Here is a 57,671-nt window from a genome sequence, read left to right as displayed (position 1 = left end):
GCGGAATGATACTCGCAGCCTTGAGTTTCGGGCCCGAGGCAATCATCTCTTCCCAGGTGGTTGGAATGTCAACACCGGCTTTTTTGAAAGCTTCAGGGTTGGCCCAGAGCCAGTTAACGCGGTGCACATTGACCGGCACAGCAACATAGTGACCGTCGTACTTCATCACATCGCTGACCACAGGCGGCAGCAGCGAATCCCAGTTGCCGGCGGCGGCAACATCATCCAGCGACGTCAGGAAACCGAGTTCACCCCACTCCTGAATGTCCAGGCCCTTGATCTGGGCCGCAGATGGGGGATTGCCGGAAATGGCGCGGGACTTCAGTACGGTCATGGCGGACTCGCCACCACCACCGGCAACGGCGAAGTCGGTCCAGGTATGGCCGGCACTCTCCATTTCCTGTTTGAGTACGTTCACGGCCGCAGCTTCACCGCCCGAGGTCCAGTAGTGCAGCACTTCAACTTCACCGGCAGAGGCTGTGGCACAGGCGATGGACAGGGCAATGCTGGTAAGGCAGGTCTTGAATGTCTTCATTACTTTGTTTCCTGAATTATTGTTATGACCGGGGGCTGTTGCGGCCCTGAACCGGATGTATCTAAATTAACAAAGCGCCACCAGGAAAGGGGTAACCTTACGCAAGGAATTGTAACAAAGTGCAACAAAGCAAACCGGATACGAACAGAGCGCCAGGCACGGCCAGACCGGGCAACGGAGAACTGTCACCGCAAACAAGGTTCACGCAGGGTTTTGTCTAGCGCGGCAGGGCCAGTCGCGCCTCAAGGCCGCCCTCGTCGCGATTGGCAAGCACGATGTCTCCCCCATGGGCACGGGCAATATTGCGCGCTATCGACAACCCAAGTCCCATGGAGGAATGGGCTGCCGGGTCCAGCGCCTGATTCGCCAGCAGCCGTGTATAGGGGGCGAATACGCGTTCCTGCTGAGCGATGGGAATGCCGGGGCCGCGATCGCACACCCGTATCTCCAGCATCTGAGGACTGTCGCTAATCTGAATATCGGCGCGGCCGCCGTAATAAAGTGCATTGTCCACCAGATTGCCGACACAGCGGCGCAGCGCCAACGGCTTGCCAAGGAAAGGCTCGCGCTGCTCGCCGTCCAGCGTGACGACCTTGCCGGCCAATGCGGCACCGTCGCGCATGTAACAGAGCATGCGGTACAGGTCCACCTCAACCCGATTTTCGTGAATATCCGTATCCTTGACGCTTTGCAGCGCCCCCTTGACCAGCATGTCGAGGTCTTCCAGGTCGTGGCAGAATGCATCGCGCGTAACATCGTCATCCAGCAATTCGGCCCGCAGCCGCAGCCGGGTAATGGGCGTTTTAAGATCGTGGGAGATGGATGCAAACAGCCTTTCGCGGTCATCCAGGTAGCGCTGGATGCGCAGCTGCATGGCATTAAAGGCCCGTGCCGTGGTTTCCAGCTCGCGGCTGCCCGTTTCAGGCAAGGCAAGGGCCTCCCCCTGACCAAAGCTTTCCGCCGCCTGCGCCAGCCTGCGCAGCGGGCGGGTCAGCGAGCGCACAATCCAGACCCCGAACAGCAACATAACGCCCAGGGACACCAGCAGCGAAATCAGCCGCTCCCGGGAAAGCGGACTGCTTGCTTCCAGAAAATCCGGGTCTGGCATCAGGGTCGCAAGGTAGAGCCATTGCTCAGGCGCAATGGGAATCTGAATCACCAGAATAGGCGCATCCCTGGAACCCATCAGCAACGTCTGACTGCCCCAGCGTTCGGGCAGGTCGCGCAACAAAATATCGTTTTTTATCACATGCAAATCGGAGGGGCGGGAAAAAGCAATTTTCAGGCCGTCGGTCACACCGAGCTGGCCTTCGAGCACATCACGAAACTGCTGCACGACCCGGGTTTTAAGCGGCGAGTCAGGCAGATCATTGACCCGAATTTCTTCCCGATTGAGTGTGACAAAAAACCGTGTACCGCCCATGTCCCGCAGCTGATCCAGAATCAGATGGCGATAGGCAACGGGCAGCTCGGTAAAAAACTGCACCGTGGCCGCGACCCTGAAGGCCATGTGACGCGACATTTCCTGTACATTCTGCTCGGTATCGGCACGCCACTGCGTCAACCAGATAGCACTGGAGACCAGTTGCGCCAGCAGCACACCCAAGCCCAGCACCAGAAGAATTCGACTCGAGAGCGAACGCGGCCAGCGGCGCAGCACTGTTTTCAATGACCTGATCATGTGCCCCCTCCTTCGTGGTTCAGCCGGCTACCGCCGCGGATACATGGGTAGCCTCTGCAACCACTGGCAAGGCGTTATTGCCGTACCGACTCATCGGTGGCCGCCACTGTCGCCGCCAGTACATAACCCTGGCCGCGTACCGTCTTGATCAGCTGGGGCGAGCGGGCATCATCCTGCAGGCGCTGTCGCAGCCGGCTGATCTGCACATCGATAAAACGATCCATCGGCAGGTTGTCCCGGCCCCTAGTCTGCTCGGCGATCAGATCGCGACTCAGGACTTCACCGGCGTGATCCACCAGCAGGCGCAGAAGATCGTACTCAGCCCCCGACAACAGCAGCGACTCGCCGCTTAAGGTGCAGAGCGCACGGGTCGCCGAGTCCAGCTCAAAGTCGGCAAAGCGCAGATAACGCGCAGATGACAGCTTCTGCGGCGTCTCTGCCGGGGCATCGCTACGCCGTAATATGGCCTTGATGCGCGCCAGCAGTTCCCGCGGATTAAAAGGTTTGGCCAGATAGTCATCGGCACCGATTTCCAGTCCGACGATACGGTCCATCTCATCGGAGTTGGCCGTCAGCATAATGACCGGCACCTTGGAAAAGGTGCGCAGCTTGCGACAGATTTCGAAGCCGTCATCCCCCGGCAACATGATATCCAGCACCACCAGCGCCGCCGGGGCGCCGGCCTTGAGTTCGCGCAGCAGGCTTTCGCCATCGGCCGCGGTTTTCACCGCGAACTGGTTACGCTCCAGATAGCTGCGCAGCAGCGAGCGAATCGCTGCATCGTCATCGACCACATAGATCGGTTTACTTTGAGTCATTTTTATTCTGTGTCTGCCGTGCTCGATTAATCCTGCGGATACCGGGTAGGCATCAGACTGTCCTTGATTTTCTTCAGATAACGCTGGAAATCCACACCCCGGCGCAAGGTGACACCCGTGGCCAGCACATCCAGCAGTGTCAGCTGAATGATGCGCGACGTCATGGGCATATAGATGTCGGTATCTTCGTAGCTGCGCACCGCCAGCAGCAGGGTGCATTCCGCCGCCAGCTGTGAACCCTCACTGGTAATACCGATCACAGTGGCGCCGCTTTCGCGCGCCAGGCGGGCAATATCCACCAGCTCGCGGGTGCGCCCGGTGTAGGAAATCACCACCACGACATCACCGGTGTTGGCACCGGCCGCCACCATGCGCTGCATCAGCACATCATCATAGGCCATGACCGGAATATTGAGGCGGAAGAACTTGTGCTGAGCATCCATGGCCACCGGGCCCGATGCCCCCAGACCAAAAAACGCCACCTGCTTGGCCTGGCTCAGATAATCCACCGCCCGGGTGACCAGTGCCGAATCAAAGCCCTGGCGAGCGCTGTCCAGCGCGGCTATGGTCGAGGAGAAAATCTTGTCGGTATAGTCTTCGGTCGAGTCGTCCTGCTCTACACTGCGGGAGACATAGGGCATTCCCACCGCCAGGCTCTGGGCAAGCTGGATCTTGAAGTCCGGGTAACCGCGGTTGTCGAAACCACGACAGAAGCGATTGACCGTAGGTTCACTAACACCCGACGCCTGGGCCAGAGCGGTAATACTCAGCCGGGTAGCCGTTTGGGGATCACGCAGAATCACCGTCGCCACCTTGTGTTCAGACTTGTTAAGGCTGTCGAGGCGCTGGCGAATCTGCTCGAGAAGATTAACACTGTTCGTGTTCATGGCAGACTCTGATAGTTGGTAAATTATCTACATTTTACTCAGGCGCCCACTATAGCGTCCCCTTGATAGCCTGCCAACCTTCCAGACGTGCATACAAAGGGTGTTGTGATGGCGTAATAACGCTTTATTTTGGTAAGTTTTACAAAATAACCAGTTGACTAGGCATTTTAGCCCCGATAGGATCACCACATATTCGTTGAATAACTACAAACAGGTCGAGACACATGTCTATCAGCGACACTCCCTGCGACATCCTGTTCTTTGGTGCTCTGGGAGATCTGACCCAGCGCAAACTGCTGCCGGCACTCTATCAGCTGGATCGCGCAGGCTTGTTGCCCGCCGACACCCGCATTATCGGTCTGGCCCGGGGCTCTGAACCTGCCGCCAGTGCAGCCACCAGCGAAGCAAACCTGCGCCGCTTCGTATCCGAGCAGGATCTGGATACGGCGACCGTTGCGGCCTTTCTGGCCAAGCTGCAGTTCCTCAACTTCGACTTTGGCGCCGCCCTGGGCTATGCAAGCCTGAAAACCCTGCTGGATGAAAAGCCGGATCGCGCGCGGGTATTCTATTACTCCACCGCCGCGTCCATCTACGGCATGATCAGCAAGAACCTGCACGACGCCGACTGCCTTGATAAAGAGTGTCGCGTGGTGCTGGAGAAGCCCATCGGCCACAGCCTCGCCTCGTCGCACCAGGTCAATGCGGATGTCGCCGAGTATTTTGCCGAATCCCAGATCTATCGCATCGACCACTATCTGGGCAAGGAAACCGTACAGAACCTGATCGCACTGCGCTTTGCCAACAACCTCTTCGGCACCCAGTGGAATCAGAACCACATCTCCCACGTCGAGATCACAGTGGCCGAGAAGGTCGGTATCGAAGGGCGCTGGGGCTACTTCGACAAATACGGCCAGCTGCGGGACATGGTACAGAACCACCTGCTGCAACTGCTCTGCCTGGTCGCCATGGATCCGCCGTCTGACCTGACCGCCGATGCCATTCGCGATGAGAAGGTAAAGGTGCTGCGCTCCCTGCGACCGATCACCGACGATATCCGCGACAGCCACGTCATTCGCGGCCAGTACTGCGCCGGCGAAGTGGAAGGCAAGGCGGTGCCCGGCTACCTCGAAGAGCCGGACGCCAACACCAGCAGCAACACCGAATCCTTTGTCGCCATCAAGGCCGAAGTGCGCAACTGGCGCTGGGCTGGCGTACCTTTCTATCTGCGCACCGGCAAGCGTCTGCCGGAAAAACTCTCGCAGATCACCATACATTTCAAGCAGCAACCGCATTACATATTTGACCCGGAACAGCGCGCACTGGCGGAAAACCTGCTCACCATCAAGCTGCAGCCGGACGAAGGCATCTCCCTGCACATCGCCACCAAGGATCAGGGGCTGGGCAAGGGCATGCAGCTGCGCCAGGCACCGCTGCAGGTCAGCTTTGCCAAGGCGTTTGACATGGATCGCGTCCCCGACGCCTATGAGCGTTTGCTGCTGGAAGTCATCCAGGGCAATCAGTACCTGTTCGTGCGGCGCGATGAAATCGAACATGCCTGGACCTGGTGCGACCAGATCCTGGCCAACTGGAGCGACAAGGGCGACCCCCTGCCCTATGCCGCCGGCAGCTGGGGGCCTGAAGCCTCCTATTCCATGATGAACGGCGATGGCAGGAAGTGGCATGAGCAAAAGTGATATCACAGCCCTGCTGCCGCAACAGGTCAAACTGCTGCGTTTTGACACGCCTGAGCAGCTGACCGACGCCCTGGCACAGCATATCAGCCAGAGCCTGAGCGAGGCGGTAAAGACCCGTGGCGAGGCAGCCATAGCGCTGTCCGGCGGACGCACACCCCTGCCCCTGTTTCAGCGCCTGAGCCAGAGCGCCCTGCCCTGGTCTTCGATCAGGGTAACCCTGGCGGATGACCGCTGGCTGTCCACCGATCAGGCCGACAGCAATGCAGGCCTTATCCAGCGCCATCTGTTACAGCACCAGGCAAAGCAGGCCCGCTTTATCAGTCTGTGGCAGGCGGACAAAAGCGCTTATGAAGCCGAGGCCGACTGCGCAGAGCGCCTGGCAAGCCTGCCGACGGAGCTGGACATGGTCGTGCTGGGCATGGGCAACGATGGCCATACCGCCTCGCTGTTCCCCTGTGCCGACGAGCTTGAGTACGCACTCGAGACAGACGCGCCCTGCGCCGCCGTGACCCCGACCAGCGCGCCGCACGCACGCATGACCCTCAGCGCCAAACGGCTGCTGGCCAGCCGCGAACGCATTCTCCACCTGAAAGGCGCCGACAAGCTCGAAACCTTGCAGCAAGCATTACTGGACGACGACATCCGCATCATGCCGATACGGTTATTCCTGCGCCAGCCCCTGACCATTTACTGGAGCCCTTGAGGCCAGTCGCCGAAATACAGGATCAATGATGACTCACACGATGCTTTCTCCCAAAATCACCGCACAGATTGATGCTATCTGCGCCCTGGCGCCGGTTATTCCGGTGCTGACCTTCAACACGCTTGAAGAAGCGCTGCCCATCGCCGAAGCCCTGCTCGAAGGTGGCCTGCCGGTGCTGGAAATCACCCTGCGCACTGAAGTGGCTCTCGCGTCCATCCAGCTACTGGCCGAACGCCTGCCGGAAGCCAAGATCGGCGCCGGCACCATCGCCACCCCGGCCCAGTACCAGCAGGCCTGTGATGCCGGTGCCTCTTTTATCGTGACGCCAGGCTCCACCTGCGAATTGCTGGATACCGGCGTTGCCAGCAGCATCCCGTTGCTGCCCGGCATTCAGACCGTATCCGAAATGATGGAAGGCCTGCAGCGCGGCTACCAGCGCTTCAAATTTTTCCCCGCCACAGTGGCAGGCGGTACTCCGGCACTGAAAGCCTATGGCGGCCCCTTCCCCGATGTGCGCTTTTGCCCCACCGGCGGCATTCGCCTGGAAACCGCACCTGAGTTCCTCGCCCTTGGCAACGTCATGTGCGTCGGCGGCTCCTGGCTGACGCCGGCCGACCTGATCGCCAAAGGCGACTGGAAAGGCATTCGTGATATCGCCAGAGACACCGTAAGCCGTCTGCGCGGCTAAGCGCCCTGCAAAACAGCGGTGCTGCCTGCACGCTGAGTCGAGCTAAAATGAGAGGCGCCGCGCGTATTCCGCCCGGCGCCTTTTCTCTCTGTGCACTCAGATGCCAAGCCCGCTGCTGCGGTCTCCCTTGCAGCGCCACTATCCAAGCCCTGGCCGATAATCTATGCTCTTGTGATACTCACGGATTACGGAATCTAGCGTCCAAGGCCGTTTCGCCATTTTCCGTTAAAGCATTTAGAAGAAGAAATTTGCCCTTAACCGTGGGAACAGGATGTCACCACGCAATGATAAAGAGTAACTGGTCTCCCGTTTCCGCAGGTCTGCTCATCCTGAGCCTGCTAAGTCTTGCCCTTGCCCTTGGCATACTTTCACGTCCGACACAGCTGCCGCAGCTTTCCATCGCCGTCTCCCGCACCCCACTGTCAGCCCCGATTTATATTGCAGCGGCACAGGGCTACTTTCGCGACCAGGGCCTGGATATAGAGTTGCGCGAAGTGATCGGCGGCATTCGCAGTTTCGATCTGATGGCCAGCGGCGGGGCAGATTTGGCAACCAGCTCCGAGTCGGTCGTCATGTTCAACAGTTTCAATAGCCGCAATTTTTCAGTCATCGCCTCCTTTGTGTCGTCCGACAACGATATCAAGCTCATCACCACGGCAGACAGTACGCTTCGCAGCCCCTACGACCTGACTGGCGCCGGCGTCGCCGTTACCCCCCACTCGTCCAGTGAATATTTTTTGCACAATGTTGCACTGATGCACGGGATCGATACCACCACCCTGAATATGCGGGAAACCTCGCCCGAAAACATGACCCTGGAACTACTGGAAAGCGGCGAGACCCAGGCACTGTCACTGTGGGAACCCTATGGCTACCAGGTGATGCAGGCCCTGGGCGAGAAGGCGGTATTGCTGCCCACCAAGGGCTTGCATTCGACCAGCTTCAACCTGCTGGCGCTGAACGACACCCTTGCACGGCACCCGAATGAAATCGTCGCCACACTGCGGGCCCTGAATCAGGCGGCGGACTTCATTGAGCGCGACCCGGCCGGCGCCAAGATCATTATCCAGCGCCAGCTGCAGCTGGAACCGGCATTTATTGAGTGGGTCTGGCCCGACTACAACTTTCGCCTTGGCCTTGGCCAGTCATTGCTGATCGGGCTCGACAGCGCCGCACGCTGGGCACAGAGCAGCGGCGCAATAGAACCACAGCCCTTGCCGGATTTCCGGTCCATGCTGGATAACCGTTTTTTGCGACAGATAACTCCTGAAGCACAAGACCTGTAAGTTTCACCCTGGGGATTGGACATGAAAGTCGGAACCCGATTACTGCTGTTGTCGACCTTCTCGGCCACAGTTGCTCTATCCGGCTGGTTTGTCAGTCATTGGAGCGCCTCGCGGCTCAACGAGGCCATGACGCAACTTGAGTACGCCAATGCGGTGCAACGCGCCGTCACCCGACTTAATACGCGCTTTGGGCTCTACCAGTCCGACCATGATGTGCATACGCTAAGCGACTGGCAGCAGGCCCGGGCACAGCTCAATGCAGTACTGGGTCAAAACCCGGAGAATGCCGACCGATTCACCCACAGCATCAGCCGGCAGAACCAGACTCTGCAAAGCCTGACCCCCTTGCTCGGACGAGAGCGCTACGACAGCCCAGGTCAGATTCAGCTGACCTATCGTATCTATGCCACCTTGCAGGAAATGACCGAAGACGCCGTGCCGCTTGCAACCCATGCCCAGCAACGCATTCTGATCACCACCGAACGCGGCCGCGTTATTTCCCAGGGACTGATGATTGCGCTCTCGCTCATCCTGACGCTCATCGCCATTCAGATCGCCCGCAACCTGAAATACCGGCTTGACCTCATTCGCACCCAATTGCAACAGGTCGCCGACGGCAACCTCTTTGTGTCGATCAATGATCAGCACAATGACGAAATCGGTGAGCTGGCACGCGGCTTTGACAACATGCTCAAGCGTCTGCGCACCACGACCTTTTCCGTGGATCAACTGAATGAAGAAATTCACAGCCACACCGCCACCCTCAGGAATCAACAGGAATACCTGCGCACCCTGATCGAGGCGGAGCCCGCCGGGGTTATCACCCTGGATAGGGACGGCAGAATACTGAGCATCAACAATGCCGGCGCCAGGATTTTGCACACCCCGGTGAACAACGCGCTGGAACAGTCATTCAGCGAGCAGTTTGTCGCCGACGCCGACCGTACCGCCTTCGGCAATCTGATCCAGTCCACCTTTGCCGGACACAGCAAAAACCTGCAGTATCGCCTGCGCTCCAGCAGCACCGGCGGGGATATCTGGCTACAAACCTACGCTGTCCCCTTTATCGATCATAACGGCGATATCATCAGTATCATCACCGTCTCCCACGACATCACCGGACGGGTACTGGAAGAACAGCGCCTGCGCGAGGCCCGTGCCTTTCTGCAGAACGTCGTCGACAGTGTGCACGACGCCATGGTGGTGCGGGATATCAGCTTCAACATTCGCCTTCTCAACCGCGCCGCCAGGGACAGCGAATCCAGCCACCCCTGCAACCGGCTGCAGTACCCTGACACCGCGGCGACGCAACACGAGGGTCCGGCACAACGATTGCTGCGTGGCAGCGCCCGGGAAACCGAAATCTGCAGTTTTACCGATGCCGGCGGCAAAGTCTGCCATATCGAACTGGAAGCTACCCGCCTGAGCCTGCCGGACGGCTCCCTCAATGGCGTGATCGAAATCTACCGTGATATCAGCGAGAACACGCGACTGCTGCAGCAACTGCACGAAGAACAGTCACGACTGCAGCAGCTTGCCCACCACGACCAGCTCACCGGGCTGCCCAACCGCACCCTGTTTCTGGATCGCCTGGAACAGGTACGGCTGCAGGCTGAACGGGGACAACAGGCGTTCGCATTGCTGTTTATCGACCTGGACAGATTCAAGGAAATCAACGACAACCTGGGCCATCAGGCAGGCGATCGCGTACTGCAGGAAATGAGCCGGCGCCTTAGCGCCTGTGTACGCTCCAGCGATACCCTGGCACGCATTGGCGGCGACGAGTTCACCGTCATCATGTCACCGCTGCAGCACAGCGACGATGCCGCCATGCTGGCGCAGAAGCTGATTGAATGCATCAAGCCGCCTTTCATGCTGGACAATCACCCGTTACTGCTGACCACCAGTATCGGTATCGGCCTGTACCCTGAAGACGGTAGCAGCATCGAGACTCTGATCAAAAATGCCGACGCCGCCATGTACCGCGCCAAAGAAGACGGCAAGAATGTCTTCCGGCTCTATTCGCGGCAACTCACCCACCGCGCCGTTGCCCAGCTGTCCCAGGCCGCCGAATTACGCCAGGCTGTCGCCAGGGATGAGTTTTGCGTGCACTACCAGACGCGCTTTGACCTGGGTAACCGTACGCCCATCGGCATGGAGGCCTTTGCACGCTGGCAGCACCCAACCCGCGGCATTATCGAGGCCGCACAATTTTTGCCCGCAGCCCAGGGCAGCGAACTGGTGATCGCCATCGGCAATAGCATCATCGACAAGGTCATGCAGCAGACACGGCAATGGCGGCAACAGGGCTTTGACCCTGGCGTTATTGCCCTCAATCTCTCGGCGCGTCAGGTGAGCGCCAGCCAGGTCGACTGGCTCATGAGCATGCTGGACAAACATCAGTGCCAGGCACACTGGTTTGAAATTGAAGTCAGTGAAAGCGACCTGACGCAGGTGAGGCATTCGATCGAACTGTTTGAACGCCTGGCAGCGCTGGGTTTCGAGCTTGCCATTGATGACTTCGGTAGCGGCCACTCATCCCTCTCAAGCCTGCACCGCCTGCCCCTGACACGCATCAAGCTGGACCAGCCCTTTATCCGGGATTTGCCAGGCGACCGCCATTGCCAGGGCGTACCCGGCGCCACCTTTGCCCTGGGTCGCAGCCTTGGCGTGAAGGTGTGCGCCGAGGGGGTCGAGAATCAATCCCAGGCCGATTACCTGCTCGACGCCGGCTGCGCCGAGGCCCAGGGTTTCATGTTCAGCCGACCCCAGCCCACCGATGCAATCACTGCCCTGCTGTCCAAGCGCAGGCTCAGCCCGAACACCCAGATGGCCGGCGCCTGAATCCACACTAACAGCCCAAGGCCGCCAAAATATCGAACCTGCAACGCCAGGCATAAAAAAACGGCAGGAGAGTCTCCTGCCGTTTTTTTTGTACGCGCTGCTTTACAGTTTGATCACAGGCGGCTATTCCTCAGTCGCTACCGGGGCGACTGTTGTCTGTGCCCAGGATCAAAGCCCCAGTTCAGACCCCATCGGCAACGCCTCGAAGGCACCATAGCGCGACACCGTCAGTGCGCCACAGCGGCTGGCAAACTCCAGTGCTGCAGTAAGCTTGGCCTCATCGCGCACCCAGGCGCCAAAGGCACCATGGCTGACAGACTGCACCGACAACTGATACAGCAGACCCGACACAAATGAATCACCGGCTGCGGTGCTGTCCAGAACCTTGGTCACGGGCGGCACCAGGCGCAGGGAACCACCAGACCAGTGTGCCTCCAGCGGCTCGCCACCATCGGTAATCAGCAGCAGCTCAACGCCTGCTTCCAGCAGTTTTCCCACCAGTGACGGATCCTTGCCGTAAAGCGCTTCGAGTTCCTCACGGCTGATCTTCACCAGATCCGATGCCAGCATCGCCTGCCAGATCGGCTCCCGTGCATCAGCCCCCTCAGCCCAGAGGTTGTGGCGATAATTCACGTCAAAACTGACGATCGAACCACCGGCACGGGCACGGGCCATCAGCGCCAGGTGCTGCGCGCGAATGGCAGCCTCGGTCAGGGTGTTGGAGCAACTGTGGAACACCGCACCCTGCAGAAAGGTTTCAGGGCACTGCTCGGCCCGGTACAGCAGGTCGGCACTGCCATCGCGGTAAAATGCGAAGCTGCGCTCGCCATCAGCATCGAGGCTCACAAACGCCAGCGCGGTCATGGCTTCGGCGGTCTGCAGAAACTGGCTGGTATCAACGCCAAACTGCTGCATGGTCTGCACCAGGGTGTCGCCGAACATGTCCTGACCGACCTGGCCCAGAAAACTGGCATTACCGCCCAGCTTGGCCACACCGACGGCCACATTGGCCGGCGCGCCGCCCGGGTGTGCCACAAAGCTGGCCGGACCGGACTGTGCCGGCTTGGCGAGCATATCAATCAGGGCTTCACCGAACGCGATGACTTTAACGGACATGTCTGTCCCCTCGTCTACAGGTTGAATTGGAGTTTATAGTACCGCGGGCGAATCGGACGCCGGCAAGACCGAGTAGGCCTGATACAGGCGAACCCATTCGGTAAATTTTATACGTTAATTTTGCAATAATAACCAGATATCAAGCACACATAAAGACTTATATTTGTATATTTACCAATAGGTACGGAAGCATGCAGCCACACAGCAGAAAGGTAGCGCAAGTCAGCCCAGCGCTTAGCGCTACAGTATAACTCACACATAATTCCGAGGTCAGACAGACGCCTGGCTACAGGGATGTAGCTTGTGCATAGTGCCCTGGATCGCGCTTGTAGGCGGAAGCTCCGCTGAAGGTACATCCATGTACCTCATCGGAGGCGCAACAGTCCCTGTTGCGCCCCTTCGGGCCAATTCCCCTCATGACCTCAGTGCTCACCGGCTTCAAAAGGGGGAGTGGGCCGCTCTGATATCGTTGCTGTTGGGGTGCCATCATACCGGGCCGTCAGCGGACGGGTTCTGATGAAAAGGACAGGACCGCAATCACCGCGCTTGCCGGTGCGGCGTACCGCCGCCCAGAGCAATTCGCAGGCTCATTGACACCCGAAAGCCTCCATTGCCCCGCACCGACTGAAACCCAGCGACCCGCCTAGCATTCTCGAGCAGCCTCCTAAGGCTCCCACTTGCACTGCCCGGGCGGTGCAAAATGGCTCAGGCGCAAATGACCGTTCGCACGAACGCTGTAAGTGCATGCCGGGGCAGCGTCACGCCTCTGACCAAAAAGCCTGACACTTAGCCGGCCATCGGCGGCACGCGTCCAGTTACAGTTTTCCTGGCGCCAGTCGCAACAGGCCGTTGAGCCCGGCTCAATCCATTTCCGGTACTCTATACCGTGATCCCCGACTTCGACAAAGAGGCGCTGCTCGCTGTCGTTTTGAATGCAGAACGCCGATGCCGGGACGGGGGCAATCAGGCATGCCAGATACACCAGCACAGCCGGGACAACCTTGCTCATGGCTCCTCCCTAATGCGTACACTCATCATTGATATTAAAACGCCGTTGATACCGAAAACTGCGCAGTCACGGCGGCACTTTACCTTTACACAGATCTTGGCACTCTGGCGGAATTGCTGCCAAATACGCGGCAGCTCGGGTGCACGCAAGCCCTGAAGGGCACCCTCACAATCATCGATTGCAAAATTCAATTCCCACCGTCCCTGCCTCGGGCAAGGCCCGAGCTGACACCTAAAAGCCTAGGCGCCGGGCGCAATCGCCACATTCAGGGATCTGCAGTATCTTGCTGAACGCGACCCTGGCCCGCGTAAAGCTGTCGCTTTCGCTGGCTCGATACATGACCGGCACATAATATTCGAGTGAATAGAGCACCTCCCGACTGGCATAGGTCTGACAGTCATCATCAGAGCGGTAGGTACAGTAACGTAACTGGCTACGCATATCCCGCACCAGCGGCACCTCCTCAGAGGCCAGGCACTGGCGACGACTGTCGCTGAGGCTGCCAGTGACACTGTACTGCGTACAGATACTGATAACACCGCCATAGAGCCACGCCCGACCATCCGAGGCTTTGAAATAGGCGAGATCATGGGCTTTTTTCAGCACCAGCTTGCCGCCAATACCCGTACTGGCACTGACGTAGAACGGGATAACCGGCACCTGAGGCTCATGCAAACGGTCCTGATACAACTCTCCCCAGGAAGATTCAGGCCCGACACCCGCCTGAAGACTGGGGCTAAGCAATATAACGAACAAGGAAAATCTGACCAAGTTATTATTCATAGCACTACCCTCCACCACATAAAACAGAGCCTTGCTCTGTTAATGCACTGCTTTCAGGATAGCTGGCCGCAAGTATTATTCAAATCATAGAAATTCCGGCCGAAAAAAATAATTAAACCACGGATTTAAATACGTTTTTTAAAAATTAGAAACCAACCTTAAATTCTTCTTAATAACTGAAACCAAACTTAACCAGAACTTATAACAAGAATCATGCCCCGCCAGGATTTATCAAGGCAGGCAAGTGCTTTTATCCGTCGAACACATTTTCATTTTCAGGGGCAGCTCTCGCCGATGCACAAGGCAGTCGGCAATTCGATGGATTCTTCGCTGGCTTCACCGAGGAACATGCGGGCGGCCCACTGTCCCTTCTGTTCGCCCGGTTGCTCCACCGTGGTCAGCGACGGATACGCCTTGTCACCTTCACAGTGTCCGACGCCATTGACGCCGCTGCTACCGTAGCCCACAAGCCGCACATCCTGCGGCACCCGCAACCCCAGATCCTGTGCTGCCTGGATGGCGGCCACGGCAATCTGGTCGCTCATGCACAGCAGCAGGTCAGGACGCGGCTGACAGCTCAGCGCTTCGCGAGCCGCCTGCAGCGCCACTGCCTCGTTGCGGTCCGGAATATTCCAGATACGCTCCGCTGGCAGCGGGTAACCACGCTCGGTCAGCGCATCAAGGTAGCCTTTAAGGCGCTCACCCGCGATGCCTCTGAAGACATGCTGCAGCTCCTGTTGCTGCACGCGGCAAACACGGGTGGTGTCCAGTAGCCGCAGCCCCAGAATCGCAACCGTGGCCGGCGAGTGCTCCAGGGCATGCAGTGCACTGATCCGCGCCCCTCCGTAATTATCGACAGAGACCGAAGCACAGCCCTCCAGCACGCAATCCACGGCCACCATCCGCTTCTTCGTCTGCCGTAGAGCATCGATCGCTGGACTCAGTAGAACATCACCGTACAGGACATCTGCGTACAGAATAAAGCCGTCAACCATCGCCTCATGCAGGCGGCGGCATTCGCCATTCACACCGTAACCCGGCAACAACAGCAGGTTATAATGCTGGCTGTCCAGTACCCGGGCCAGCCCGGCCAGAAATGCCTGCGCCCCGGGGTCCGCCAGTACACCGCTGAGGTTGTCCGCCATCAGCACACCGACAATCCCGCTGTGACCGGCCTTATGGCGCCTGCCGCCATAAGGCCCGGCGTAGCCAAGCTCCCGACAGGTCTGCAGAATTCTGTGACGCAGCGCTTCCGACAGCTGATCCGGCCGGTTGAAAGCATTGGATATGGTGGCGGTGGACACCTGCAGGTGCTGCGCCATTTTTTTAAGGGTGAGCTTCTTGTTATTGTTTTGCATGATTAAATATCTGCCCGTTCCACGACGCAAGCCCTCGGGTTTATATATCGGCCCCCGGCACCAGCGAAAAAAAGCGGAGGGTATAAAACCCGTCCGCCTGACAAAGGAATCATTGAGGGTAATTCTCGTTTTCCAACGACTGGCACGGCGGGGCACTGCACAAGGCCCAGCTGCGCCTGGCGACTTAGAAAGTATAATTAAGTCGCATACGGGCCCCGGTTGCGCTGTCATTGTCGCCCACGTTATCCGCCGTAGATCCGGACACCGCAAAAGTAACACTGGCGGGCACCTCGAAAAACCTCGCCGACCAGCGGTACCCTTGGGTAAAATTCACAGCGTCTGATACAGCCATGGACTGATACCGATGAAGAAGCCACGCAGCGCCCTCAAGACCGATTTGTTTGCCGCCGATCAGCACCGGGAGAAGATCGACCGCCTGGGCGATCCGCTGGCGGAGATCAATCTGCACATCGACTTTTCTGCCCTGGCGGCGGCCGTTGATCAAGTTGCGCCGCGTCCGGTCAGCTCGCAGGGTGGCAGGCCTCCCTTCCCGACGGAGACGATGGTGCGAATTCTGGTACTCAAACGGCTATACAACCTGTCCGACGAGCAGATGGAATACCAACTGCTGGACCGCATGAGTTACCAGCGCTTTTGCGGACTCACGCAGATCAGTAATATTCCGGACCGCACCACGATCTGGACATTTGAGAACCGGATCGGTGAAGCCGGCGCCAGAGCCCTGTTTGACGGTGTAGCGGATCAACTGATGCGCCGGGGCTATATTGCGCGCGGCGGTCAAATTATCGATGCGACCCTGGTCCCTGCGCCCAAACAGCGTATTCGCAGTCATGAAAAAGACATCATTGAGCAACAGGCTACGCCCGCCGACTGGAAGCCGGCCCAGCGCCGCCAGAAGGATGTGGATGCCACCTGGACCAAGAAGCATGGCAAGAGTCACTTCGGTTACAAGCTGTCGATCAATGTCGACAAGCGCTATAAGGTGATCCGCGCTATTGAGACCAGCACCGCCTCGGTGCATGACAGCCGCCACTTCGAGCAGGTACTTGACCCCTATAACACCAGCCAGAATGTCTACGCCGATCGTGGCTATGCCAGCCAGGCGCGGGAAGCGGATCTCAGGCAGCGTGGCAATCGCCCTGAAATTCAACGCAAAGGGGCGCGTAACCGCCCACTGTCCGACTGCCAGAAACGACGCAACCATCGCATCGCCAAGATCCGCGCCCGGGTAGAACATGTGTTCGGGGCAATCGACCAGATGGGAGGTATGCTGATTCGAACCATCGGCCAGGCCCGGGCGAACGTTAAGATGACGCTGATGGCGACCTGCTACAACCTGAAGCGGTTGGTGTATTTACGCAGAGCCGGAATCGAAGCCTTCTGATGGCCACCGTAGGTCGAATCGCGCCCAGTAGGCCTGATTCGACCTAAGAGTAGGCATCAAACTGAGTAACTAAACTTTCACCTCGTCGAGAAATTGACCCTGCTTTTGTCGTCACCGTAGGGTCGTTACTAAATTTACCGAAAATCATCGGTTAATCGAGGTGCCCTGGCGTTATTAATATCAAGCAACGGCAGCGTGTAGGCCGCATAGACGGTGGTGACCTCAGGATCGGCACCGGCGACCAGATCCGTCTCGGAGTAAATCACACCGGCACCGAAAGCACCGTAGACAAGACTGGCACCGTAGGTATACACCTCGGTATCGGCGGTCTGGTCATCCAGCCAGGCGACGTTCAGGTTAACCAGCGCCTCACCCAAATCAAAGGTAACCCCGGCGCCGATACCTTCCTTCTCGATGGCGCCCCCGCCCACCAGTTCTACGTCCTGGTATTCATAACCCAGCCGGGCTGAGAAACCGCTCGCTGCGTAGGTTATCACCGGCCTCAGCCCCGTGAAGGCCTCTTCATCAGTACCGTCAACGTTGTCATCGCCAAACAGACTATTGAGCTCGAAACCAAAACCGCTATCCCCTTTCAGATGCAGGGCAATCTGGCCGCCATCGGTGCCGGCACGTCCGCGCACAGCATTGGCTTCATAAACCTGCGCAACCCCGCCACCGGCATGCACGACCAGCGTATCCTTGCCCTTGGGGAACAGATCGATGCCCTCCGACCAAACTGCAGGTCCCAGGCCTGATCACCGAACTGCACCCACATATCGTCGGTATGGGTGTCTGAATCCTTGGCCAGAATCAGCGTACCCTTGCCACGCACAAAATAACGTTCGCTCTGCACTTCACCGCGCAGGTTGGCTTCGACCCGGCCACCCTGCGTGTATTGAGTTGAGCCGACCGCGGTATCGATCGCATCCGTATTGATTTCAACGTTCGCATCGACACTGAAGGTAGGATTCAGTTCGACTGCCTGCACGGTGCTGGCGGAAAATGCTACCAGCGACAGCGAGGAAATGACAACAGCAGAGCCAAGCGGGGAAGACAGGAACTTCATTATTATATTTACCGTTATTATTTATTTAGGATTTTGATTTTAAACAGTGCTTAACATAAGACAGAAAAAACAATTAAAGTAATCGCTTAAGTTGCTGGAGAAATAATAATCGCACCTCAGCATCCAAATCAACAGTATCGCAGACTTAATATTTTCTTAATATTTTACAACTCGCCAGAACAAATCTGTTTTAACGGGCACTAATCACTCGAGCAAGAATACACACTTAATCATCCAGGAACACTTAGTTAATTAATAGCATCAGAAATACATAACCGTAAATACGATTATCTAGCCAGGCGTTTCTTTTTAGCACCACCGTAGGTGGGTGCAGGCCCGAAGGGACGCAACCCAATAATTAATCATCAAAAATAAACCAACGGTAGATGGGCTTCGCTGCGCTGCATCCTACTCGGTGGACGTGCAGGGCAAACGCATGAACGTTTTTTGAACAAACGAATCACTTCTGGTTGATTTTTGATGTGATCACCATGAAACTTGCCCATTTCTCACCATGATTCAGAACAGCCCAACACTGCTCGACCGTATGATGGCACTGGAAGATCCCCGTCAGGCCGCCAAATGCACCCACGACCTCGGCGGGGTCGTCTTCATGGCAACATGCGGGTTGCTCTGTGGTGCCGACGACTGGAACGCCATCGCACTCTTCGCTGAAGTACGCGAGGAATGGTTCAGGCAGTACCTGAAACTGCCGGGTGGCATACCCTCACATGATACCTTCAACCGCCTGTTCTCACTGCTTGATCCAGCTCAGTTCCGAGAGCTGTTCACCCGTTGGGTGCAGGATGTCCTGATCGACACGCCTCTCTCGGGCGTGGTTGCCATCGACGGTAAAACCGTGCGCGGATCCCGGTCGGGCAACCAGGGTGCGATCCATATGGTCAACGCTTGGTCGACGGAGCTGGGTGTCTCGCTCGGGCAATACAAGGTTGATCAAAAGTCTAATGAAATCAAAGCTATTCCCGAGTTGCTGGATATTCTGATGCTGCGCGGTTGCCTGGTGACGTTGGATGCAATGGGATGCCAGAAGAAGATTGCCAACAAGATTCTCTCGGCTGAAGCGGACTACCTGCTGGCGATCAAGCGCAATCAACGCAAGCTCCATGCTGAGGCGGATACCTGGTTCGATCGTTACTGGTCCGAGCACCCGGATGATGTGCCCGGTCTCTCGTTTGCAGAGGTTCACAGTAACACGCATGGGCGTCAGGAGCTGCGGCGCTGCTGGGTGCTACATGATCTGGAGAGCTGTCCGGTTGCCACATCCTGGAACGCCCGCACGATCGCAGCCGTCCAGCTGGATCGTAGCAGTGCCGGAACATCGACCAGCCTAGTGCGCTATTTTGTCTCCAGCAGGACCATGGATGCCAATGATGTACTTCAGGCAACGCGTCAGCACTGGCAAGTGGAGAATGGCCTTCACTGGGTGCTGGACGTGGCCTTCGGTGAGGATCAATCGCGTGCGCGGCAGGGCTATGCCGCTGAGAATCTGGCCACGTTACGACAGATTGCGCTGAATCTGCTGAAGCAGGACACCACTGTCAAAGTCGGGATCAAGAACAAGCGCAAGGGATGCGGCTGGAGTGACCGTTACCTGTTTCACATTCTCGGGCTGATCAAATAGTGTTCATGCGTTTGCCCTGGGTGGACGTGCCAAACATTCGCAATTTCTGGGTACGCTCCGCTTTTCCTATCCTGAGATAGGGTATTAAATTGTAAGAATTAAATCAGTACTACAAAACCTGCTCTCTTAAAATCTGAAAAAGGTTTCAGAAAAACGTCTGTAAATACCTGACATTAACCTTAAGCCATATAGACAAAAGGCCACCGGCATAAACCGGTGACCTCTCACGGCCTCAGGCCACTGACTGATTATCGTCCTGCTCAGCGCCATCAAACAGACTCCAGGTCAGCGACTCGATAACCGCCTGCCCTTCGGTCACGGCAATGACCGGTGCCTGACCGCCGCCCGGGCTGAAACACAGGCTTGTCAGTGAAATCAGCCCCCCGTTGACCAGCACTTCGAGGCTGCCATGATCACTGAACCACTCAAGCTCGATACGCGGAGCATTGCCCGCGGCGACAGAAAAATCATGGGCAAAATAACGCTCAAACCGTTCGTCACCACTTTGTCCTTCACGGCGATGCGACAGGCTCAGCGCGCCAGCTTCCAGGCTCAGTTCAAGATCCGGCCAGGCATACTGTTGCAAATACAACGCCACTGCGGCGCATGGCGACAGGGTCAGCGAAGTGCGACCATACCCAGGCCCCTGAGCGCCCTCATCCCGATAGTCCTGACCTGCACTCAGGGAAACGCTCGCAGGCAAGCTCTTCTGTGCTTGTGCGGCCTGGCCGCCGAATTCACGTGCAAAGTCCTGCCGCAGACGGATACCGGCGTCGGTCGCCACCAGCGCAAGCTCACGCACGACGCTCATGTTTCCGCGCCAGCCGTTTTCCGGTATCTGATTGGCATAGAGCCAGTTGTTCATCCAGGCAATCGCAAGGCGGCGTCCGTCGGCCACATCGGACCAGCTCTGAACCGCATAGAAATCCCGGCTTTCATCCATCAGCAGCACCTCAGGCGCTGCATTTTCGTTGTGAAAATGGACGCCATCGAAGTCACCGACAAAGTACTGCGTGAAAGATCCCCAGTTGTCTTCGGAGGCACCAACACCCACCACCAGCACCCAGCGACTGCCCTCGCCACCCTCTACCGGCAGCTCGAACAGGTCCGGACACTCCCAGGGGCCGGTCGTATGGCGACCCTGGCCGGCACCGAACTCACTGGCCAACGTCCAGTCCAGCAGATTGGTTGAACGATAGAAACGGATTGACTGACCGCAGGCCAGTGCCATGATCCAGTGCTGGCTCTGCTCATGCCAGACCACCTTGGGATCACGGAAATCCCGGAAGCCCGGGGGCGCTATAACGGGATTGCCGGCGTATTTCTGCCAGCTGCGGCCCTTGTCGCTGCTGTACGCGATGCACTGCTCCTGAACATAGTCATTCGGCGCATCGGACAGCACCCGGTGAGCCGTGTAGAAGGCTATCAGTCCCGGCTTGCCGCCAAACAGGCCACAGCAGTCACTGGAATCGACAATGGCGCTGCCGGAGAAGCACATGCCGTCGTCATCCGGCAGCAGTGCCGCATCCAGATGCGTCCAGTGTACAAGATCCGTGCTGACAGCGTGGCCCCAGTGCATCGGCCCCCAGACCATTGCAGCGGGATAATACTGGTAGAAAAGGTGATATTCGCCTTCAAAAAAGACCAGACCGTTCGGGTCGTTCATCCAGCCATTAGGCGGTGTAAAGTGAAATTCCGGCCGCGAGGGCGCGCCTTGCACCAAAGTATTTTCAAAAGACATACGCTATTCCAATTCCGTACTGTAATCCGGCACCGTTCGCAAACACTGCCGGGTGAATCTAATTGACTGCGGATAAGATCAGGGAGATCAACCGGCCATCGGCAGCATTTTTTCTGCGGCTTTGAGCTCCCGGGCTTCCTTGCGAAGACCTATGCTCTTGCCGGCATCATTGAACAGGTGACAGAAGCTGCGATTGAAACTGATCTCACGCTTATCCCTGGCAACGATATCGCTCAGGCCACCCACCAGCAGCGTCATGCTGATATCGCCCGCATAGTCGGCATAGACAAAGGTGGAGCCACCCAGGTGCTCGACAACATCGACATCGACACAGATGGCAACGTCCCCGCTGGCATCTTCCAGTACGTGTTCAGGACGGATACCAAGCTTCAGTTTGTCGCCTGCCGTGACATTGACAGTATTGGCAGGCATGTTAGTTTCACGACCACAGGGGAGCCTCAGTCGCAGCGTATCCGCTGTGACATCCGTTACATCACAGGTAATGAAATTCATCTGCGGCGAACCAATAAAGCCGGCCACAAAGTCATTTACCGGATTCAGGTAGAGCTCCAGCGGGCTGCCGACCTGCTCGACATGGCCGCTGCGCAACACCACGATCTTGTCCGCCAGCGTCATGGCTTCGGTCTGGTCGTGGGTCACGTAGATCATGGTATTGCGCAGTTCGCCGTGCAGCTTGGCAATCTCGACCCGCATTTTCACACGCAGCTCGGCATCCAGGTTCGACAGCGGCTCATCGAACAGGAACACCTTGGGATTGCGCACGATGGTGCGTCCGATCGCGACGCGCTGTCGCTGGCCACCGGACAGTGCCTTGGGCTTGCGGTCCAGCAGGGGCTCCAGCTGCAGGATGCGGGCGGCATCATCTACGCGCCGGGCAATCTCGTCCTTGCTGATCTTGGCCATTTTCAGCCCAAAGCCCATGTTTTCCCGCACCGTCATATGCGGATAGAGTGCATAGGACTGGAACACCATGGCAACGCCGCGCTTGGACGCCGGCACCCGGGTCACGCAGTCACCAGCGATGTAAATGTCGCCCTCGGTGATTTGCTCCAGCCCCGCAATCATGCGCAGCAGCGTCGATTTACCGCAGCCCGAGGGGCCAACAAACACCACGAACTCGCCATCCTTTATATCCAGGTCAATACCGTGAATGGTTTCAATATCGCCGTAGCGCTTGATCACCTGAGTCAGCTTTAAATCTGCCATTTTATTTTCTCCTGCCATCCGGGCGCAGCTATACCCGCCGGACGGCCTGCAATAATTCGATTTGCAAAAATTTGGTTACTACAGCTAATGCTCAGCCTGCGCTCAGCCCTTGATACCGGCGCCCGCCAGACTGGTGACAAACTTCTTCTGGAACATCAGGAATACCGCCAGCACCGGCAGCGTGACGAGAGAGGCGTAGGCCATGATCTCACCCCAGCTGGACTGGCGACCGAAGAAAATCTGGATACCCGGCATCAACGGTCGTGCGTCTTCGCCCTGCACCGCCATGATCGGCCAGATATACTGATTCCACATCAACAGGAAATGCAGAATTGCAACCGTCGCAAATACCGGTCCGGACATGGGCACGAGGATGTGGCGGTAAACCTGGAATGGCGTGGCGCCATCCAGTTCGGCCGCTTCGTCGAAGTCCTTCGGGATATCCCGGAAAAACTGATAGAACAGGAAGATAAAGAACGAGTTGGCGACAAAGGGCAGCATTTGCACATGCAGGGTGTTCAGCCAGGAGCTTTTCAGCACGAACATGCCCTGCTCCCAGCCAATGGAGGGCAATTTTGACGCCAGCAACAGAAGTGGCACCACAATCGCTTCCAGGGGAATGATCATCAGGGCAATAACCACCGACAGCACCACCTTCTGACCGCTCCAGGCCATGCGCGACAGCGTGAATGCCAGCAGACTGTTGACGAACAGTCCCAGGATCACGGTACCGCCGGTGATAAACAGCGAGTTCAGGAAATAGAGACTGACATTGCTCTTTTCAAATACATTGCGGTAATTATCCAGCGACAGCTCGCCTACCGGCAAAATGGCACGGATGGAATACAGGTCAGCAAAAATGGCCTGCTCCGGTTTGAGCGACGAGAACAGCATAAACAGCAGCGGAAACAGAAACACATAACCGATGCCCATCAGAATCAGGTACCAGCCCAGGGTTTTCAGATGCTTGACTGACATGTTATTTGTCCCCCTTACTGTCAAACAGACGTTTCTGGAATAACGCGATACCCAGAATCACCAGGAAAAAAATCACGCTGATGGCTGAACCGTAGGCAATATCCTGTTCGCGGAAGCCCTTAGTCACGGCGTGGTACATCACGGTCGAGGTCGAGCCCTGCGGACCACCCTGGGTCATGACATCCACCTGGGTAAAGAGCCCGAACGCCTGAATCGTGGTACTGATCACCACGAACACCACCGTATTACGCAGCCCCGGCAGTGTGATGTGCCAGAACTTGCTCCAGGCCCCGGCCCCATCCAGATCGGCCGCCTCGTAAAGATCCTGTGAAATGCCCTGCAGGCCGGCGAGAAAGATCAGCATCTGTACCCCCGCCGCCTGCCAGGCCGACATGATGACAATCGAGGGCATCGCCCAGTCCGGATCCCCCAGCCAGTCGATAGGGCCAATCAGACCAAAACTCATGGCCTGCAGATAATGGTTAAACAGCCCAAGGTCCTTGTGATACAGGAAGCTCCAGACAATCGACACCACCACGATCGAGGTCACCACCGGCGAGAAAAACACCGTACGAAACAGGAAGATACCCCTCAGCTGGCGGTTGATCAGCAATGCCAGCGCCAGTGCCAGACCGCACTGCAACGGCACCACCAGCAGCACGAACAGCAGGGTATTAATGAATGACTGGATAAAATGCGGATCCTTGGCCAGCACAATGTAGCGCTTTTCCCCCAGATCCCAGCTGGTGAAAAGCTTGTAGTCTGCCATGGCCGGATCGCTGCGCAGCAGCGTACGCAAACGCGGGTAATCAATCTGCCCGTCCTCATCACGCACAACCTGGCCGGCCTCATCGCGCACCGGCTCCTGCACCAGACCACTGACATTCAGCAGACGGTCATAGTTGCGCAGCCCCACCCAGCTGGTCTCATTGGGAGACAGCAGCCGCTGGTCGGTGAAGGACATGGCCACTGCCATAAAAAAGGGTACGACCAGGAACATGAAAAGCCCCAGTAATGCTGGCGTACTCATAAGGAATACATAGCGGCGGCGGGGTTTCTCGTCATTTTCCGGTTGCCGTGCCGCCAACACAGATGCCATCGGCCGCTCCTGTTTTAATACTGAAGTGTCTGCTTGCATGATTATAGGTCCCGCTGACTGGCTTAAGGCGCGACTGTGCCGTGTGGCCTCCACCGGGAGGCCGACATAACCGCATTACTAGCGCTTGGGAAGTTCAGTTAAGGGCTAGTTAAAGCCATAACCCTTGTTATCGGAGATATTGCGCTCGATGGTATCGACCGCCTGATCCAGGGAGTCCAGAACGTCGGCACCGTCCTTGATATTTCGCAGCATGGTTTCGAACGTGCTGGAAATAATCGGGTACGCCGGTGTTGCCGGACGAAGCTTGGCGTAGGCCGCCGAGTAGTCATAGAAGAAGCGCCAGTCACCACCGGTCCGGTAATGCTCAGTCAGTTCCGCAGCCGCCGGGGTAGACGGAATCATGCCGGTCGCCTCGGACATCGCCGCAATCTCGTTCGGCTGGAGAATGTAATCCAGAAACGCCGCGGCGCCCTCAGGGTGGGCACAACTCTGGGTAATGCCCCAATGCCAGGAACCACCACCCACCACAGGACCGCTACCGAAATCCGGTACCGGCATAACCGCCAGATCGTCGCCGAAGCTGGTCACATGGTTTGCCATTTCCCAACTACCCACGTAGTCAAGCGCGGCCCTTCCCTGACTGAAAGCCTTGTCGTCGCTCGGGTTACGGTCGACATAACCTTCGGCAAACAGATTCTGGAAAAACTCTCCCCAGGCAATCGCCTGTTTACCGTTGAGCACCCCTTCTACTGTGCGGTAATCGCTGCGGTCGATCTGGTCAGCACCGAAACTCTGTAGCATCGGTGCGTAGCCATAGGAATACCACTCACCTTTCCAGCCGGTACGCATATCCAGCGGGTATGCAAACTTGCCTGACGCTTTCAGTGTGGCCAGCGCCTGCAGAAATTCCTCTTTCGTCCAGGGCTGCTCGGTGGTCGCAATACGAATACCATGCTCTTTCAGTATCGAGTGACGGGAAAAGAGTGCCAGCGCCACTTCAAACTGACCCACCGAGTAGATATCGTCCTTGTAGGTTCCTTTTGCCGACTCGATAAGGCTGTCGAGCACCTCCTGAGAAACCAGTCCCTTGAGCGGGCGCAGATAACCGGACCAGGCAAAGTTCGGCACCACGGGCTGGTCCATATCCAGTACGCACGGAAGATCATTGGCCAGGGCGGCTGCCGTAACGGTCTCGGTATAGGAACCTTCGGGAATCATCTCGACTTCAATTTTCCAGCGTTGCTGCGATTGGTTAAACCGTTCGACAGCAGCCTTGCTGACGTCGATCTCAGCGATATTGGCGGTTTCATGGCGCCAGAGCTTTAATCTAGCGGGCTCAGCTGCCGCCTGAGCAGAAGTACCGATAGTCGCGAAAGACAACGTTGTCATCAGTGCGCCAGAGAGGAGGGTGGGTGTGAATTTATTCATGATCTACCTTTTATTGTTATCCAAATTTTTTGTTATGACGTCAGTAAATGCGATTCGCGCTCAATGACTGAAAAGGGTAAACGCCGGATGCTGTTGTCAGCCTGCGGTTTGAACAGATGGCCTAATGCCGCACGCCCCATTGCTAGATGCGGCAGTGCCATGGTAGTCAACCCCGGCGACAGATTGGGGGCAATCAGCCGCTGGTTGTCAAAACTGGTCAGGGCAATCTCATGCCCAACTCTGAGCCCAAAGCGCAGCAGCAAAAAGTACACCTGCATGGCGAACTCATCCTTGCCGCACACAATCGCCGTTGGCCTGGGCTGCAGCGCCATCAGGCTGTCCACCGCCTCCTGCGTCGAGCAGGAGCCCTGCCCGGCAAGCCCTTCACCCTGCACGACCAGGCGGGGATCAAAGGCGATCTCGGCCTGTTGCAGCGCCCGCTGGTACCCGGCCAGGCGCAGCCGCGCCGCTTCAATGCGCGGGTCCAGACTTATAAGGCCGATACAGCGGTGGCCCTGTTCAAGCAGCAACCTGGTGGCATCAAAGCCTGCCTGCTCATCGTCGGGTACAAAACTTGGCAGCTGTTCCACAGTACTGAAACAGTTCACCAGCACCGATGGCACCGTCAGCATTTCCGGCGGAACCTCCATCTCGCGGTGGAAGTAACTCGCCAATACCAGAGCCTCAACCCGGCGCTCCAGCAGCATATCCAGCGCCTGCTGCTGGTGGCGCCGATTGTGCTCTATATTCACCACCATCAGTATCTTGTCATGCTCACTGGCCACCTGCTGAGCCCCCAGCAAAATGTCACCGGCGTAGGGCTGTGTGACCACTTCATCGGAGAGAAAACCGATAACACCGGACTTCTGGTTACGCATCATGCGCGCTGCACTGTTGGGCCGGTAATTCAACGCTTCGATGGACTGCTGCACCCGCAGGCGCGTTTCTTCCCGCACCCCAGGGTCCTTGTTGACCACACGGGATACGGTCTTGAACGAGGTTCCTGCATGTTTTGCAACATCTTTAATCGAGACCATCGGAGCACAACCTGAGCGTTTACCGCCAAAAGACAACGTTGACAAACAATATTACCACTAGACAACGTTGTCAATAACGAAGCGCGTAAAAATGAACAAGACGTATAATGCTCCCGCCTCCGGCGCCGTAACGCACATCCGGCCGCCTTTTTTGCGCCACAAAGCCCTGATGCAGCCGCATATTATTGAAACATTTGAAATACGATCTGGCCTATTCTGTGGTATCACAAGAACGCAACGGGCCAACGGACAGCGATCTATGACGGAAACAGCACGCCAGAAAATTCTTATCGTCGATGACGAAGCGGACATGCGGGACCTGCTGCACGACCTGCTGGATGACAACGGCTTCGACGCCCTGGCGGTCACCAATGGCACAGAAATGCAGCAGGCACTGGCGCAATCGGCCTTTTCCCTGGTGATTCTGGACCTGCGCCTCAAGGGAGAAGACGGCATGCAACTGGCGCGCGGACTGCGGGCCGAATCCGGCATTCCCATCATGATGCTCACCGGCAAGGGCGACGAGACCGACCGCATCCTGGGGCTGGAACTGGCCGCCGACGACTTTCTGATGAAGCCCTTTAACGTGCGCGAACTGCTGGCGCGGGTGCGGGCCTTGCTGCGCCGCTCCGCAGGCATCATGGCCAAGCCCGAGGATCTGCACAGCCACCAGCGCCTGGCCTTTGGCGACTGGGTACTGGATCTCACCGCGCGCCAGTTGCAGCGCAGCGATGGCAGCGGCGTTGAACTGACCTACGGTGAATTCAATCTGCTTGAAGCCCTGGTCAAGGCACCCAATCGCATCCTGACGCGGGACCAGCTGCTGGAAATGACCCGCGGCGACAACAGCGAAGTCTTCGATCGCACCATTGATGTACTGATTCTGCGCCTGCGGCGCAAGCTTGAACCCAACCCGCGTCAGCCCCGTTACATTCGTACCGAACGCGGCCTGGGTTACTGTTTCCACGCCCAGATCAGTCGGCTTTAAAGCATGTACAGTGCCCGCGCCCGCCTGCTGCTCGCCTTTGCCTGCATCACCCTGGCCGCCCTTGCCCTGGCCATCGTCGGCTGGCGTGGCCTGAGCGATACCGAACAATCGCTGGAGCGCCTGCGCGACGAAATACTGCCGGATATCTCCCACTCACTGGAGCTAGCCGAACGCACCGCCAGCCTGGCGTCGCTGGCGCCCTTCGTCGCCGAGGCATCGGCCCCCTTTCAACTGCAGCACGACCGCCAGCAGCTGCAGCAGCGCGTCGAGCAGCTCAAGAACCTGGCCGGCCGCATTCGCCACCTCACCTCGGCGCCGGCCCTGCGCAGCCTGCTCGAAAAGCTCTATGCCACCCTGGACGAACTGATTTCCCTGACCCAGCAGGAGCTGTTCCAGCGCGAAGACCTGCGCCAGCTGCTGTACCAGCTACAGCAGATTGGCAGCCCCGGCGCCAACACCGCGAGCCTGAATGAAAGCAACAGCCAGGCCATCGATCAGCTGCTGGCCGCCGCCTCTGCGTCTTCACGCGAACTGGCGCTGATAGAGCAGCGCTTTGACGCCCGCATCGAAAAAGACACGCCCCTGCACAGCCAGGCTCAGCAGATATTCGAGCTGCGCCACCAGCAACTCGACGTCAAACAGCGTCAGGCCTATCTGCTGGCGGCAGTGCGCGCCATCTCCGAACAGCTGTCCACCGAGGTCAAGGCCTTCGTCGACAGCCTGCAAAGCCGTTTTGAGCTCCAGCACGGCGCCCTGGCCGCAACCATCGACCAGGGCAAGGTGCGCATACTCTGGATCAGCCTGGTGGCCCTGCTGGCACTCGCCGCCGGCGCCACCCTGGTACTCACCATGACCCACAACCTCAAGGCCGTGACGCGGCTGATGACACGCCTGGCTTCAGGCGTTACCGAGCAGGCGACGCCTGCGGTGCAGCGGCGCGATGAGATCGGCAGCCTGGCCCGGGCCTTTAACGTTTTTCGTGAAAACAGCCGCGAACTGCAATCCATGGCGGAAAACCTGCAAAAACAGCAACGCCTGCTGCAAACGGTGTTCGACAATATCAACGACGGCCTCAGTGTATTCGACCGAGAGCAACGCCTGATTGCCTGGAACCCGCGTTATCTGAGTATCTTCGACCTGCCCGCCGGTGAGATACGCCGCGATCTGTCGCTGGATCACGTACAGAACCTGATGGCGCGCAATGCCCACAGCAACCGCACCCTGGACAATCGCCAGCTGGACATGACCCAAACCAACCTGCAACGCCCGGAACAGGCTATTCGCTTTGAGCGCTACTACCAAGATGGCCGTGTGATCGAATTTCGCAGCCAGCCCATGCCCGACGGCGGTTTTGTCACCCTCTACAGCGATCATACGGACCGCAAGACCATAGAATCCCAGTTGCGCCAGGCACAAAAAATGGAAGTCCTGGGGCAGCTCACCGGCGGCATCTCCCACGACTTCAACAACCTGCTGGCCGCCGTCATCGGCAACCTGCAGCTGCTGGAGCAGCAGCCAGACCTGGGCGACAAGGTCAGCCGCTATAGCCAGCGCGCACTGGCCGCTGCCGAGCGTGGCGCCAGCCTGGTGCAACGGCTGCTGGCATTTTCCCGCAAGCAGCAGCTGCATCCGGAAACACAGCAGCTCAATGCCCTGATCGACGGCATGATGGATCTGGTGGAATACAGCGTTGGGCCCCATATCGACATTCAAACCCGGCTCGAGGCGTGCGATGACTGGATCTATGTCGACCCCGGCCAGCTCGAAAACGCCCTGCTCAACCTGGCCCTGAACAGCAGCGCCGCTATGCCCGACGGCGGCACCCTGAGCTTCAGTACCCGTGTAGTCAGCGGCATCGACGACGCCAGCGCGGCCGATCGTCCTGCGCGCGTGCAAATCGAAGTGCGGGACACCGGCAACGGGATTCCGGAAGAGCTGCTGGAGCGGGTATTCGACCCCTTCTTCACCACCAAGGACGTGGGTCAGGGCAGCGGCCTTGGGCTTAGCATGGTGTACGGTTTCGTCAAGCAATCCGGTGGTGATATCGATATCCAAAGCGTGCCCGGCCAGGGTACCTGCATCCGTATCAGCCTGCCGCGCCACAGCGCGGCCAGGGCCCCGAAGGACACTGTGCCCAATGGGCCCCGCCCACAGGGCAACGGCGAGCTTGTACTGCTGGTGGAAGATGATCATCTGGTGCTGCAGGCGGTGGAAGACATGCTGGCAGAACTCGGTTACGAGCCCCTGGCGTGCCGCAGTGCCGAAGAGGCCCTGGCGTGGCTGCAGGCCAACCCCCTGCCCGACCTGGTGCTGAGCGATATTAACCTGGGCACCGGCCAGACCGGCATCCAGCTGCGCCAGACGCTGCAGCAACAGTGGCCTGGGCTGCCCTGTATTCTGGCGTCCGGCCTGCCACGGGATCAGCTCAGCAAACGCTATGGGCTGGCAGCGCACAGCAGCTTTATCGCCAAGCCCTATCGGCTGGACAGCCTGGCCCGGGCCATCGCCACCGCCTTGCAGGCATAGGCCTTACCGCCGGCATATCCTCGACATTCACCTGGGGCTCATTTCCCGGCATTCGTAGCTTCATTCCCGGAATTCGTAAACTCATTCAGGCTACCTGGCCTGCTCTTGCTCTCCCTTTCGCTTTTCACTTTTCACTTTTCACCCCTTTCTCCCAGCACCCTTGTTTCAATTGTTAACAGCACGGCTTTTGGCCGACATTCGGTGTTCATGCAGCGGTTCTCTAATGACCCTACCGAGTACAGCAACACAAAAACAACAATTGGAGTTCCATCATGAAAAAGCAACTCAGTGCTCTCGCCATCGCCATCGCCGTCGCCTCTCCCTTCACCTTCGCCGCCGAGCAGACCATCGTCGGCCTGATCACCAAGACCAACACCAACCCGTTTTTCGTCAAGATGCGCAAGGGTGCCGAACAGAAAGCCGAAGCCGAAGGCATCAAGCTGCTGTCCTTTTCCGGCAAGTTCGATGGCGACAATGATTCCCAGGTTCAGGCCATCGAGAACCTGATCGCCGCCGGCGCCAAAGGCATTCTGCTGACCCCGAGCGACCCTGTCGCCATAGTGCCGGCAGTTGAGCGTGCCCGCGAAGCCGGCCTGCTGGTGATCGCCCTGGATACCCCGCTGTCCCCCGCCAGCGCCGCGGATGCGACCTTCGCCACCGACAATTTCAAGGCCGGTGTACTCATCGGTGAGTGGGCCAGGGCACAGCTGGGCGACAAGGCCGACAGCGCCAAGATCGCCATGCTGGATCTGAACAGCAGCGCCATCACCGTGGATGTCGCCCGTGACCAGGGCTTCCTGCAGGGCTTCGGTATTGATCTGAATGACCCTAAAAAGATGGGTGACGAAACCGATCCGCGCATCATCGGCAACGAAGTGACTCAGGGGGCCGAAGAAGGCGGCCGCACCGCCATGGAAAACCTGATGCAGAAGGACCCCGGCATCAATGTTGTATACACCATCAACGAACCGGCGGCGGCCGGTGCCTATCAGGCCCTCAAGGCGGTTGGCAAGACCGACGTGCTGATCGTGTCGGTGGATGGCGGCTGCCCCGGTGTGAGCAACGTCCAGGATGGCGTTATCGGGGCCACCTCCATGCAGTTCCCGCTGCTCATGGCCTCCATGGGCGTGGACGCCGTTATCGAATTCGCCAAGACCGGCACCAAGCCGCAGGCCTCTGAAGGTCTGGACTTCGTCAATACCGGTGTTGAACTGATCACCGACCAGCCGGTTGAGGGCGTGTCGTCCAAAACCTCCGCTGAAGGCCTGGAACTCTGCTGGGGCTGATAGCCCACCGGGTCAGGCGACCTTTAGCCGCCTGACCCGGGAACAGAGCTACTGCCGTATAAAAGCCCCCGTTCTCTTGCGGCCTGCCAACAACAATAGGTTCTCGCTATGACCACTACGCAGAATGCCAAAGTGCAGACGGCTGACCATGAAAAGGTCGCCAATGCCGCCGGCGGCGACTTCGCGACCTTCAAGGGCGCACAGGTCTCCCTGGCTGACAGACTCCATCAGTTTTTTCACAAGTACCCGGTCGCCGCTCCGACCATAGTACTGCTCGCCGCCATTGCGATCTTTAGCTCGATTATTGGCAGCCGCTTTCTCGACCCCTTTAACCTGTCCCTGATCCTGCAGCAGGTCACGATCATCGGTGTACTGGGGATCGCCCAGACCCTGATTATCCTCACCGCCGGTATCGACCTGTCCGTCGGGGCCGTGATGGTACTGACCTCCGTCATCATGGGCCGCATGGCCGTTGAGGTGGGACTGCCGTCAGGCATGGCCCTGAGCATAGGCCTGATCGCCGGCGCCGTGACCGGCTGGATAAACGGCCTGCTGGTAACCCGCTTCCGCCTGCCGCCCTTTATCGTCACCCTGGGTACCTGGAACATCTTCTTTGCACTCAACCTCTGGTATTCGCAGAGCGAAACCATCCGTTCCCAGGAAATTGAAGCCGTCGCCCCCCTGCTGCACTGGACAGGTACGGCCATCGATATCTTCGGCGCCCGCCTGACCTACGGCTCACTGCTGATGCTGGGGCTCTTCGTCGTCGTCTGGTATGCCCTCAAATGGACCGCCTGGGGCAAGCATGTTTACGCCACCGGTGATGATCCCGATTCCGCCAAACTGGCAGGGATTCGTACCGATCGTGTGCTGATGTCCGTGTATGTGGTGGCCGGTGTGCTCTGTGCCATTGCCGCCTGGGTGCTTATCGGCCGTATCGGCTCGGTCAGCCCCCAGGCCGGCATGATGGCCAACCTCGACAGCATCACCGCCGTCGTCATCGGTGGCACCAGCCTCTTTGGCGGTCGCGGCTCGATCTTCGGCACCCTGATGGGCGCCCTGGTGGTCGGCGTGTTCCGCAATGGCCTGGCCCTGGCCGGTGTGGATGTGCTCTGGCAGGAGTTTACCGTTGGCGCACTGATTATTGTCGCCGTTGGCGTCGATCAATGGATCCGGAAGGTATAAATCATGACTACCGACAAGAAAATCGTATTCCAGGCCCGGGGGCTGGTAAAACGCTACGGCCATGTCACCGCCATCGACCATACCGACTTCGACCTGCATGCAGGTGAAGTACTCGCCATTATCGGTGACAACGGTGCCGGCAAATCCTCCCTGATCAAGGCACTGTCCGGTGCCCTGGTGCCCGATGAAGGCGAGATCACCCTGGACGGCAAGCCCATTCACTTCAAGAGCCCGATGGACGCCCGCGCTCTTGGCATCGAAACCGTGTACCAGAACCTGGCCGTATCGCCTTCGCTGGACATCGCCGACAACATGTTCCTGGGTCGCGAGCGCCGTCGCCCCGGCATCCTGGGGTCGGTGTTCCGCATGCTCGACAAGAAGGGCATGCACGATGAAGCCAAGGCCAAACTGGCAGAGCTGGGCCTGCTGACCATCCAGAATATCAACCAGGCGGTGGAAACCCTGTCCGGTGGACAGCGTCAGGGGGTTGCCGTAGCCCGGGCCGCCGCCTTTGCCCGCCATGTGGTCATCATGGATGAACCCACGGCCGCCCTGGGTGTGAAGGAGTCGCGCCGGGTACTGAACCTGATCAACGATGTGCGCGCCAAGGGCCTGCCGGTGATTCTGATCAGCCATAACATGCCCCATGTGTTTGAAGTGGCCGACCGGATTCATATCCATCGCCTGGGCAAACGCATCGCCATCATCAAGCCCGATACGCACACCATGTCCGAGGCGGTGGCCATTATGACCGGCGCTCTGAACCCTGAAGATCACCCCGCCGGCGCCTACGCCGCCTGAACCAGTTTGGTGCGGTCGCAAGGCCGCGCCTTTTTATTTTTTGCATTGCAATCAGCCCCCCCTGTCAGGACACCCAGAGCATGACCACCCTGCTTGATAACAACTTCCTTGGCATTCAGCACCTCGGTGTTCCGGTCACGGACCTCGAAGCCTCCCGCGCCTTTTATGCCCGCCTGGGGTTTGAATGCGTCATGGAAAAAACCTTTGACGATAGCAAGGGCCCTGTGACCGCCCTGATGGTGCAGCGGGCCAATATGGTCATCGAGCTGTACCTGCTACCGGATGAGGAGCGTGCCGAGATTGGCCGTCGTCACGATGGTCATATCGACCATATCGCCTTTTCGGTGGCGGATATCGACCGGGCCTTCGCCGATATTCGCGCCGCCGGGTTCGAAACCCTGCAGCACGCCCCCATTAGGCTGCCCTTCTGGCGCCATGGCTGTCGCTACTTTTCCATTCGCGGCCCCGGTGGTGAAAAGCTCGAATTCAATCAGATTCTTGCCGCCTGAACCCGAAAACCGCACAGCGCCCTGTTCAACAAGGCGCTACGCTTAGCATCCCGACAATGGTTTAATGCCGCTAGCAACCCAATTAGGATTCACCCACTACGAATTACCAATCACCCATTACCCATTACCCATTACCATTTTCGAATCCCGATTCACCCATCACAGCACAGGAGATCGCCATGCCCGCTTTCAAGCCCCTGGCGCTGCTTGCTGCGCTGCTGCTGTGCCCTATTACGCAGGCGCAAGGCGACTCAAACCCGCAGCCCGCAACCAGGGCGCTGACCTCCATCGGCATCTCGGTATCCGACCTGGGTAACCCCTACTTCGTTGAAATCGCCCGGGGTGCCGAAAGGCGTGCGCGGGAACTCGGCGGCAGCCAGGTACGGGTACAGGTGGTCTCCAGCGCCTATGACCTGCCCCGCCAGGTGCGCCAGATCGATGCCTTTATCAGCGACGGTGTGCAGCTGATCCTGCTGTCGGCGGCGGACCGCGACGGCATCGCGCCTGCGGTACAGCGCGCCCGCGAAGCCGGCATCCGAGTGATTGCGGTGGATGTGGAGGCCGCCGGCGCCGATGCCACCATCACCACGGACAATCGCCTGGCCGGAACCCTGGCCTGCGACTACCTGGCACAGCGCATTGGCGGCACGGGCAAGGTAGTCATCATCAACGGTCCGGCGGTGTCCTCGGTGCTCGAACGGGTGCAGGGCTGTCACGACGCGCTGGCGGCCTTTGCCGGCATTGAAGTGCTATCCGACCGCGAGAACGGAGGCGGTGCCCGGGAAGGCGGACTCGAAAAAATGACGGCGCTTATGACTGCCTACCCTGATATCCAGGGCGTCTTTACGATCAATGACCCCTCGGCGCTGGGCGCAGAGCAAGCCGCCCATCAGGCCGGGCGCAGCAACTTTGTCATCGTCAGTATCGACGGCTCCCCCGCCGCCTTCGATCAGCTGAAAAGCGCCAGCAGCCTGCTCGAAGCCAGCGCCGCCCAGTTTCCAGGACGTATTGCCGAGCGCGCCGTGGATACCGGGCTGCAGCTGCTGCGCGGCGACACCCTTGCAGCGCAGCGCATTCTGATCAGGCCCGAACTCATTACCCGCGACAATGTGAATGACTATCGCGGCTGGAATACCCTGGGCGAAAGCAACCTCTCGCCCGCGGCGCCCTGATCCCAGTACCTTTTCTGGCTGGCAGTCTCAATTTTTAGTCGTACACTTTCCCCTTGATGCAGCCTGCGCGTTACACTGCCGGCACCGCCCTTGTTACCCACGGATAGAACATGTGCCCCAGTGCCAGCGAACAGACACGTCCGACACCCGAGACACAGGCGCATAAGCGCCAGGGCTTCTCCATTCTGGTGGTGGACGACGAAGCCGGCATTCGCGACTTCCTGCAGCGCGCCCTGCAGAAAGAATACAGCTGCGTTGAAACCGCCGCCTCCACCGAGGAGGCTGACCTGCTGCGGCAAAAACTGCATTTTGATCTGCAGATTGTCGATATCTGCCTGCCCGGGCGTTCCGGTGTGCAATGGCTGCAGGCACTGCAGGATGCCGGTAACCCGCCGGATACTATCTTCATGACCGGCTTCGCCGATATGAACACCGCCATAGAAGTACTGCGACTCGGTGCCTGTGACCTGATTCTCAAGCCGTTTCGCATCGAACAGATGCGCAAGGCCGTACAGCAGGTACTCGAACGCCGCCGCCTGGCACGGGAGAACTTTGTGCTGCGTCGCCGCCTCGACCATGGCGCTCCACTGGATTCCCTCATCGGCACCAGCCCGTCACTCGAAGCCATTCGCACTCTGGTGCGCCAGGTCGCGCCGGCGCCCTCTGCCGTGCTTATCGAAGGTGAAACCGGTACCGGCAAGGACCTGGTGGCCCGTGCCATACACCAGCAAAGCGGCCGTGCCGGCCCTTTTGTGCCCGTCAATTGCGGTGCCATTGCCCCCGAGTTGATGGAGTCCGAGCTCTTTGGCCATATCAAGGGCGCCTTCACAGGTGCGCATCAGTCCAGGCCCGGCCTGTTCAGCTATGCCGACGGCGGCACTCTGTTCCTGGATGAAATCGCCGAAATGCCCCTGCTGCTGCAAACCCGGCTACTGCGTATCCTGGAAGACGGTCGCATTCGCCCGCTGGGCACCGAACGCGATACCCCGGTGGATGTACGCATAATCGCGGCAACCAACCGCAGCCTGCGCCAGGCGGTCAGCGATGGCAGCTTTCGGCAGGATCTGTTTTACCGTCTTAACGTATTGCAGATCGAGGTTCCACCGCTGCGAGCGCGCCAGCAGGATATCAAGCTGCTGGCACAGCAACTGTCGGCCCGCCTGGCCGCTGAACTGGGCATGCCTGAGTTGCCCCTCAACCACGCCGACATGCAGGCACTGGAGGCCTACCCCTGGCCCGGTAACGTGCGGGAGTTGAAAAACCTGCTGGAACGCTGTCTGCTGCTGCGCACCCTGCCCCGGGATCTGCTGACAGCCACCAGCGAGACTTCCTCGGCAGGCGGTTACCCGCTGCACTGGACCCTGGATCAGGTCGAGGCCGACCACATAGACCGGGTGCTGCACAACAACGGCGGCAACAAGACAAGGGCGGCGGAGCAACTGGGCATCGCCCGCAAGACACTGGACCGCAAGCGCCAGGGCACCCATGATCGCGACTGAATCGCCTCTGCGCAGCCTCTGGCGCCGACTGCTGGGCAACCTGCGCTACCGCCTGCTGGCCCTGGTGCTTTTTCCACTGCTGCTGGTGTTACCCGGCGTCCTTGCCCTGGCCTATTACTGGAGCCACGAGGTGGGTTACCGGCACCTGCTGATGAAGGCCAATACAGACCTCGCCGTTGCCCACGAGTCTTTCGTCGCCACCCGCGAGCAGTACTTGCTGCGCCTGTCCCTGGCATCCGAGGCACTGCAGATGCGTCTGCCACTGCCGCAACTGACCAGAGCCCCCGCGACAGCTGCGCTTCTGGCACGCCTGCAGGGCGACACCGGTTTTGACTTTGTGCGCCTGCTGGATCTGCAGGGCTGCGACCTGCAACAACCGCTAAATTGCCGTTACCCAAAGAGCCCGCTGCTGCAACAGGCAAGGCTGCAGGGCGCGGTCAGTGGTGTCGAAGTTTTCAGCGCCGCCGAGCTCGCCGCCATAGATCCCCTGCTGGCCCGGCGCGCCTACCTAAAGCTCGTGCCCACCCCCTTTAGCCAGGCGTCGGACAAGACCGAGGAAGCCCGTGGCATGATGCTGCATTTTGCCTATCCACTGCGTAATGCCACGGGCCAGCCCGTCGCCATTGTTGCCGCCGGACTGCTGATGAACGGCAACCTGGCCTTTGTTGACCGTATCCGCGACATTGTCTATGGCCCTGGCAGCCTGCCCGCCGACAGCCAGGGCAACGTCACCCTGTTTCTGGATGACATTCGTATCACCACCAACGTGATTACCCAGATCCCGCGCGAGCGCGCTTTGGGTACGCGCGCCTCGGAACAGGTGCGCAACCAGGTACTGGAACGCGGCGAACGCTGGCTGGCCCGCGCCTTTGTTGTCGATGACTGGTACATTTCCGCCTACGAACCCGTGACCGACGTGCACGGCCAGCGTATCGGCATGCTCTATGCCGGCTTTCTCGAGGCGCCCTTCCTGCAGAGCTTTTACCAATGGCTGGAGCTGCTGCTGTGGCTATTCGCCCTGGGGCTCTTGCTGTGCATCAGCATTGCTGTGCTCGGCGCCCGCGCCATCTTCAAACCCATTGAGATTGTCGCAGACGTGATTGAGCAGGTCCGCAGTGGCCGGCGCCAGCGCATTCCGCTGCTTGCCGCCGACAACCAGGTCACCCTGCTGGCCACTCAGTTCAACGATATGCTCGACCAGCTGGATGCCCAGCACGACCAGATACAGCAGGCCGCCGCCTCGCTGGAGCTCAAGGTGGCCCAGCGCACCGACGAACTGCAGCAGCATATCCGCCTGCTGCAGCGCAGCCGCGAACAGCTGGTGGCCCAGGGCAAGCTGGCGGCCATAGGCGAACTCACCGCCGGCATTGCCCACGAGATCAACAACCCCACGGCGGTCATTCTGGGCTATATGGATCTGTTGCTGGAGGAGCTGGGCGACAGCGCGACACCGGTGCGTCGCGAAGCCCAGATGATTATCGATCAGGTCTACCGCATCCGTGCCATCATCACCAACCTGCTGCAGTTCTCCCGTCCCGAAACCGACAGCGACCCGCACCAGGCCATGGATCCCCACGGCGTTATCCGCGATAGCCGCCAGCTGGTGCAACATGCTCTTTCAAGCCGCGGCATTAAGCTGCAGCTGGATCTGCGCGCCAGTCGCTGGATCAGCGCCGACCCAATGCAGTTTCAGCAGGTGCTGATCAATCTGATCATGAACGCCATCAACGCCATAGCACCAGACCGCAGCGATGGCCGCATCAGCCTGCACAGCCGTGACCGCGGCGCGGATGGCGTGCTGGTGGCGGTACGGGACAACGGCTGCGGTATTGCCGCCGACCTGCAAACACGCATTTTTGACCCTTTTTTCAGCCGCACCCAGGGCGGCTCCGGCCTTGGGCTCTCGATCAGCTATCGCATCCTGCAACACGCCGGTGGCAGCATTTGCCTACGCTCACGCGAGGGTCGCGGCACAACCTTTTTTATCTCACTGCGTGCCGCCGACCCACAAATGCTCGCCAAGACTCTCCGCCAGACCGGGTCATAATGTCCCGTTGCACCCTTAAAACAGGGTCATTTTGACCCTGTTGCCAGTCTCTCCTGTCCCATAGAACCCCGCTCAACCTCCCCCGCAGGTCCGGCATTACAGGCTTTGTACATTCTGGCCCGGCGCTTGCTTTGCTTGTTGCGCGCAGATAGCCACGCACGGCATCTGCCACTGGTTTCCTGCAATAAAAATGAAGATAGCGGAGCAAGCTGTTATGTCTAACTCGTCAGGCCCCTTGGCATTTCTGCTCAAGGAAAGAATTGTGGCCAAGCCCGGCTTCAACCGTTGGCTGGTGCCGCCGGCATCCATCGCGATACATCTGTGTATAGGTTCGGTTTACGCCTGGAGCATTTTCAATCCACCCCTGATACGCCAGCATGGCGTTGTCACCAGCGCCGCCGATGACTGGTCCCTGAGTTCAGTGGTGTGGATATTCTCCACCGCTATCGTCTTCCTCGGCCTGGCGGCAGCACTGGGCGGAAAATGGCTGGAGAAAGTCGGTCCCCGTGCAGTCGGATTCCTCGCGGCCCTGTGCTGGGGAGGCGGCTTTCTGATCGGCAGTATCGGTATCAGCCTGGATCAGCTCTGGCTGCTCTACCTCGGTTACGGCGTCATTGGCGGCTGCGGCCTGGGGCTGGCCTATGTGTCGCCCGTCAGTACCCTGCTGCGCTGGTTCCCGGACAGACGCGGCATGGCGACCGGCATGGCCATCATGGGCTTTGGTGGCGGCGCCATGATAGGCGCACCACTGAAAACCTGGCTGCTGTCGATTTTCTACGAAGCCCCGCAGTACCTCGGCAGGGTGGCCGACATTAACCTCATCACCGAATCGGGTCGCCGTTTTGCAGAGGTTGCAGGCCAAAAGCTCGAAGTGGTGGTGGCGACCGCCGCCGACATGGCCAAGCTGCCTGTGTCGGGTCCTGAAGGTGTCTATGTGGTTGATACCGGCAACACCGGCGTGGCCAGCGTCTTTATCACCCTGGGCATTGTCTATTTCATCGTCATGACCATCGCCGCCTTCTCCTACCGGGTACCGCCGGATGGCTGGAAACCCGCCGGCTGGACACCCAAGGCCGATACTTCCGGCAAGACCCGTCTGATTACCGACAAGCATGTGCATATTGACCAGGCATTGAAAACGCCGCAGTTCTACCTGCTCTGGCTGGTGCTCTGCCTGAACGTAACCGCCGGCATTGGGGTTATAGGCGTGGCCAAGACCATGATGACCGAGATCTTCGGCACCACCTTGCCCAATATCGTGGATACGAGTTTCGCGGCCACCTATGTGTTGCTGATCAGCGTGTTCAACATGCTGGGGCGTTTTTTCTGGGCCTCGTCATCGGACTACATAGGGCGCAAGAACACCTTCCACTGCTTCTTCGTGCTGGGCATGGCACTCTATCTGTCGATTCCCTACTTCGCAGGCCAGGTCAGCAGCAATCCAAGCCTCGTATGGCTGGTACTCTTCTGCGCCGCCACCATGATCATCTTCACCATGTACGGCGGCGGCTTTGCCACTATCCCGGCGTATCTGGCAGATATCTTCGGTACCCTGCATGTCGGTGGCATTCACGGCCGTCTGCTCACCGCCTGGAGTACCGCAGGTGTGCTGGGGCCCTTTGCCATCACTTATCTGCGCGAGCAATCGCTGAATGATGCCATTAACAGCCTGGCCAGCCAGGTGGATCCGGCCGTATTCAGTGCCACCTTTGGCGCCGGACTCGACCAGTTGCAAACCCTGATGGCCTCCAACACAGTAACTCTGGGCCGCCTGATGGAAATTGCTCCTGCCGGCACTCTGGACCCCACACCCAGCCTGTACAACTCCACCATGTATGCCATGGCCGGCCTGCTGGTGGTGGCCTTTATCGCCAACATGAGCCTGCGCAAGGTGTCCGAAAAGCACCAGGTTCAGAATACCCACCCGGAGCTGGCGCCTGCGAGCTAAGCGACCAGCGCCGTACACCTCTGCGGTTCATCTCAAAAAAATCCCGTGTCAGCCAGGCTGACACGGGATTTTTTCATTCAGGCGCGCCACTTGTCCGCAGCGGTTATTCTTCGAGTTGTTTGAGCTTGCGATACAGGGTTGCGCGGCTAATGCCAAGAGTCGCGGCCGCGGCTGAAATGTTACCCTGGTGGCGGGCCAGCACCTCGCGTATCTGCACCAGTTCATTTTCTTTCAAGCTGCCCGCCGCCGAACAGCGTGGCGCCAGCAGGTCGTCCAGAAAATCATCGCTCAGATGATCAGTGCCGATGCAGCGCTCACCGGGTTCGAGCAGTGCCACCGCGGTTCTAAGCACCATCTCCAGCTGACGGATATTGCCCGGCCAGCCGTAACCTGAAAACAGCTCCTGTACCTCGCTATCCAGCGTCACACCGGCGGCCCCCAGGCCACTGAGCAGCTGGGCGGTAAGTGCATCCAGATCACTGCGTTCACGCAGCGCCGGCAAACGTACGCCAACGCCGTTAAGGCGATAGAAAAGATCCTCGCGAAACTCGCCGTCACGCACCCGCTGCTTGAGGTCATGGTGGGTGGCACAGATCAGCGCTATATCCAGACGGACTTCTTCACCGCCACCCAGGGGGGCTACGCAGCGTTCCTGCAAGACCCGCAGCAGGCGTGCCTGCAGCGCCACCGGCATATCACCGATCTCATCCAGAAAGAGCGTGCCACCGTTGGCCTGCTGAAAGCGCCCGACCATGCCACCCTTGCGCGAGCCGGTAAAGGCGCCTTCACGGTAGCCAAAGAGTTCGGATTCAATCAGGCCTTCGGGAATGGCGGCACAGTTGACCGCGACAAAGGGCTTGGCTGCACGGGCACTGTGGGCATGCAGCGCCCTTGCGATCACTTCCTTGCCGGTGCCGGTTTCACCGTTGAGCAGTATGGGCACATCAGCCATCAGTGCCCGTGGTCCTATGCGCAGCGCCCGCGCCAGGCGGGCATCGCCACCGGCCAGGTGCGACAGGTCCGCGGGCCTGGAGGCCGGCGTGCGATTAAAGGCGGGCTGGCGCAAGCCTGGCAATAATCTCGGCAAGGCGCGGGGAAACTGCAACATCTCGCAGAACAACTCGCCTGCGCGGCTTTGCAGACTGCCAACACCGTCGCGCAGACGCAGCGCCAGCAGGGTTTCCAGCGGCTCGCCCAGCACCTCTTCCACTGCCCGCCCCACCAGGCGCGTGCGGCTTGCGCCCAGCAACTGGCAGGCCTGCTCATTCAGCGCCTTAATGCGACCATCCAGGCTGATGGCCAAAAGACCATGCCAGACAGAGCCCAGATACTGGCGCCGGCTGTGAAATGACAGCAGCAGCACATCCGGACTGGCGCTGACAAAGAGCCGGTTTTCGATACTCTGGGCCGCCAGTTGCACTATGCCCAGGCTGTCCTGGGGCTGAATCAGTTGCCCTTCACGGGTCATGTCCAGCACCGCGACAACACGGCCATCGGCACTGCAGATGGGCGCCGAGATGCAGGAAAAATGTGTAACCGAATCGAGGAAGTGTTCGCTGCAATTCACCAGCGTGGGCCTGGCATCGACGATGGCCGTACCCAGGCCGTTGGTGCCGCGGGCCTGCTCGCTCCAGCAGGCACCCGGTACCAGGCCAAAGCGCTCGCGCAGCGACTTCTCGCGACAGCCTTCGGTGGTGAGAATGGTGGCATCGGCGTTGGCCAGCACCACCACCCCTGAATCACCAACCTGGCGGCTGAGCTGTTCCATTTCCGGTGCCGCCAGCTGGATCAGATCCTGGTGAGCGTCCAGCAGTTCGCGCAGGCCCGCCACCCTGGTATCGGCATCAAAGGGCCCGCGCAAACTGAGCCCCGCCCCGACACTGCGCCGCCAGGAGGCCTCGATTTCATCCCGCAGCAAACCGGACGGCACCTCGCCACACTCAAGCAGGCGGTTGCGTGCGATACGGATACCCTGCTGGGGATCATCGACCAGGGTTGGATGGAGTTTCGGGTGCATCGCGGCGCCTCGTTGTTCTTATTGGGTATAAACAGATAGGTATCAGCAGAATGCTGCTGGCTGCATGCGTGAAAACCTGCGCCTGACTGCTGTTACAGACATGAATCGAATTTACCACAGGCACCTGCAGGCACAAAACCGGCCCCGGCAAAATGCCGGGGCCGGTTGTCAGGGCCGCGATAAAGCGATGCCTGGGTCAGTGGACAAACACTTGCGCCGTGGAGATGGCCATATCGCCACCGGGCAATTGGATATTGCCGACCTTCTCCAGAGTGTCGGCATCATAGATGGCAACGTCGTTGTAGGTGCCGCCCAGATAGATCTTGCTGCCCGCCCGGTTAAAGGCGATGCAGTAGTAGGAATGGTCCAGCTCCGCCGCCTTGATCAGTTCCTGCTTTTCAATATCGTACTTGGCCAGGCGGTTAAGCACGCCAAACATCAGGTTGGGATCCTTGGGCGAGCGCGTACCGGTGAAATAGACCTCGGTAATGGGACCGAAATCCACGGTTTCGGTGGCGCCGGTGTCCAGATTCACGTTCATGTACCCCCAGAGCCAGTCGGCGGTATCAGGATTCTGGATTTCATCCTGAAACCTGGCCGTGGTGTAGAGAATGGTGAAATCCCGCGTGGCGGTCTGGATAGGCCAGACACTCAGCACATCCGGTGGCGCGTAGTTGGGCCGCGTCCAGTTGCGACTGGCAATGGCGACGGTACGCTCACCGGTCTCTACATCCACCTTGTAGATATCGGCACCGGCCATATACAGACTGCCATCGCTGCCCGCCTGCATGACCGTCACCTGGCGCGGCGCCTCGAAGGTACGCACCGGCTTGGCATTGAGGCCTGCATCAGCCTTGTATACCGCCAGGCGGGGCTGCAGCACACGATAGTGGTCTCGGTTCAGCAGCGTCGGGTTCTGTACCGTATAGATTTCGTCGCCCGCAGGGCTGATGGCAAAGGCAAAAATCGACTTTGTGCGCTCATTGGGCGCCTGTGACATGGCGGCATGAAATACCACTTCGCAGGTGTCGAGGTTAACGCCGTAGATATCCTCGTAGTGATTATTGAGCACGTAGGCGGTCTGGCGATCCGGTGCCATCTGAATGGCGCCGGGGCCAAAAGAATCCGGCATCTCGCAGCTCTTGTAGATCGAGTCCGTGGCCAGATCCAGCACGTGCAGGTTATTGGGGTAATTGGCGACGACCATGTATTCATGGCCTTCTTCCAGCGCCGGTCCTGCGGCCAGGCCGCTTGGGCTGTAAGCCGTCAGGCCCGCAAGCAGAGCCGCTACGCCAAACGCGGCGGCGCGGTGCATTAACTGTTTTTTCATGGGTATTCTGCTCCGTGCGCGTGTTATTTGTCTTTGGGGAACACGGTTCCCAGGTTGCGCCAGTCATCTTTCGAGCTCATGGCGTCCTTGTTCCAGTCGGGGTAGGTATTCATCATGTCCGGTACCTGGGCCGGCCACCAGCAGGGATCGGCGCAGCCATAGAGGTCGGACTCCATGGGCTGGCACAGGGAGGTCACAGAACCAAAGGCATCGATTTCCCAGCCAGGGTCCGTGGTGGCGGTACAACCCGCCAGGGAGCTCATGGCCATAACATCCTCGACGGCGTCATCGTCTACCGCATTGGTCAGCAGTTGTGCCTTGTTGTTGATTGCTCGCAAATGTTTCATAGCAGTTCTCCGTTACAGGCGCCCCGCGGGGGCGCCGTGGCACAGGCCTCAGTGGGCCTGGCGCGGCGTAATGTATTGATCGATAAAGGCGGGATTGGCCGCCATGATCCGGCTGTAAACCTGAATGCCGAAGTCCACCCAGTCGCGCATCAGATCGCAGTAGTGATAGGTTGGATGGGTCGGGTCGCCATAGCGGGCATAGCTTTCGTGGTAACAGCCGCCTGAACAGAGGTTGCGGATGCGGCAGTCCTGGCAGCCGGTATCGGTACGATCCAGCCGCTGGGACAGGAAATCGCCGAGCTGGGCATGCTGCACACCGTCGCGCACATTGCCAAAGGTGGGCAGGCTGGAGCCGGTAAAGCGGTGACACAGGTTCAGTTCACCTTCGTGATCCACCGCCAGCATCTTCAGGCCGGCACCGCAGGGCAGCGCTTTCTTGTGGCCTTCATGGATATCGGTAATCAGCTGATGCAGGTTGGAAAAGCCGATATTGCGATGCTCCAGCGCAGCCTCCAGGTAGACCTGCCCCAGGCGTTTCATGCTGGCAAACACCTCGATCAGCTCCTCGCCACTGAGGTTGAAGTCGCTGATATCCCCCGAGGTCACCGGGGCAAAGCCGACTTCGGCGAAGCCCAGCTCATTGAACAGGTGGTCCCAAATGTTTTCCACATCGGTGATGCCCCGGGTCAGGGTAACGCGGGCACCCACGGGGCGGGAGTCGTAGCGTTTAAGCAGCCATTCCACCTTGCGCCGCACCACCTCGTAGGTGCCATTGCCACCCACGGTGATGCGGTTCTTGTCGTGAATCGCCTTGGGGCCATCGATGCTCACCGACAGGCCGAAGCGGTGGGCGTTGAGCCAGTCGATAATCTCTTCGTTCAGCAGAGTCGCGTTGGTGGTCATGACAAAGTCCACCGCCTTGCCCAGTGCCGGGAAGCGGGTTTCGCAGTAATCCACCACCTGCTGGATCAGCGGCCGGTTGCTCAGCGGCTCACCACCGAAGAACACCACTGTGTAGCGCTTTTCATCCGGCGACTCTCGCAGCAGCATCTCGACCGAGTCCTTCGCCGTCTCGAAGCTCATGCGCTTGCCGGCGGACGGCGTGTCCAGATCTTCCTTGTAGCAGTAGGTACAGCTGAGGTTGCAGCCGGTATTGACGTTCAGCACCACCGTTGTGAGCGGAAACTGATCCACCCGCCGGGTGCCGATTTCATCGGTCAGCGGCGAGCCGTCATTGATCAGCTCCAGCGCCTTGAGCTCGCGCAGGGTGTCGCTGATGTCCTGCTGCGGGTAACGCCCGCCAAGCTGACCAATCAGCTCGGAGGGCAACTGTGCCTGCTGACGCAGCAGGTCAATAATATCGCCGCAGGCGCCGTCCAGGGCAAACAGCGAGCTGGTAGGAATATGAAACAGCATGCGGTCATCGCCGACCTGTACTTCATGCAGATTGCGTTCAACAAGATTAAATAGTGCGCCCATGGGTATATCCTCAAGCCGAGGTTAGTGGTGCGAATTTGCGTCTGGTGGCCGATTGCGCGATCACGGAATCGGCGGATTGTTCCAGCGCTGCACCGTCACGATCATCTGTGCGCTGCCACTCAGGCTCTGGCCATCTTCTTCAACGCTGGCCACGACCTTGAGGTTGCCGGCATTGTTGGTGCTCATGCGCCTTTCAGGGTTAGGCCCGGCGGCACCTGGCGTAAAGCGTCCGGTCACCGCATCGATCACGCCGGCAAAGCGGGTATCTTCGTCTTCTGCGGCGCGCTCATCGAAGGGCTCCACCGACCAGCTGGCGGGGACTATGCCGATACGGTAGTCATCATCCGTGTTGGCGATACCATCGGTGCCCGCCGCCCAGGCTTCGGCATCAAACAGGCCGTATACCCGAGGCGTGGAGCTGCCATTGCCGCCAATGCGAGACACGCTGTATTCAGGCAGCACCCGGATACGGGCGATGCTGTCGTACAGACTAAAGGAAACAGGTTCGCTGTCGCCGACGCGCACCTCACGCAACCCAGTCGCATCCTGGGCAGCGCTGACCCGCAGGCGAATGGTGTCTTCAGTGCGCTGCAAAACCTCATCAATGGTAACGCCCTCGCCCAGCACGATGTCGCCGGCAAGGCCCGCGCCCACCAGGGTGATATCCGCACTGCTGCCCGCCTTGAGATAGCCGGGCTGCACCGCCAGCAATTGCGTGCTGTCGGCCTGCAGGCGTGCACCGCGGATATCAAAACCCACTTCATCGTGCTCGGTTTCAAACATGCGCCCGCTGATACGATCGCCATCCAAAGCAAACACTTGGCGCATGGCAACGCCGTCGACCTCAATCTCGCCACGCCACTCATAACCGGTATAGACGATGGCCTGGCCGCTGCCGCTAAGCGCCGTGCCATCGGCGTACTGGCCGACCAGCTCCAGGCTGTACAGGTCATCACCGCTGCGACGTGCGCTCAGGGTTGCGTTCATTTCGCCCCGTCCGGGAATCTGACCGATCAGGCGCCACTGTCCGGCAGGGTCCGCCTTGGCACTGGCCTGCCACTGGGTCCAGGCATCGGATTCCAGCCCATAGGTATCGGCCAGTTCGGGCACCATTGTGTCCAGTGCCAGGTTCAACCAGTCGCGATCGCGTCCCAGGGCCTGGTATTCGGTGGTGGGCCATTGCCCCAGGTGAAAGTGGACCAGGTGTTCCCACTCCGCCGCCGGCCTGCGCTGCAGGGCCACACGGGCACCGGAATGACAGCGGGCACAGGTCTGGGTGAAGGCCTCGGACTCGAAGCTCTCCATGGTGTTCAAACGGCGTTCCAGTGCGTAGCGAGCGCCGGCGGTTTCACTGGGCGCAAGACCCTGGCGGTCTGCCAGGTATTTGACCAGGGTGCGCCGATCTTCATCGCTGATTTGCAACCCGTGCATGACCTGCATGCGGGCAATGGACATCAGCCAGCCTTCCGGCGTCTTGCGCTGATGGCTGATACGGCTCCAGTTGCCATCGGGCTCGGCGGTATGACAGGCGGCACAGGTTTGGCCCATGATTTTCTGGGCATCGGTTTCGGCCAGCGCCGGCGTGCAGGCCAGGGCAACGGCCATGGGCAGCAGACGCCACCTCAGGTGCAGACGTGCATAGTTTTTATTCAAGGTCAGACCTCCTTGGTTGCAGGGTCATGCAGAAGCACTGGAACAGACTCACAACCGTGGCCCGTTCCTTTGCGAATAACAAGAGCACGCTCCGTGCCACAAGAACAAAAACACTATTTATCAATACCTTACATACTTACAGACGCCCATCAGCGCCGTCATCAACGGGCCTTGGCTGTCTTAATCCGCGACAACTGTTACAAACTGATACAACCCGCAGCACCCTGATACTACGGCCAGGCTTACCCTGCCCTGCATCAATTTTTAACGCCCGTCTCAATTTGCGACAGAACGGCCTGGAGGCATCCCGCCGGCCCGCCCATTCAATGGAAATTTTAATCTTTTAAAAACAATAGGATATGAAACAGACGCTAGCCTGGCACGGCTGTTGCGATAGTCCGCATGACACCGACACAACAACAAAGGTTAAGTGCAATGAGCTCCTATACCCTGCGTGCCGATACCGCGGCCTTTATCGATCAGCCCCACCAGCTTCTGATTGGCGACCAGCGTCCCGAAGCCAGCAACCAGCAGCGCATCGACGTGCTGAACCCCGCCACCGGCAAGCTGCTGACCAGCGTGGCCGCGGCCAGCAAGGACGATGTCAATGCGGCGGTGGCCTGTGCAAGGCGCACCTTCGAAAATTCGGCCTGGAGCCGCATGAAACCGGCGGATCGCGAACTGCTGTTGTGGCGCTTTGCGGACCTGGTGGAAAAGAACGCCGACATGCTGGCCGAACTTGAGTGCATGGATAATGGCAAGAGCCTGGGTATCGCCCGGGCGGTGGATATCCAGCTTGGCATCAACTTCATGCGCTACATGGCCGGCTGGGCCACCAAGATCGAGGGCAACAGCGTTGATGTATCCATGCCCTTTATGCCGGACGGTCAGTTCCACGGCTACACGCGCCGCGAGCCGCTGGGCGTTGTCGGCGCCATCGTGGCCTGGAACTTCCCGTTGCTGCTGGCCATCTGGAAGATTGCACCGGCGCTGGCGACCGGCTGCACCATCGTCCTCAAACCGGCTGAAGACACCCCTCTCACCGCCCTGAAGCTGGCTGAGCTGGCACTGGAAGCGGGCTATCCGCCGGGCGTACTGAACGTGGTAACGGGCCTGGGACAGGACGCCGGCGCGGCACTGTCGGCTCATCCGGATATCGACAAGCTCACGTTCACCGGGTCCACGCCGGTGGGCAAGATGATTGGCAAGGCGGCCATGGATAGCATGACCCGCGTGACCCTGGAGCTGGGCGGCAAGTCCCCCACCATAGTGCTGCCGGATGCGGACCTGGCCAGCGCCGCCCAGGGTGCGGCCAATGCGATCTTCTTTAACCAGGGACAGGTCTGCTGCGCCGGTTCGCGCCTGTACGTGCACCGCAAACACTTCGACAATGTGGTCGCCGATATCAGCGGCATCGCAGGCAGTATTCGCCTGGGCAACGGCATGGACCCGAGCGTACAGATGGGCCCCCTGGTCTCGGCCAAGCAGCAACAGCGGGTATTCGGCTATATCGAGCAGGGGCGTGAAAGCGGCGCCTCCATCGCCGCCGGCGGTACCATGAGCGGCCCCGGTTTCTTCGTGAGCCCCACCGTGATCGCCGATGTGGATCACCGCTCGCCCCTGGTGCAGGAAGAAATCTTCGGACCCGTACTGGTCGCCATGCCGTTTGACGACATCGACGAGGTTGTGCGCATGGCCAACGACAGCCCCTACGGTCTGGGCGCCAGTATCTGGTCCAACGACCTGTCGGCGGTGCATCGCATGATTCCGCGTATCAAGTCCGGCAGTGTCTGGGTCAACTGCCATACGGCGCTGGACCCGGCCCTGCCCTTTGGCGGCTACAAGCAGTCCGGCCTTGGGCGGGAAATGGGGGCTGAGGTGATTCACCACTATACCGAGGTCAAATCGGTTCTGATGCAGATCTGATCCTCGCCTGCAGCGGCGCTATACTGGATGTGAAACCAGTTGGCGCCGCCCATGCTTGGGGCCCGCGCCTGTTCAATCAGGGAGATCCAGCATGAACAAGTTCAATATCGAAGCCTGGTACAAACCCGAGGGCGCCCAGAAGTCCTCGCCCCAGGGACTGATCAGGTTCAGAGTTACCGCCGACATGCATCTGAAACTTGCCGCCGCCGAGGATCAGCTCAGTGACAGCAATGACCGGCTGGAGCTGGACATCGATATAGAGCAGGACGGCCTTGAACTGGAAACCCCGCCGGAATGCGGCGCACTGAAAGACTGCAAGTTTCATGTCTACCGCCATCGCAATGATGAACGCGGACACTTTTTCCTGGTTGGACACCGCGTCAGCGACGATGCCCTGGTCTACTCGAACGCCATAGTGATCGACCAGCTGGGCTGATTCTCCGTTCACTATCAGCGCACAACAGCCCTTCCCGCAGGCGCAACCAGAGGTCTCCCATCCCGACCTCTGGTCACCCTCATACCCATAGGCACCAGGCCATGGTCTGCTAGCCACCTGCGCACCACGGCTGCCATAGTCCATCGCATTACAAGATAATATTCACGACCTAAATGCCCAAATTTACAAGGACATCGCTACTTTACGGACAATAAAATATGTTTTATGCATCGATTTGCGAAATATATTCACCTTCCCTAAGATAGAACGCTCAGCAAAAAACACTATGGAGAGTTGGATGAAACGCACATTGACCGCGCTGCTACTGAGTTTAGTCAGCACACTGCCCCTGGCCGATACCCTGGATGACGCCAAGGCATCGGGCAAGCTGACACTGGCTGTGGCCAACGAGATTCCCTATGGCTACCTGTCCTCGGACGGAGAAGCCAAGGGCGAAGCGCCTGAAATAGCACTGCGGACACTCAAGGCACTGGGTATTGATAATGTCGAAGTGCTGGTCACCGAGTTTGGCTCGCTGATCCCCGGACTCAAAGCCGGACGTTTCGATGTTATTGCCGCCGGCATGTATATCAATCCCAAGCGCTGCGAACAAATTCTGTTTTCCAACCCCACCTACACCATCGGCGAAGGCTTTCTGGTAAAAACCGGCAATCCCCTGACGCTCACAGGCTACAACGACATCAAGACCCAACCGGATCTTAAGCTCGGCGTTATGGCCGGTGCCGTTGAGTTCGGTTATGCCAAGGACTTTGGCATAGCGCTCGATCAGATTGTCACCTTGCCGGACTACCCCAGTGGTGTTGCGGCCCTCAAGGCTGGCCGCGTCGATGCGCTGGCCGGTACCGTGCTCACCATGGCAGAGCTTGGCAAAAAAAGTGATGCCGTAGAACTGGCCCAACCCTTCGAGGATCTGGTCATCGACGGCGACAAGGTCAATGGCTACGGCGGCTTTGGTTTCCGCCGCGGTGACGAAGGCCTGCGCGACGCTTTCAACACGCAACTGGCCGCCTTTATCGGCAGTGAAGAGCATCTGGCCCTGGTGGAACCCTACGGTTTTGGCGCCCATACCCTGCCGGGTGATGTCACCACCGCACAGCTGTGCCAGCCCTGAATGGCCCGCAGGCCCCTTGGCACTTAGCGCAGCTAACGGCAACTAGCCAGCAGCCCGTCAACCGCTTGCAGACAGAGCGCCCCTTTAAGGGGCGCTACTCTTGGCACGTATTGCAACGGACAGGCTTAGCAACAGGTTCATTCACGGCCCCGCTGCCGGAACCCTGATAGCCCACTCCCTAGCGCGTTGCACCGCTATAAAAGGGCTCTTCGGCGCACAAAGCCAGGCCATGTCTGCTAAGGAACACCACCGATGCCTGTTTCCGAAATACTGGCCGCCTTGATGAGCGGTGCCGTCATCACGATGAAAATCGTGGTCATGGCGCTGCCGCTGGCGACCCTGATGGCATTTGCCGCCGGCCTGATGCGCTTGAGTAAGCGCCGCTCACTGAGCTGGCTCGCCATCGTCTATATAGAATTTGTCCGCGGCACCTCGGCCCTGATCCAGCTCTACTGGATCTACTTTGTACTGCCCCTGTTTGGCCTCAGTATCGATGCCGTCACCGCCGGTGTCGTAGCCCTGGGACTCAATATAGGCGCCTACGGTGCAGAGGTGGTGCGCGGTGGCCTGCTGTCGGTCGACAAAGGCCAGACAGAGGCGGCCATTGCGCTCAACTTTAGGCCGCGCCAGCGTCTGTGGCGCATCATCATGCCCCAGGCCCTCGTCGGCATGATGCCGCCCTTTGGCAACCTGGCGATCGAACTGGTCAAGGCCACCTCGCTGGTCAGCCTGATCACTATCGCCGACCTGACCTACCGGGCCAAATCACTGGCCGACATGACACTGCAGGTCGAGCAGATCTTCGGCCTGGTGCTGGTGTTCTATTTCGTGATGGCACAGGCGTTGAACCTGGGCCTGCGCGCGCTGGAAAAGCGCCTGGGCAAAGGCATGGATCGTGGGGGGCTGACATGATCAGACGACGTCACCTGAGCATCGTTGACCGCGCACAGAGCACGGAGGTTCTGTTTTGATAGAGTTTGACTGGGACTGGGCGTTTGCCTGGGAAGTGCTGCCACTGCTGCTCGACGCCTGCCTGATCACACTGCAGGCGACCCTGCTGGGCAGCATGCTGGCCATTATCCTGGGCCTGGTACTGGCGCTGCTGCGGCGCAGCCGCTTCAAAGCGGTGTCCTACAGTGCCTACTGGTGGATGGAGTTCGTACGCAGTACGCCGCTGCTGGTACAAATCTACTTTCTTTATTACGTGGCCCCGGAATGGGGACTGAATATGTCACCGATGGTCACCGGTGTGATAGCGCTGGGCATGCACTACGGTGCCTACCTGTCGGAGGTTTTTCGCAGCGGCATCGACGGTGTCGAAAAGGGTCAGTGGGAAGCCTCTATCGCGCTCAACCTGTCACCCTATAGAACCTACCGGGATGTGATTCTGCCCCAGGCATTGCGTTCGATGATTCCGGCCAGTGGCAATTACATCATTGCCATGTTCAAGGAAACGCCGCAATTGTCGGCCATTACCCTGCTGGAGATGCTGCAGCTGGCCAAAATCATGGGGTCAGAGAACTTCCGCTACCTCGAACCCTTTACCCTGGTGGGCCTGATCTATCTGGTGCTGAGCCTCGTGGCGAGTTCCGGTATTCGCCTGGCCGAACGCCGCTTTCCGAAAGAAGGATTTACCCTCTCATGAGTGACTATGCCATCGAATTTGACAATGTCACCAAGCGCTTTGGTGACAACCTGCTGTTTGAAAACTTCAATCTGAAAATCAGACAGAATGAGATAGTGTCTATTATCGGCTCCAGCGGGTCCGGTAAATCCACCTTGCTGCGTATCCTCATGACACTGGAGACCATAGACGCCGGCCAGGTTCGAGTGCAGGGCGAGTCGCTGTGGCACATGCAGAAAAATGGCGCCTGGAAAACGGCCAGTGAGCGCCATCTGCACCGCATGCGCGGCCAGCTCGGCATGGTGTTCCAGCACTTCAACCTGTTTCCCCACATGACAGTGCTGCGCAATATTACCGAAGCCCCGATGCATGTACTGGGGCAGTCAAAGGAGACTGCCAGGGCCCAGGCCCTGGAGCTGCTTCGCCTGGTCGGGCTGGAGGACAAAACCGACGCCTACCCGAGCGAACTCTCCGGTGGCCAGAAGCAGCGTGTTGGCATCGCCCGCGCGCTGGCAATGAAGCCGAGCATACTGTTGCTGGACGAAATCACCTCGGCACTGGACCCGGAGCTGGTCGACGAAGTACTCGAAGTCATCCGCAAGCTGGCCGCCGACGATGCCTTTACCATGATCCTGGTGACCCACGAGATGTACTTCGCCCGGGAAATCAGCGATCGAGTGTGTTTTTTCGATGCCGGGAAGGTGATCGAAGAAGGCCCGCCTGAACAGATTTTTACCCAGCCGGAGCATGAACGTACCCGCGCCTTCCTCAGTTCATTCTTGTCGGTTTAGCCATTTTTCTGCCCATAAAAAAATCCCCGCCAGGCAGGGCCTGGCGGGGACAATAATCAACGGTCAGAGCAAGGTGCAACAAGGCAGGATGGCGGAGCTTTTGGGAATGTCATCCAACAGAACCTGCCGACATTCCCACCACCGCTGCCGGGCGAGAGCCATAGAGCCCCCACTGCAGATAGCCCCATTGTGCCCCGTTCCCTGACACCAGACCCTTGGTCTTAGGTGCCTGAGAGCTACAACTTTAGCGCCGGCCCCAGGTGGTCAGACCGGTAGCGAAACCCTCATTCCAGCCGATACTGATTCAGCTCCACCGTGATATGCACCAGCTCCTCCTGTACCTGCAGGCATTCACGGAACACATCCGCAGTGGTCTCCTGCGCCACAGCCAGGGCCAGAATACAGGCATATTTGCCCTTGCCGACCCGCCAGACATGCAGGTCAGTAATCTTGGCATCAACGGGCCCCGCGTGAATCTGCTGTCGGATCTTCGCCACCACCGGTGCATCCATCTCGGCATCGAGCAATACTCGCCCGGTATCCCGTATCAGGCCCAGGGCCCAGATCGTTACCAGCACAGCACCGACAATGCCCATCACCGGATCCAGCCAGGCCGCACCCCACAGTTTGCCGCCAATAAGCGCCACTATGGCGAGCACAGATGTAGCCGCATCGGTGATCACATGCAGATAGTACTTCTATCTTCCAGGTGCCAAAGGCAAAACGCTGGTCACCGGCAAAACGCCGGGCCGCTGCGTAGGCCAGCACCGAAAGTCCCAGTGCCAGGGTATGAGAACTCATGTGCCAGCCGTCGGCCAGCAGCGCCATGGAGTTGTAAAGCCAGCCGCCGCTAATTTCCAGCACCATCATGATCGTGGTCAGCATCAGCGCCCAGAGCGTGTTGCGCTCAGCCAGAGGGTCACCTTCGTTGAACAGATGGGAAAGCTGCCAGCGCTCTGTGGGCGATAAAGATGTCACTATGTTATGTCCCCAGGACAGGTAAAAATATACTATACCCTAGTATACTATTTAGAATACGGGAGTGCATGCATGGGTCATACAAGCAAAGACAGCAAACAACTGCTGACGCGCATTAGACGCATCAAGGGGCAGGCCGGCGCGCTGGAAAAAGCCCTGGAAGAAGACAGCGACTGCAGCGCAATATTACAGCAGATCGCTGCGATCAGGGGTGCCGTTAACGGACTGATGGCGCAGGTACTGGAAGGACATATTCGCGAGCACCTGGGTGCCGACGACATAACACCACAGGAGCGGGCCGAGGATGTCGATCAGGTGGTGGCGGCCCTGCGCTCCTACCTCAAGTAGCGCTCAAGACCCGCACAGAGGACAGGCTGACAACATGAAACAGACTCTTTTCCAGCGTCTCAGGCACTGGGCCCGCGCCCTGAAACAGGAGGTGCACGCACTCTGGCTGGCGGCACGGGATCCACGTACGCCCTGGCTGGCAACACTGCTGGCGCTGATAACGGCGGGCTATGCCCTGTCTCCGATTGATCTGATCCCGGATTTCATTCCGGTGATCGGCTATCTGGACGATCTGATTCTGCTGCCACTGGGAGTGATGCTGTCGGTACGGATGATTCCGGCCGAGGTGATGCTGCACTGTCGCGCAGAGGCGCAGGCGGCCGCCAGCCGACCGGTCAGCCGGGTTGCCGCAGCGATCGTCATCCTTGTCTGGATACTTGCCGGGGCGGCAACCGCCTGGTTTCTGCTGCGATAACCCATACTGGGTGGCACAGGCAAAGTGACTCAGCGCCAGACAGGCATTTATAGCCCATCTGGCGCTTGGGGCTATTTGAACGAAATGGAGGCCAGGATACGGCGTTCGCCCTTGAATGGCTGGCGCGCGTGCAGCACCGTGTGGTTGTTGATCCAGAGCACATCGCCGGGCTGCCACTTGAAATTGACGCAGGATGCATCCATCTGACGTACCACCTCCTCGATCACCCCAGCATCCATAGGCTCGCCATCGGCCGTTACAACGGCGGTCTTGCCGTCGTTGCGCGCATCGTTCCAGCCGGTGTAGACCGCGACTATGGAATTGAAAAACACCTTCTGGCCGGTTTCCTCGTCAAAGCGCACCGCATCCAGCACCGCGGTCTGGGTACGAACACTGCCGTCGTCCAGCCATTCCCAGTTCATGCCGGCTTCGCTCATTTTTTCTTCGGCTTGCGCCACAGTGCTGACATTAAAGGTCTCTTTCCAGGAACGGCCAATGGCGGATTCAGTATCGGTGATCGCCGGCATCACGCGCACATAGCGCACGCCCTGCTGTTCAATTTTCTGTGCGAACTGCGGTGCAAACTGTTCGATTTTGCTGAAGATCTCACCGGAATGCAGAATGGACGTAGCGCCGCCTTCCTCGGATGCGACATCGCAATAGAAGAAGATATAACCCGGCGGCGTCGGCACCTGGGCCATCTCATGGTGAAACGGAATGGTTTCAGACGCCGGTGATTCGTTCGCCGTCACAATGCGCGAGCTGGTGACCTGGCTGCGGGGCGCAGCGCCACCGATATAGGGCATGTTCCGGTAGTCGGTGGCGTTGAGCATATCTTCGAACGCCTGCTGGTCAGGCACCGCGAACCCCCGCAACAGCAGCGCACCATGGCGGATCAGCAGATCGTGCAGCTCAGCACGGTTCTCATGCACACAGGTATTGGCCGCTTCAGGCTGCTGTGCCGCTGCATCATCAGAAGGTGTAACGACCAAGGGAAAGTCGAGCCCGTTGACCTGTTTCTGACCGTCGACGCGGGAAATGCTGATGCTCATGATTATGACTCTTGTTGTTGGCGGTTAGGGTGTAGTACGACCGGACAAGGCATCCGACACATATAAATCAATCGTGAATGAATCTGCAGGGACAACATTAGCAATGCCGCGATAACAAGTAAATCAATTATGAATGAATTTATGCAGAATTAACCGACATATTCATCTAACTCGTTATTTTAAATAACGATTTTTATACTCAAAAATAATAATGTTCGGAAACAAAAAAGCCCGAAACCTATCCGGGCCCTGGTGGCGTATAAACTGGCACACTGGCCTGCCCTGGCGCAGGGTTCAGCCTGCGCCCTCAGTACTCGAATCAGTACTCGAACGACAGCCCACCTTCGGTCAGGGTAACAGCCTTGCCGGTAGCCGCCGAATGCTGCGCCGCCAGCCCGATCACCACCGCCTTGAGACCATCATCAACGGTCACGTCCACCTTGCCGCCCTCGGTCAGGGCGCGGTAAAACCCCAAGTGCTGGTAGTAGGTGGAGCCATTGTGATCTCCGGCGGCCAGGATATTCGGGTCCACCGGAATCTCGGCCTCGATCGGGCCTTTGGGCTCCCTTGGGCTTAGCACGACCCTCGCCACAGGCGCAGGCCCCAGGGTTGCCCCAGGCCAGAAGCGCCCCGGCCCCGGCACAAAGCACTCAAGCTTGCCCCTGGGACCCACAGCACAGATTTCTTCCTGGTAGCGTGAGCCTTCGGCAAACATGTTGAGTTCCAGCATGGCGCGCTTGCCGCTGGCAAAATCCACCACTACGTAGGCGTTGTCGAGAATATCGGGACGTTCACCGCTGTAGGCTTCTTCCAGGTGGTTATTGTCCTGGCCGGCCGAGGCGTAGACCCGCACCACTTCATCCGCCGCCAGCAGGCGCATCAGATCGAAAAAGTGACAGCATTTTTCCACCAGGGTACCGCCGGTATTGCGATTGAACCTGTTCCAGTCATTGACCTTTTCCAGGAACGGGAAGCGATGCTCACGCACGCTGAGCATCTGCATCTGGCCGATGTCGCCTTGCTCGAGGTGGCTGCGCAGCGCCGTGATGGGCGGCATGTAGCGGTACTCCATCGCCACCCAGAGCGGTGCCGGATGACGATCCGCCGCCGCCTTGACCGCGGCGACCTGGTCGAGCTGGGTAATCACGGGTTTTTCG

Annotated in this window: 49 protein-coding genes and 1 pseudogene (2 of these 50 only partly in view); 25 read left to right on the top strand and 25 right to left on the bottom strand. The window is 58.8% G+C overall.

Translation table 11 applies throughout. The features are described from left to right. The 4 genes from A8C75_RS11130 to A8C75_RS11115 form a co-directional block, all read right to left on the bottom strand. Positions 1 to 535, bottom strand: the 5' portion of a protein-coding gene (locus tag A8C75_RS11130; RefSeq protein WP_067382062.1) for an ABC transporter substrate-binding protein. The gene continues 713 nt to the left of window position 1, outside the view; the window shows 535 of its 1,248 coding nt (coding positions 1-535); the start codon lies at positions 533 to 535; its stop codon lies beyond the left edge, outside the window. 217 nt (positions 536 to 752) lie between these two features. Continuing rightward, complete coding sequence (locus A8C75_RS11125) at positions 753 to 2,216, bottom strand: ATP-binding protein (protein WP_067382059.1); 1,464 nt, start codon at positions 2,214 to 2,216, stop codon at positions 753 to 755. A 74-nt stretch (positions 2,217 to 2,290) separates the two neighbouring features. Next, positions 2,291 to 3,034, bottom strand: coding sequence for a response regulator (locus A8C75_RS11120; protein WP_067382055.1), 744 nt, complete (start codon positions 3,032 to 3,034; stop codon positions 2,291 to 2,293). Between the two features lie 26 nt (positions 3,035 to 3,060). Next, positions 3,061 to 3,921 carry a MurR/RpiR family transcriptional regulator gene (locus A8C75_RS11115; protein WP_067382053.1) on the bottom strand — a complete coding sequence of 287 codons (861 nt, stop codon included), beginning with the start codon at positions 3,919 to 3,921 and terminating at the stop codon, positions 3,061 to 3,063. Positions 3,922 to 4,145: 224 nt separating this feature from the next. Here A8C75_RS11115 and zwf point away from each other — a divergent pair, with 224 nt between their 5' ends. The 5 genes from zwf to A8C75_RS11090 all read left to right on the top strand — a co-directional run bounded on the left by zwf (position 4,146) and on the right by A8C75_RS11090 (position 11,136). Next, positions 4,146 to 5,615 carry a glucose-6-phosphate dehydrogenase gene (gene zwf / locus A8C75_RS11110; RefSeq protein WP_067382050.1) on the top strand — a complete coding sequence of 490 codons (1,470 nt, stop codon included), beginning with the start codon at positions 4,146 to 4,148 and terminating at the stop codon, positions 5,613 to 5,615. Next, positions 5,602 to 6,318 (top strand): 6-phosphogluconolactonase, encoded by a 717-nt coding sequence (gene pgl / locus A8C75_RS11105; RefSeq protein WP_067382047.1) that lies wholly within the window; start codon positions 5,602 to 5,604, stop codon positions 6,316 to 6,318. The genes zwf and pgl overlap by 14 nt, the downstream gene beginning before the upstream one ends. A gap of 40 nt (positions 6,319 to 6,358) precedes the next feature. Then, positions 6,359 to 7,006: a bifunctional 4-hydroxy-2-oxoglutarate aldolase/2-dehydro-3-deoxy-phosphogluconate aldolase gene (locus A8C75_RS11100; protein WP_084783988.1), complete on the top strand. Its 648-nt coding sequence runs from the start codon at positions 6,359 to 6,361 to the stop codon at positions 7,004 to 7,006. Between the two features lie 284 nt (positions 7,007 to 7,290). Further along, positions 7,291 to 8,292, top strand: a complete 1,002-nt coding sequence (locus A8C75_RS11095) for an ABC transporter substrate-binding protein (protein ID WP_067382040.1) — start codon at positions 7,291 to 7,293, stop codon at positions 8,290 to 8,292. Positions 8,293 to 8,313: 21 nt separating this feature from the next. Continuing rightward, positions 8,314 to 11,136 carry an EAL domain-containing protein gene (locus tag A8C75_RS11090; protein WP_067382037.1) on the top strand — a complete coding sequence of 941 codons (2,823 nt, stop codon included), beginning with the start codon at positions 8,314 to 8,316 and terminating at the stop codon, positions 11,134 to 11,136. Between the two features lie 168 nt (positions 11,137 to 11,304). Here A8C75_RS11090 and A8C75_RS11085 read toward each other — a convergent pair whose 3' ends face one another. The 4 genes from A8C75_RS11085 to A8C75_RS11070 all read right to left on the bottom strand — a co-directional run bounded on the left by A8C75_RS11085 (position 11,305) and on the right by A8C75_RS11070 (position 15,402). Beyond that, complete coding sequence (locus A8C75_RS11085) at positions 11,305 to 12,252, bottom strand: carbohydrate kinase family protein (RefSeq protein WP_067382033.1); 948 nt, start codon at positions 12,250 to 12,252, stop codon at positions 11,305 to 11,307. A 664-nt stretch (positions 12,253 to 12,916) separates the two neighbouring features. After that, positions 12,917 to 13,261, bottom strand: coding sequence for a hypothetical protein (locus A8C75_RS11080; protein ID WP_067382030.1), 345 nt, complete (start codon positions 13,259 to 13,261; stop codon positions 12,917 to 12,919). A 231-nt stretch (positions 13,262 to 13,492) separates the two neighbouring features. Continuing rightward, a complete protein-coding gene (locus tag A8C75_RS11075) occupies positions 13,493 to 14,044 on the bottom strand; it encodes a hypothetical protein (RefSeq protein ID WP_157890263.1) in 552 nt (183 codons plus the stop codon). A gap of 275 nt (positions 14,045 to 14,319) precedes the next feature. Beyond that, on the bottom strand, positions 14,320 to 15,402 hold the full coding sequence (locus A8C75_RS11070; RefSeq protein ID WP_067382024.1) for a LacI family DNA-binding transcriptional regulator: 1,083 nt from the start codon (positions 15,400 to 15,402) through the stop codon (positions 14,320 to 14,322). A gap of 364 nt (positions 15,403 to 15,766) precedes the next feature. On the opposite strand from A8C75_RS11070, the gene A8C75_RS11065 reads away from it, so the two are divergent. Continuing rightward, the gene (locus A8C75_RS11065; protein ID WP_067382021.1) at positions 15,767 to 16,807 is read left to right on the top strand and encodes an IS5 family transposase; all 1,041 of its coding nucleotides are present in this window, start codon (positions 15,767 to 15,769) and stop codon (positions 16,805 to 16,807) included. A gap of 134 nt (positions 16,808 to 16,941) precedes the next feature. Here the strand turns inward: A8C75_RS11065 and A8C75_RS11060 are convergent, their stop codons facing one another. Next, positions 16,942 to 17,493, bottom strand: coding sequence for a carbohydrate porin (locus A8C75_RS11060; RefSeq protein WP_236954755.1), 552 nt, complete (start codon positions 17,491 to 17,493; stop codon positions 16,942 to 16,944). After that, on the bottom strand, positions 17,400 to 17,873 hold the full coding sequence (locus A8C75_RS23930) for a hypothetical protein (protein ID WP_067382015.1): 474 nt from the start codon (positions 17,871 to 17,873) through the stop codon (positions 17,400 to 17,402). The genes A8C75_RS11060 and A8C75_RS23930 overlap by 94 nt, the downstream gene beginning before the upstream one ends. Positions 17,874 to 18,387: 514 nt before the next feature. Between A8C75_RS23930 and A8C75_RS11050 the strand changes: the two genes are divergently transcribed. Beyond that, the gene (locus tag A8C75_RS11050; RefSeq protein ID WP_067382012.1) at positions 18,388 to 19,515 is read left to right on the top strand and encodes an ISAs1 family transposase; all 1,128 of its coding nucleotides are present in this window, start codon (positions 18,388 to 18,390) and stop codon (positions 19,513 to 19,515) included. Between the two features lie 232 nt (positions 19,516 to 19,747). Here the strand turns inward: A8C75_RS11050 and A8C75_RS11045 are convergent, their stop codons facing one another. The 6 genes from A8C75_RS11045 to A8C75_RS11020 all read right to left on the bottom strand — a co-directional run bounded on the left by A8C75_RS11045 (position 19,748) and on the right by A8C75_RS11020 (position 27,025). Next, positions 19,748 to 21,256: a glycoside hydrolase family 32 protein gene (locus A8C75_RS11045; protein WP_067382010.1), complete on the bottom strand. Its 1,509-nt coding sequence runs from the start codon at positions 21,254 to 21,256 to the stop codon at positions 19,748 to 19,750. Between the two features lie 87 nt (positions 21,257 to 21,343). Next, a complete protein-coding gene (locus A8C75_RS11040) occupies positions 21,344 to 22,483 on the bottom strand; it encodes an ABC transporter ATP-binding protein (RefSeq protein ID WP_067382007.1) in 1,140 nt (379 codons plus the stop codon). A gap of 102 nt (positions 22,484 to 22,585) precedes the next feature. Then, complete coding sequence (locus A8C75_RS11035; protein ID WP_067382004.1) at positions 22,586 to 23,461, bottom strand: carbohydrate ABC transporter permease; 876 nt, start codon at positions 23,459 to 23,461, stop codon at positions 22,586 to 22,588. 1 nt (position 23,462) lies between these two features. Continuing rightward, positions 23,463 to 24,560 (bottom strand): carbohydrate ABC transporter permease, encoded by a 1,098-nt coding sequence (locus A8C75_RS11030; protein WP_227819890.1) that lies wholly within the window; start codon positions 24,558 to 24,560, stop codon positions 23,463 to 23,465. 144 nt (positions 24,561 to 24,704) lie between these two features. Next, positions 24,705 to 25,949 (bottom strand): sugar ABC transporter substrate-binding protein, encoded by a 1,245-nt coding sequence (locus tag A8C75_RS11025; protein WP_084783982.1) that lies wholly within the window; start codon positions 25,947 to 25,949, stop codon positions 24,705 to 24,707. Positions 25,950 to 26,020: 71 nt separating this feature from the next. Continuing rightward, positions 26,021 to 27,025, bottom strand: a complete 1,005-nt coding sequence (locus A8C75_RS11020) for a LacI family DNA-binding transcriptional regulator (protein WP_067381998.1) — start codon at positions 27,023 to 27,025, stop codon at positions 26,021 to 26,023. A gap of 259 nt (positions 27,026 to 27,284) precedes the next feature. Between A8C75_RS11020 and A8C75_RS11015 the strand changes: the two genes are divergently transcribed. From A8C75_RS11015 to A8C75_RS10970, 10 genes are all read left to right on the top strand, one after another. Further along, on the top strand, positions 27,285 to 28,013 hold the full coding sequence (locus A8C75_RS11015; RefSeq protein ID WP_067381995.1) for a response regulator: 729 nt from the start codon (positions 27,285 to 27,287) through the stop codon (positions 28,011 to 28,013). A gap of 3 nt (positions 28,014 to 28,016) precedes the next feature. Beyond that, on the top strand, positions 28,017 to 30,539 hold the full coding sequence (locus tag A8C75_RS11010; RefSeq protein WP_067381992.1) for a PAS-domain containing protein: 2,523 nt from the start codon (positions 28,017 to 28,019) through the stop codon (positions 30,537 to 30,539). A gap of 272 nt (positions 30,540 to 30,811) precedes the next feature. After that, entirely contained in the window at positions 30,812 to 31,825 is a 1,014-nt protein-coding gene (locus A8C75_RS11005) for a sugar ABC transporter substrate-binding protein (RefSeq protein ID WP_067381989.1), read from the top strand. A gap of 108 nt (positions 31,826 to 31,933) precedes the next feature. Continuing rightward, positions 31,934 to 33,010 carry an ABC transporter permease gene (locus tag A8C75_RS11000; RefSeq protein ID WP_067381986.1) on the top strand — a complete coding sequence of 359 codons (1,077 nt, stop codon included), beginning with the start codon at positions 31,934 to 31,936 and terminating at the stop codon, positions 33,008 to 33,010. Between the two features lie 3 nt (positions 33,011 to 33,013). Further along, entirely contained in the window at positions 33,014 to 33,811 is a 798-nt protein-coding gene (locus A8C75_RS10995) for an ATP-binding cassette domain-containing protein (RefSeq protein WP_067381984.1), read from the top strand. Positions 33,812 to 33,891: 80 nt separating this feature from the next. Continuing rightward, the gene (locus A8C75_RS10990) at positions 33,892 to 34,320 is read left to right on the top strand and encodes a VOC family protein (RefSeq protein WP_067381981.1); all 429 of its coding nucleotides are present in this window, start codon (positions 33,892 to 33,894) and stop codon (positions 34,318 to 34,320) included. 179 nt (positions 34,321 to 34,499) lie between these two features. Continuing rightward, positions 34,500 to 35,492, top strand: a complete 993-nt coding sequence (locus A8C75_RS10985) for an ABC transporter substrate-binding protein (RefSeq protein WP_084783980.1) — start codon at positions 34,500 to 34,502, stop codon at positions 35,490 to 35,492. A gap of 110 nt (positions 35,493 to 35,602) precedes the next feature. After that, positions 35,603 to 36,991, top strand: a complete 1,389-nt coding sequence (locus tag A8C75_RS10980) for a sigma-54-dependent transcriptional regulator (protein WP_084783978.1) — start codon at positions 35,603 to 35,605, stop codon at positions 36,989 to 36,991. Next, the gene (locus A8C75_RS10975; protein ID WP_067381978.1) at positions 36,978 to 39,038 is read left to right on the top strand and encodes a sensor histidine kinase; all 2,061 of its coding nucleotides are present in this window, start codon (positions 36,978 to 36,980) and stop codon (positions 39,036 to 39,038) included. Before A8C75_RS10980 ends, A8C75_RS10975 begins: the two co-directional genes overlap by 14 nt. A 214-nt stretch (positions 39,039 to 39,252) precedes the next feature. Then, a complete protein-coding gene (locus tag A8C75_RS10970) occupies positions 39,253 to 40,986 on the top strand; it encodes an OFA family MFS transporter (RefSeq protein WP_067381975.1) in 1,734 nt (577 codons plus the stop codon). A gap of 103 nt (positions 40,987 to 41,089) precedes the next feature. On the opposite strand, the gene A8C75_RS10965 is transcribed toward A8C75_RS10970, so the two are convergent. From A8C75_RS10965 to peaA, 5 genes are all read right to left on the bottom strand, one after another. Continuing rightward, the gene (locus tag A8C75_RS10965; RefSeq protein WP_067381972.1) at positions 41,090 to 43,003 is read right to left on the bottom strand and encodes a sigma-54-dependent Fis family transcriptional regulator; all 1,914 of its coding nucleotides are present in this window, start codon (positions 43,001 to 43,003) and stop codon (positions 41,090 to 41,092) included. Positions 43,004 to 43,199: 196 nt separating this feature from the next. Further along, positions 43,200 to 44,333, bottom strand: coding sequence for a quinohemoprotein amine dehydrogenase subunit beta (gene peaD, locus A8C75_RS10960; protein ID WP_227819889.1), 1,134 nt, complete (start codon positions 44,331 to 44,333; stop codon positions 43,200 to 43,202). Between the two features lie 23 nt (positions 44,334 to 44,356). Next, positions 44,357 to 44,680: a quinohemoprotein amine dehydrogenase subunit gamma gene (gene qhpC, locus A8C75_RS10955; protein WP_067381969.1), complete on the bottom strand. Its 324-nt coding sequence runs from the start codon at positions 44,678 to 44,680 to the stop codon at positions 44,357 to 44,359. A gap of 48 nt (positions 44,681 to 44,728) precedes the next feature. Continuing rightward, the gene (peaB, locus tag A8C75_RS10950; protein ID WP_067381968.1) at positions 44,729 to 46,159 is read right to left on the bottom strand and encodes a quinohemoprotein amine dehydrogenase maturation protein; all 1,431 of its coding nucleotides are present in this window, start codon (positions 46,157 to 46,159) and stop codon (positions 44,729 to 44,731) included. 60 nt (positions 46,160 to 46,219) lie between these two features. Beyond that, positions 46,220 to 47,812, bottom strand: coding sequence for a quinohemoprotein amine dehydrogenase subunit alpha (gene peaA, locus A8C75_RS10945; RefSeq protein ID WP_227819888.1), 1,593 nt, complete (start codon positions 47,810 to 47,812; stop codon positions 46,220 to 46,222). 435 nt (positions 47,813 to 48,247) lie between these two features. On the opposite strand from peaA, the gene A8C75_RS10940 reads away from it, so the two are divergent. The 6 genes from A8C75_RS10940 to ehuA all read left to right on the top strand — a co-directional run bounded on the left by A8C75_RS10940 (position 48,248) and on the right by ehuA (position 53,721). Beyond that, positions 48,248 to 49,738 carry an aldehyde dehydrogenase family protein gene (locus A8C75_RS10940; protein ID WP_067381965.1) on the top strand — a complete coding sequence of 497 codons (1,491 nt, stop codon included), beginning with the start codon at positions 48,248 to 48,250 and terminating at the stop codon, positions 49,736 to 49,738. 91 nt (positions 49,739 to 49,829) lie between these two features. After that, complete coding sequence (locus tag A8C75_RS10935; RefSeq protein WP_067381963.1) at positions 49,830 to 50,174, top strand: hypothetical protein; 345 nt, start codon at positions 49,830 to 49,832, stop codon at positions 50,172 to 50,174. Positions 50,175 to 50,472: 298 nt separating this feature from the next. Then, positions 50,473 to 51,306 carry an ectoine/hydroxyectoine ABC transporter substrate-binding protein EhuB gene (ehuB, locus tag A8C75_RS10930; protein ID WP_067381960.1) on the top strand — a complete coding sequence of 278 codons (834 nt, stop codon included), beginning with the start codon at positions 50,473 to 50,475 and terminating at the stop codon, positions 51,304 to 51,306. A gap of 252 nt (positions 51,307 to 51,558) precedes the next feature. Beyond that, positions 51,559 to 52,218: an ectoine/hydroxyectoine ABC transporter permease subunit EhuC gene (gene ehuC, locus A8C75_RS10925; protein ID WP_067381957.1), complete on the top strand. Its 660-nt coding sequence runs from the start codon at positions 51,559 to 51,561 to the stop codon at positions 52,216 to 52,218. A 55-nt stretch (positions 52,219 to 52,273) separates the two neighbouring features. Continuing rightward, positions 52,274 to 52,951, top strand: coding sequence for an ectoine/hydroxyectoine ABC transporter permease subunit EhuD (ehuD, locus tag A8C75_RS10920; protein ID WP_227819887.1), 678 nt, complete (start codon positions 52,274 to 52,276; stop codon positions 52,949 to 52,951). Next, on the top strand, positions 52,948 to 53,721 hold the full coding sequence (ehuA, locus tag A8C75_RS10915; RefSeq protein WP_067381954.1) for an ectoine/hydroxyectoine ABC transporter ATP-binding protein EhuA: 774 nt from the start codon (positions 52,948 to 52,950) through the stop codon (positions 53,719 to 53,721). Before ehuD ends, ehuA begins: the two co-directional genes overlap by 4 nt. 284 nt (positions 53,722 to 54,005) lie before the next feature. Here ehuA and A8C75_RS24180 read toward each other — a convergent pair whose 3' ends face one another. Both A8C75_RS24180 and A8C75_RS24260 read right to left on the bottom strand, forming a co-directional pair. Continuing rightward, positions 54,006 to 54,404, bottom strand: coding sequence for a cation diffusion facilitator family transporter (locus A8C75_RS24180; RefSeq protein WP_269465731.1), 399 nt, complete (start codon positions 54,402 to 54,404; stop codon positions 54,006 to 54,008). A gap of 21 nt (positions 54,405 to 54,425) precedes the next feature. Then, positions 54,426 to 54,606: pseudogene (locus A8C75_RS24260) on the bottom strand (cation efflux transmembrane domain-containing protein); the annotation flags it as partial. A gap of 165 nt (positions 54,607 to 54,771) precedes the next feature. Between A8C75_RS24260 and A8C75_RS10905 the strand changes: the two are divergent. Both A8C75_RS10905 and A8C75_RS10900 read left to right on the top strand, forming a co-directional pair. Continuing rightward, complete coding sequence (locus A8C75_RS10905) at positions 54,772 to 55,047, top strand: metal/formaldehyde-sensitive transcriptional repressor (RefSeq protein WP_067381951.1); 276 nt, start codon at positions 54,772 to 54,774, stop codon at positions 55,045 to 55,047. A gap of 34 nt (positions 55,048 to 55,081) precedes the next feature. Continuing rightward, positions 55,082 to 55,462, top strand: coding sequence for a YkvA family protein (locus A8C75_RS10900; RefSeq protein WP_067381949.1), 381 nt, complete (start codon positions 55,082 to 55,084; stop codon positions 55,460 to 55,462). 71 nt (positions 55,463 to 55,533) lie between these two features. Here A8C75_RS10900 and A8C75_RS10895 read toward each other — a convergent pair whose 3' ends face one another. Both A8C75_RS10895 and A8C75_RS10890 read right to left on the bottom strand, forming a co-directional pair. Further along, complete coding sequence (locus A8C75_RS10895; RefSeq protein WP_067381946.1) at positions 55,534 to 56,514, bottom strand: TauD/TfdA family dioxygenase; 981 nt, start codon at positions 56,512 to 56,514, stop codon at positions 55,534 to 55,536. A gap of 319 nt (positions 56,515 to 56,833) precedes the next feature. Next, positions 56,834 to 57,671 carry the 3' portion of a Gfo/Idh/MocA family protein gene (locus A8C75_RS10890; protein WP_067381943.1) on the bottom strand. 287 nt of this gene lie beyond the right edge of the window, so 838 of the gene's 1,125 nt are visible here — the last part of the coding sequence; the start codon falls outside the window, past its right edge; it ends in the stop codon at positions 56,834 to 56,836.

The organism is Marinobacterium aestuarii (assembly GCF_001651805.1).
GTDB classification, from domain to species: domain Bacteria; phylum Pseudomonadota; class Gammaproteobacteria; order Pseudomonadales; family Balneatricaceae; genus Marinobacterium_A; species Marinobacterium_A aestuarii.
The sequence above is the reverse complement of the archived record's forward strand: the minus strand, read 5'-3'. Positions and strand labels throughout refer to the sequence as shown.

Excerpts from the sequence above, each read along its gene's own strand:
- A8C75_RS11125 (WP_067382059.1), bottom strand. The coding sequence starts at position 2,216 with ATGATCAGGTCATTGAAAACAGTGCTGCGCCGCTGGCCGCGTTCGCTC.
- A8C75_RS11120 (WP_067382055.1), bottom strand. The coding sequence starts at position 3,034 with ATGACTCAAAGTAAACCGATCTATGTGGTCGATGACGATGCAGCGATT.
- A8C75_RS11115 (WP_067382053.1), bottom strand. The coding sequence starts at position 3,921 with ATGAACACGAACAGTGTTAATCTTCTCGAGCAGATTCGCCAGCGCCTC.
- zwf (WP_067382050.1), top strand. The coding sequence starts at position 4,146 with ATGTCTATCAGCGACACTCCCTGCGACATCCTGTTCTTTGGTGCTCTG.
- pgl (WP_067382047.1), top strand. The coding sequence starts at position 5,602 with ATGAGCAAAAGTGATATCACAGCCCTGCTGCCGCAACAGGTCAAACTG.
- A8C75_RS11100 (WP_084783988.1), top strand. The coding sequence starts at position 6,359 with ATGCTTTCTCCCAAAATCACCGCACAGATTGATGCTATCTGCGCCCTG.
- A8C75_RS11095 (WP_067382040.1), top strand. The coding sequence starts at position 7,291 with ATGATAAAGAGTAACTGGTCTCCCGTTTCCGCAGGTCTGCTCATCCTG.
- A8C75_RS11090 (WP_067382037.1), top strand. The coding sequence starts at position 8,314 with ATGAAAGTCGGAACCCGATTACTGCTGTTGTCGACCTTCTCGGCCACA.
- A8C75_RS11085 (WP_067382033.1), bottom strand. The coding sequence starts at position 12,252 with ATGTCCGTTAAAGTCATCGCGTTCGGTGAAGCCCTGATTGATATGCTC.
- A8C75_RS11080 (WP_067382030.1), bottom strand. The coding sequence starts at position 13,261 with ATGAGCAAGGTTGTCCCGGCTGTGCTGGTGTATCTGGCATGCCTGATT.
- A8C75_RS11075 (WP_157890263.1), bottom strand. The coding sequence starts at position 14,044 with ATGAATAATAACTTGGTCAGATTTTCCTTGTTCGTTATATTGCTTAGC.
- A8C75_RS11070 (WP_067382024.1), bottom strand. The coding sequence starts at position 15,402 with ATGCAAAACAATAACAAGAAGCTCACCCTTAAAAAAATGGCGCAGCAC.
- A8C75_RS11065 (WP_067382021.1), top strand. The coding sequence starts at position 15,767 with ATGAAGAAGCCACGCAGCGCCCTCAAGACCGATTTGTTTGCCGCCGAT.
- A8C75_RS23930 (WP_067382015.1), bottom strand. The coding sequence starts at position 17,873 with ATGAAGTTCCTGTCTTCCCCGCTTGGCTCTGCTGTTGTCATTTCCTCG.
- A8C75_RS11050 (WP_067382012.1), top strand. The coding sequence starts at position 18,388 with ATGATTCAGAACAGCCCAACACTGCTCGACCGTATGATGGCACTGGAA.
- A8C75_RS11045 (WP_067382010.1), bottom strand. The coding sequence starts at position 21,256 with ATGTCTTTTGAAAATACTTTGGTGCAAGGCGCGCCCTCGCGGCCGGAA.
- A8C75_RS11040 (WP_067382007.1), bottom strand. The coding sequence starts at position 22,483 with ATGGCAGATTTAAAGCTGACTCAGGTGATCAAGCGCTACGGCGATATT.
- A8C75_RS11035 (WP_067382004.1), bottom strand. The coding sequence starts at position 23,461 with ATGTCAGTCAAGCATCTGAAAACCCTGGGCTGGTACCTGATTCTGATG.
- A8C75_RS11030 (WP_227819890.1), bottom strand. The coding sequence starts at position 24,560 with ATGGCATCTGTGTTGGCGGCACGGCAACCGGAAAATGACGAGAAACCC.
- A8C75_RS11025 (WP_084783982.1), bottom strand. The coding sequence starts at position 25,949 with ATGACAACGTTGTCTTTCGCGACTATCGGTACTTCTGCTCAGGCGGCA.
- A8C75_RS11020 (WP_067381998.1), bottom strand. The coding sequence starts at position 27,025 with ATGGTCTCGATTAAAGATGTTGCAAAACATGCAGGAACCTCGTTCAAG.
- A8C75_RS11015 (WP_067381995.1), top strand. The coding sequence starts at position 27,285 with ATGACGGAAACAGCACGCCAGAAAATTCTTATCGTCGATGACGAAGCG.
- A8C75_RS11010 (WP_067381992.1), top strand. The coding sequence starts at position 28,017 with ATGTACAGTGCCCGCGCCCGCCTGCTGCTCGCCTTTGCCTGCATCACC.
- A8C75_RS11005 (WP_067381989.1), top strand. The coding sequence starts at position 30,812 with ATGAAAAAGCAACTCAGTGCTCTCGCCATCGCCATCGCCGTCGCCTCT.
- A8C75_RS11000 (WP_067381986.1), top strand. The coding sequence starts at position 31,934 with ATGACCACTACGCAGAATGCCAAAGTGCAGACGGCTGACCATGAAAAG.
- A8C75_RS10995 (WP_067381984.1), top strand. The coding sequence starts at position 33,014 with ATGACTACCGACAAGAAAATCGTATTCCAGGCCCGGGGGCTGGTAAAA.
- A8C75_RS10990 (WP_067381981.1), top strand. The coding sequence starts at position 33,892 with ATGACCACCCTGCTTGATAACAACTTCCTTGGCATTCAGCACCTCGGT.
- A8C75_RS10985 (WP_084783980.1), top strand. The coding sequence starts at position 34,500 with ATGCCCGCTTTCAAGCCCCTGGCGCTGCTTGCTGCGCTGCTGCTGTGC.
- A8C75_RS10980 (WP_084783978.1), top strand. The coding sequence starts at position 35,603 with ATGTGCCCCAGTGCCAGCGAACAGACACGTCCGACACCCGAGACACAG.
- A8C75_RS10975 (WP_067381978.1), top strand. The coding sequence starts at position 36,978 with ATGATCGCGACTGAATCGCCTCTGCGCAGCCTCTGGCGCCGACTGCTG.
- A8C75_RS10970 (WP_067381975.1), top strand. The coding sequence starts at position 39,253 with ATGTCTAACTCGTCAGGCCCCTTGGCATTTCTGCTCAAGGAAAGAATT.
- A8C75_RS10965 (WP_067381972.1), bottom strand. The coding sequence starts at position 43,003 with ATGCACCCGAAACTCCATCCAACCCTGGTCGATGATCCCCAGCAGGGT.
- peaD (WP_227819889.1), bottom strand. The coding sequence starts at position 44,333 with ATGAAAAAACAGTTAATGCACCGCGCCGCCGCGTTTGGCGTAGCGGCT.
- qhpC (WP_067381969.1), bottom strand. The coding sequence starts at position 44,680 with ATGAAACATTTGCGAGCAATCAACAACAAGGCACAACTGCTGACCAAT.
- peaB (WP_067381968.1), bottom strand. The coding sequence starts at position 46,159 with ATGGGCGCACTATTTAATCTTGTTGAACGCAATCTGCATGAAGTACAG.
- A8C75_RS10940 (WP_067381965.1), top strand. The coding sequence starts at position 48,248 with ATGAGCTCCTATACCCTGCGTGCCGATACCGCGGCCTTTATCGATCAG.
- A8C75_RS10935 (WP_067381963.1), top strand. The coding sequence starts at position 49,830 with ATGAACAAGTTCAATATCGAAGCCTGGTACAAACCCGAGGGCGCCCAG.
- ehuB (WP_067381960.1), top strand. The coding sequence starts at position 50,473 with ATGAAACGCACATTGACCGCGCTGCTACTGAGTTTAGTCAGCACACTG.
- ehuC (WP_067381957.1), top strand. The coding sequence starts at position 51,559 with ATGCCTGTTTCCGAAATACTGGCCGCCTTGATGAGCGGTGCCGTCATC.
- ehuA (WP_067381954.1), top strand. The coding sequence starts at position 52,948 with ATGAGTGACTATGCCATCGAATTTGACAATGTCACCAAGCGCTTTGGT.
- A8C75_RS10905 (WP_067381951.1), top strand. The coding sequence starts at position 54,772 with ATGGGTCATACAAGCAAAGACAGCAAACAACTGCTGACGCGCATTAGA.
- A8C75_RS10900 (WP_067381949.1), top strand. The coding sequence starts at position 55,082 with ATGAAACAGACTCTTTTCCAGCGTCTCAGGCACTGGGCCCGCGCCCTG.
- A8C75_RS10895 (WP_067381946.1), bottom strand. The coding sequence starts at position 56,514 with ATGAGCATCAGCATTTCCCGCGTCGACGGTCAGAAACAGGTCAACGGG.